General features: G+C 34.5%; 60 protein-coding genes and 2 pseudogenes (2 of these 62 cut by a window edge). 30 read left to right on the top strand and 32 right to left on the bottom strand.

Annotated elements, in window-relative coordinates; genetic code table 11:
• The 15 genes and pseudogenes from DMB91_RS03405 to DMB91_RS03340 form a co-directional block, all read right to left on the bottom strand.
• Window positions 1-820 carry the 5' portion of a nucleotidyltransferase family protein gene (locus DMB91_RS03405; RefSeq protein ID WP_034906586.1) on the bottom strand. The gene continues 221 nt to the left of window position 1, outside the view, so only the first 820 of its 1,041 coding nucleotides appear in the window; its start codon is at window positions 818-820; the stop codon falls past the left edge of the window.
• A 6-nt stretch (window positions 821-826) separates the two neighbouring features.
• On the bottom strand, window positions 827-2,008 hold the full coding sequence (gene neuC, locus DMB91_RS03400; protein WP_034906584.1) for a UDP-N-acetylglucosamine 2-epimerase: 1,182 nt from the start codon (window positions 2,006-2,008) through the stop codon (window positions 827-829).
• Window positions 2,005-3,015 (bottom strand): N-acetylneuraminate synthase, encoded by a 1,011-nt coding sequence (gene neuB / locus DMB91_RS03395; RefSeq protein ID WP_034906581.1) that lies wholly within the window; start codon window positions 3,013-3,015, stop codon window positions 2,005-2,007. Before neuB ends, neuC begins: the two co-directional genes overlap by 4 nt.
• A gap of 37 nt (window positions 3,016-3,052) precedes the next feature.
• Window positions 3,053-3,214, bottom strand: a complete 162-nt coding sequence (locus DMB91_RS08820; RefSeq protein ID WP_156104146.1) for a hypothetical protein — start codon at window positions 3,212-3,214, stop codon at window positions 3,053-3,055.
• Between the two features lie 9 nt (window positions 3,215-3,223).
• Window positions 3,224-4,358, bottom strand: a pseudogene (locus DMB91_RS03390) (N-acetyl sugar amidotransferase).
• A 47-nt stretch (window positions 4,359-4,405) separates the two neighbouring features.
• The gene (locus tag DMB91_RS03385) at window positions 4,406-5,599 is read right to left on the bottom strand and encodes a DUF2972 domain-containing protein (RefSeq protein ID WP_034905779.1); all 1,194 of its coding nucleotides are present in this window, start codon (window positions 5,597-5,599) and stop codon (window positions 4,406-4,408) included.
• On the bottom strand, window positions 5,600-6,379 hold the full coding sequence (locus DMB91_RS03380; protein WP_034905781.1) for a 3-hydroxyacyl-CoA dehydrogenase NAD-binding domain-containing protein: 780 nt from the start codon (window positions 6,377-6,379) through the stop codon (window positions 5,600-5,602).
• A complete protein-coding gene (locus tag DMB91_RS03375) occupies window positions 6,376-6,993 on the bottom strand; it encodes a NeuD/PglB/VioB family sugar acetyltransferase (protein WP_034905783.1) in 618 nt (205 codons plus the stop codon). Before DMB91_RS03375 ends, DMB91_RS03380 begins: the two co-directional genes overlap by 4 nt.
• On the bottom strand, window positions 6,990-7,991 hold the full coding sequence (locus DMB91_RS03370; protein ID WP_081946934.1) for a methionyl-tRNA formyltransferase: 1,002 nt from the start codon (window positions 7,989-7,991) through the stop codon (window positions 6,990-6,992). The genes DMB91_RS03375 and DMB91_RS03370 overlap by 4 nt, the downstream gene beginning before the upstream one ends.
• 35 nt (window positions 7,992-8,026) lie before the next feature.
• The gene (locus DMB91_RS03365; protein WP_034905785.1) at window positions 8,027-8,626 is read right to left on the bottom strand and encodes a NeuD/PglB/VioB family sugar acetyltransferase; all 600 of its coding nucleotides are present in this window, start codon (window positions 8,624-8,626) and stop codon (window positions 8,027-8,029) included.
• Window positions 8,627-8,669: 43 nt separating this feature from the next.
• Entirely contained in the window at window positions 8,670-8,840 is a 171-nt protein-coding gene (locus tag DMB91_RS03360) for a type II toxin-antitoxin system mRNA interferase toxin, RelE/StbE family (RefSeq protein WP_231549679.1), read from the bottom strand.
• A 64-nt stretch (window positions 8,841-8,904) separates the two neighbouring features.
• Window positions 8,905-10,053: a LegC family aminotransferase gene (locus tag DMB91_RS03355; RefSeq protein ID WP_034905787.1), complete on the bottom strand. Its 1,149-nt coding sequence runs from the start codon at window positions 10,051-10,053 to the stop codon at window positions 8,905-8,907.
• Window positions 10,046-11,023, bottom strand: a complete 978-nt coding sequence (locus DMB91_RS03350) for a GDP-mannose 4,6-dehydratase (protein ID WP_034905789.1) — start codon at window positions 11,021-11,023, stop codon at window positions 10,046-10,048. The genes DMB91_RS03355 and DMB91_RS03350 overlap by 8 nt, the downstream gene beginning before the upstream one ends.
• 8 nt (window positions 11,024-11,031) lie before the next feature.
• Complete coding sequence (locus DMB91_RS03345; protein ID WP_034905791.1) at window positions 11,032-11,259, bottom strand: YfbK domain-containing protein; 228 nt, start codon at window positions 11,257-11,259, stop codon at window positions 11,032-11,034.
• A 204-nt stretch (window positions 11,260-11,463) separates the two neighbouring features.
• On the bottom strand, window positions 11,464-12,255 hold the full coding sequence (locus DMB91_RS03340) for a 3'-5' exonuclease (protein ID WP_034905793.1): 792 nt from the start codon (window positions 12,253-12,255) through the stop codon (window positions 11,464-11,466).
• Window positions 12,256-12,319: 64 nt separating this feature from the next.
• Between DMB91_RS03340 and waaC the strand changes: the two genes are divergently transcribed.
• Both waaC and DMB91_RS03330 read left to right on the top strand, forming a co-directional pair.
• Window positions 12,320-13,333 carry a lipopolysaccharide heptosyltransferase I gene (waaC, locus tag DMB91_RS03335; protein ID WP_034905795.1) on the top strand — a complete coding sequence of 338 codons (1,014 nt, stop codon included), beginning with the start codon at window positions 12,320-12,322 and terminating at the stop codon, window positions 13,331-13,333.
• On the top strand, window positions 13,333-14,214 hold the full coding sequence (locus tag DMB91_RS03330; RefSeq protein ID WP_034905797.1) for a lipid A biosynthesis lauroyl acyltransferase: 882 nt from the start codon (window positions 13,333-13,335) through the stop codon (window positions 14,212-14,214). Before waaC ends, DMB91_RS03330 begins: the two co-directional genes overlap by 1 nt.
• 88 nt (window positions 14,215-14,302) lie before the next feature.
• On the opposite strand, the gene DMB91_RS03325 is transcribed toward DMB91_RS03330, so the two are convergent.
• The 11 genes from DMB91_RS03325 to rpsO form a co-directional block, all read right to left on the bottom strand.
• The gene (locus DMB91_RS03325) at window positions 14,303-15,337 is read right to left on the bottom strand and encodes an aspartate-semialdehyde dehydrogenase (protein ID WP_034905799.1); all 1,035 of its coding nucleotides are present in this window, start codon (window positions 15,335-15,337) and stop codon (window positions 14,303-14,305) included.
• Window positions 15,338-16,630, bottom strand: a complete 1,293-nt coding sequence (locus DMB91_RS03320; protein ID WP_034905801.1) for a sigma-54-dependent transcriptional regulator — start codon at window positions 16,628-16,630, stop codon at window positions 15,338-15,340.
• Between the two features lie 15 nt (window positions 16,631-16,645).
• A complete protein-coding gene (locus DMB91_RS03315; protein WP_034905803.1) occupies window positions 16,646-17,089 on the bottom strand; it encodes a hypothetical protein in 444 nt (147 codons plus the stop codon).
• A 16-nt stretch (window positions 17,090-17,105) separates the two neighbouring features.
• Entirely contained in the window at window positions 17,106-20,351 is a 3,246-nt protein-coding gene (ccsA, locus tag DMB91_RS03310; RefSeq protein ID WP_034905805.1) for a cytochrome c biogenesis protein CcsA, read from the bottom strand.
• 35 nt (window positions 20,352-20,386) lie between these two features.
• On the bottom strand, window positions 20,387-21,082 hold the full coding sequence (locus tag DMB91_RS03305; protein ID WP_034905807.1) for an ABC transporter ATP-binding protein: 696 nt from the start codon (window positions 21,080-21,082) through the stop codon (window positions 20,387-20,389).
• Between the two features lies 1 nt (window position 21,083).
• Window positions 21,084-21,857, bottom strand: a complete 774-nt coding sequence (locus DMB91_RS03300; RefSeq protein ID WP_034905810.1) for an ABC transporter ATP-binding protein — start codon at window positions 21,855-21,857, stop codon at window positions 21,084-21,086.
• The gene (locus DMB91_RS03295; protein ID WP_034905812.1) at window positions 21,854-22,885 is read right to left on the bottom strand and encodes a branched-chain amino acid ABC transporter permease; all 1,032 of its coding nucleotides are present in this window, start codon (window positions 22,883-22,885) and stop codon (window positions 21,854-21,856) included. The genes DMB91_RS03300 and DMB91_RS03295 overlap by 4 nt, the downstream gene beginning before the upstream one ends.
• 2 nt (window positions 22,886-22,887) lie before the next feature.
• Complete coding sequence (locus DMB91_RS03290) at window positions 22,888-23,784, bottom strand: branched-chain amino acid ABC transporter permease (protein WP_034905814.1); 897 nt, start codon at window positions 23,782-23,784, stop codon at window positions 22,888-22,890.
• Window positions 23,785-23,857: 73 nt separating this feature from the next.
• Window positions 23,858-24,967 (bottom strand): ABC transporter substrate-binding protein, encoded by a 1,110-nt coding sequence (locus DMB91_RS03285; protein WP_143116804.1) that lies wholly within the window; start codon window positions 24,965-24,967, stop codon window positions 23,858-23,860.
• Between the two features lie 15 nt (window positions 24,968-24,982).
• The gene (locus DMB91_RS03280) at window positions 24,983-26,098 is read right to left on the bottom strand and encodes an ABC transporter substrate-binding protein (RefSeq protein WP_143116803.1); all 1,116 of its coding nucleotides are present in this window, start codon (window positions 26,096-26,098) and stop codon (window positions 24,983-24,985) included.
• 409 nt (window positions 26,099-26,507) lie between these two features.
• Window positions 26,508-26,780 (bottom strand): 30S ribosomal protein S15, encoded by a 273-nt coding sequence (gene rpsO, locus DMB91_RS03275; RefSeq protein WP_034902510.1) that lies wholly within the window; start codon window positions 26,778-26,780, stop codon window positions 26,508-26,510.
• A gap of 351 nt (window positions 26,781-27,131) precedes the next feature.
• Between rpsO and DMB91_RS03270 the strand changes: the two genes are divergently transcribed.
• The 4 genes from DMB91_RS03270 to DMB91_RS03255 are packed head-to-tail and all read left to right on the top strand — an operon-like array spanning window position 27,132 to window position 30,963.
• Window positions 27,132-27,533 (top strand): Rrf2 family transcriptional regulator, encoded by a 402-nt coding sequence (locus DMB91_RS03270; protein ID WP_034903605.1) that lies wholly within the window; start codon window positions 27,132-27,134, stop codon window positions 27,531-27,533.
• The gene (flhA, locus tag DMB91_RS03265; RefSeq protein WP_034902507.1) at window positions 27,534-29,684 is read left to right on the top strand and encodes a flagellar biosynthesis protein FlhA; all 2,151 of its coding nucleotides are present in this window, start codon (window positions 27,534-27,536) and stop codon (window positions 29,682-29,684) included.
• Window positions 29,685-29,700: 16 nt separating this feature from the next.
• Window positions 29,701-30,732, top strand: coding sequence for a DHH family phosphoesterase (locus DMB91_RS03260; protein ID WP_034903602.1), 1,032 nt, complete (start codon window positions 29,701-29,703; stop codon window positions 30,730-30,732).
• A 9-nt stretch (window positions 30,733-30,741) separates the two neighbouring features.
• Window positions 30,742-30,963 (top strand): hypothetical protein, encoded by a 222-nt coding sequence (locus DMB91_RS03255; RefSeq protein ID WP_034902504.1) that lies wholly within the window; start codon window positions 30,742-30,744, stop codon window positions 30,961-30,963.
• Here DMB91_RS03255 and DMB91_RS09065 read toward each other — a convergent pair.
• Window positions 30,956-31,090, bottom strand: coding sequence for a hypothetical protein (locus DMB91_RS09065; RefSeq protein ID WP_260604872.1), 135 nt, complete (start codon window positions 31,088-31,090; stop codon window positions 30,956-30,958). The two genes, DMB91_RS03255 and DMB91_RS09065, sit on opposite strands and share 8 nt — an antisense overlap.
• Window positions 31,091-31,355: 265 nt before the next feature.
• Here DMB91_RS09065 and grpE point away from each other — a divergent pair, with 265 nt between their 5' ends.
• From grpE to DMB91_RS03240, 3 genes are all read left to right on the top strand, one after another.
• A complete protein-coding gene (gene grpE / locus DMB91_RS03250; protein WP_034902501.1) occupies window positions 31,356-31,880 on the top strand; it encodes a nucleotide exchange factor GrpE in 525 nt (174 codons plus the stop codon).
• A 63-nt stretch (window positions 31,881-31,943) separates the two neighbouring features.
• Window positions 31,944-33,812: a molecular chaperone DnaK gene (gene dnaK / locus DMB91_RS03245; protein ID WP_034902497.1), complete on the top strand. Its 1,869-nt coding sequence runs from the start codon at window positions 31,944-31,946 to the stop codon at window positions 33,810-33,812.
• A gap of 299 nt (window positions 33,813-34,111) precedes the next feature.
• A complete protein-coding gene (locus DMB91_RS03240) occupies window positions 34,112-34,633 on the top strand; it encodes a DNA-deoxyinosine glycosylase (protein WP_034902495.1) in 522 nt (173 codons plus the stop codon).
• Window positions 34,634-34,643: 10 nt separating this feature from the next.
• Here DMB91_RS03240 and DMB91_RS09280 read toward each other — a convergent pair.
• Both DMB91_RS09280 and dsbD read right to left on the bottom strand, forming a co-directional pair.
• A pseudogene (locus DMB91_RS09280) lies at window positions 34,644-34,709 on the bottom strand (hypothetical protein); the annotation flags it as partial.
• Between the two features lie 9 nt (window positions 34,710-34,718).
• The gene (gene dsbD / locus DMB91_RS03235) at window positions 34,719-36,395 is read right to left on the bottom strand and encodes a protein-disulfide reductase DsbD (RefSeq protein WP_034902493.1); all 1,677 of its coding nucleotides are present in this window, start codon (window positions 36,393-36,395) and stop codon (window positions 34,719-34,721) included.
• Between the two features lie 193 nt (window positions 36,396-36,588).
• On the opposite strand from dsbD, the gene ppk2 reads away from it, so the two are divergent.
• Together ppk2 and DMB91_RS03225 are read left to right on the top strand one after the other, a co-directional pair.
• Window positions 36,589-37,446: a polyphosphate kinase 2 gene (ppk2, locus tag DMB91_RS03230; RefSeq protein WP_034903599.1), complete on the top strand. Its 858-nt coding sequence runs from the start codon at window positions 36,589-36,591 to the stop codon at window positions 37,444-37,446.
• A gap of 9 nt (window positions 37,447-37,455) precedes the next feature.
• Window positions 37,456-38,646, top strand: a complete 1,191-nt coding sequence (locus DMB91_RS03225; RefSeq protein ID WP_034902490.1) for a M20 family metallopeptidase — start codon at window positions 37,456-37,458, stop codon at window positions 38,644-38,646.
• 538 nt (window positions 38,647-39,184) lie between these two features.
• Here DMB91_RS03225 and recR read toward each other — a convergent pair.
• From recR to DMB91_RS03210, 3 genes are read right to left on the bottom strand one after another with little or no spacing between them, the layout of a single operon-like run.
• Complete coding sequence (gene recR, locus DMB91_RS03220) at window positions 39,185-39,763, bottom strand: recombination mediator RecR (protein ID WP_034902487.1); 579 nt, start codon at window positions 39,761-39,763, stop codon at window positions 39,185-39,187.
• Window positions 39,744-40,988: an ArsS family sensor histidine kinase gene (locus DMB91_RS03215; RefSeq protein WP_034902484.1), complete on the bottom strand. Its 1,245-nt coding sequence runs from the start codon at window positions 40,986-40,988 to the stop codon at window positions 39,744-39,746. Before DMB91_RS03215 ends, recR begins: the two co-directional genes overlap by 20 nt.
• On the bottom strand, window positions 40,985-41,656 hold the full coding sequence (locus DMB91_RS03210; protein WP_034902481.1) for a response regulator transcription factor: 672 nt from the start codon (window positions 41,654-41,656) through the stop codon (window positions 40,985-40,987). The genes DMB91_RS03215 and DMB91_RS03210 overlap by 4 nt, the downstream gene beginning before the upstream one ends.
• Before the next feature lie 139 nt (window positions 41,657-41,795).
• Here DMB91_RS03210 and dnaJ point away from each other — a divergent pair, with 139 nt between their 5' ends.
• The 19 genes from dnaJ to DMB91_RS03120 all read left to right on the top strand — a co-directional run.
• The gene (gene dnaJ, locus DMB91_RS03205) at window positions 41,796-42,908 is read left to right on the top strand and encodes a molecular chaperone DnaJ (protein WP_034902478.1); all 1,113 of its coding nucleotides are present in this window, start codon (window positions 41,796-41,798) and stop codon (window positions 42,906-42,908) included.
• A gap of 325 nt (window positions 42,909-43,233) precedes the next feature.
• On the top strand, window positions 43,234-43,677 hold the full coding sequence (gene rpiB, locus DMB91_RS03200) for a ribose 5-phosphate isomerase B (RefSeq protein ID WP_034902475.1): 444 nt from the start codon (window positions 43,234-43,236) through the stop codon (window positions 43,675-43,677).
• Window positions 43,668-44,000 (top strand): membrane protein, encoded by a 333-nt coding sequence (locus DMB91_RS03195; protein WP_034902472.1) that lies wholly within the window; start codon window positions 43,668-43,670, stop codon window positions 43,998-44,000. The genes rpiB and DMB91_RS03195 overlap by 10 nt, the downstream gene beginning before the upstream one ends.
• Entirely contained in the window at window positions 43,997-44,545 is a 549-nt protein-coding gene (gene apt, locus DMB91_RS03190; protein ID WP_034902469.1) for an adenine phosphoribosyltransferase, read from the top strand. The genes DMB91_RS03195 and apt overlap by 4 nt, the downstream gene beginning before the upstream one ends.
• Window positions 44,546-44,547: 2 nt before the next feature.
• Entirely contained in the window at window positions 44,548-45,141 is a 594-nt protein-coding gene (locus DMB91_RS03185) for a DedA family protein (protein ID WP_034902466.1), read from the top strand.
• Window positions 45,138-46,604, top strand: coding sequence for a leucyl aminopeptidase (locus DMB91_RS03180; RefSeq protein ID WP_034902463.1), 1,467 nt, complete (start codon window positions 45,138-45,140; stop codon window positions 46,602-46,604). Before DMB91_RS03185 ends, DMB91_RS03180 begins: the two co-directional genes overlap by 4 nt.
• Window positions 46,601-47,704 carry a redox-regulated ATPase YchF gene (gene ychF, locus DMB91_RS03175; RefSeq protein WP_034902459.1) on the top strand — a complete coding sequence of 368 codons (1,104 nt, stop codon included), beginning with the start codon at window positions 46,601-46,603 and terminating at the stop codon, window positions 47,702-47,704. The genes DMB91_RS03180 and ychF overlap by 4 nt, the downstream gene beginning before the upstream one ends.
• 208 nt (window positions 47,705-47,912) lie before the next feature.
• Complete coding sequence (locus DMB91_RS03170) at window positions 47,913-48,962, top strand: flagellar basal body P-ring protein FlgI (protein WP_034902456.1); 1,050 nt, start codon at window positions 47,913-47,915, stop codon at window positions 48,960-48,962.
• Window positions 48,962-49,309: a hypothetical protein gene (locus DMB91_RS03165; protein WP_034902453.1), complete on the top strand. Its 348-nt coding sequence runs from the start codon at window positions 48,962-48,964 to the stop codon at window positions 49,307-49,309. Before DMB91_RS03170 ends, DMB91_RS03165 begins: the two co-directional genes overlap by 1 nt.
• Before the next feature lie 58 nt (window positions 49,310-49,367).
• Complete coding sequence (locus DMB91_RS03160) at window positions 49,368-49,565, top strand: hypothetical protein (protein WP_034902450.1); 198 nt, start codon at window positions 49,368-49,370, stop codon at window positions 49,563-49,565.
• A 51-nt stretch (window positions 49,566-49,616) separates the two neighbouring features.
• Window positions 49,617-50,051, top strand: a complete 435-nt coding sequence (flgN, locus tag DMB91_RS03155) for a flagellar export chaperone FlgN (protein ID WP_034902447.1) — start codon at window positions 49,617-49,619, stop codon at window positions 50,049-50,051.
• 10 nt (window positions 50,052-50,061) lie between these two features.
• Window positions 50,062-51,894: a flagellar hook-associated protein FlgK gene (gene flgK, locus DMB91_RS03150; protein ID WP_034902444.1), complete on the top strand. Its 1,833-nt coding sequence runs from the start codon at window positions 50,062-50,064 to the stop codon at window positions 51,892-51,894.
• A complete protein-coding gene (locus DMB91_RS08815) occupies window positions 51,895-52,653 on the top strand; it encodes a TIGR02757 family protein (RefSeq protein ID WP_034902441.1) in 759 nt (252 codons plus the stop codon).
• A 169-nt stretch (window positions 52,654-52,822) separates the two neighbouring features.
• Window positions 52,823-53,587, top strand: a complete 765-nt coding sequence (locus DMB91_RS03145; protein ID WP_034903597.1) for a TSUP family transporter — start codon at window positions 52,823-52,825, stop codon at window positions 53,585-53,587.
• Window positions 53,588-53,681: 94 nt separating this feature from the next.
• On the top strand, window positions 53,682-54,245 hold the full coding sequence (locus tag DMB91_RS03140; RefSeq protein WP_034902438.1) for a CheB methylesterase domain-containing protein: 564 nt from the start codon (window positions 53,682-53,684) through the stop codon (window positions 54,243-54,245).
• A 42-nt stretch (window positions 54,246-54,287) separates the two neighbouring features.
• Window positions 54,288-55,079 carry a CheR family methyltransferase gene (locus DMB91_RS03135; protein WP_034902435.1) on the top strand — a complete coding sequence of 264 codons (792 nt, stop codon included), beginning with the start codon at window positions 54,288-54,290 and terminating at the stop codon, window positions 55,077-55,079.
• Between the two features lie 113 nt (window positions 55,080-55,192).
• Window positions 55,193-55,921, top strand: a complete 729-nt coding sequence (locus DMB91_RS03130; protein WP_034902432.1) for an amino acid ABC transporter ATP-binding protein — start codon at window positions 55,193-55,195, stop codon at window positions 55,919-55,921.
• Between the two features lie 21 nt (window positions 55,922-55,942).
• Entirely contained in the window at window positions 55,943-56,734 is a 792-nt protein-coding gene (locus DMB91_RS03125) for a transporter substrate-binding domain-containing protein (RefSeq protein WP_034902430.1), read from the top strand.
• Window positions 56,731-56,800, top strand: the 5' end (the start) of a protein-coding gene (locus tag DMB91_RS03120) for an amino acid ABC transporter permease (protein ID WP_034902427.1). 683 nt of this gene lie beyond the right edge of the window; the window shows 70 of its 753 coding nt (coding positions 1-70); its start codon is at window positions 56,731-56,733; the stop codon falls past the right edge of the window. Before DMB91_RS03125 ends, DMB91_RS03120 begins: the two co-directional genes overlap by 4 nt.

The raw sequence follows: 56,800 nt of genomic DNA, 5'->3' as shown, positions 1-56,800 counted from the left end.
CTTCTATGCTAAGAATTTGTTCCTCATCACAATTTACCACCCCATAAGGCACTTGATAGCTAAATTTTCTTACGCACATGCTAGCATACGCTTCTTTTCTTTTGTGCTGTTTTAAAATAGCGTTAAAATCAAGTTCGGCTAAAATGTCTCCATTCATCACAAAAAAGCTTTCATTCAGCAAATTTTTATCAAGCAAAGACAAAGCCCCAGCTGTGCCAAGCCTTTTTTGTTCGTGTATATACTCTATATTTATGCCAAATTCGCTTCCATTTTTAAAATACGCTTCAATCATCTCGCTTTTATAATTCACACAAAAGATAAAATTACAAAAACCTTGTTTGACAAAGCGTTCAACTATGGTTTGTAAAATTGGCTTTGAGCCAACTTTAAGCAAAGGTTTTGGTGTATCATTTGTAAGCGGAGCTAAGCGAGTGCCAAGTCCGCCAAGCATTAAAACGACTTTATTGCTTCGCTTTTTGGTTTCGAGCATTTTTGCAACGCTTAAGATTTTTATAACCTTGCCATCCTTATCAAGCACAGGAAAATCATAAATATCATATCTTGAAGCAAGGGCAAAAATTTCATCATTACTTGTTTTTGAAGTGATAGTTTTAGGGTTTTGAGTATAAATGCTTGCTATGCTTGAGTTTAAATCATAGCCATCAAGCAAGGCTTTTCGCAAATCCGCATCAGTGATAACTCCGATGAGCTTGTCCTCATCATTCATCACTAAAGCTATCCTCGCTCTTTCTTTGCCAAGAATTTTTAAGGCTTCTTTACCGCTAGAATTTGCTTTAAGTTTAAGAGTGTTTAAATTCATCTATCCTCATTTTAAATCAATAAATTTTTTTTGTAAAATTGTGCTTAAATCGACTTTTTTTAATACTTCTTTAATAATTTTGCTTGCGTTTTTATTTTTATAAGGGTTTTTAAGATTTTTTAATTTTGCTTTGAAAATCTCGCTTTCAAGCATTTTAAAGGCTTTTTTAAGCTCACACATAGGCGTATCGATAATATTTGCTGTTCTTAGACGTCCTTTTTGACGATCACCTATGTTAATGCAAGGACTTTTAAAAAATACAGTCTCACTAATGCCACTTGATGAGTTGCCTACAACAGCCTTTGCAATTTTCATAAGGCTTAGGTATTTTTGTGAGCCAAGATTATCAAAAAGCCTTGCTTTATGAGCGTTTTTTTCGCAGTAAAGTTCTAAGTTTTTATTGATAAAAAGTCCCATTTCATCAGCATTTGCCTTAGTAAAAATAAGGCTTGCATTTTTGAGTGTATCTAAAAAGCCAAGTAAAATTTTAAGCTCTTTTTCTAAATTTTCAAGTTTTAGGGTGGTTGGATGATAAGTGATAAGATAGATATTTTCATCAAAATGAAAATCAAGCTCTTTTTCAAGCTCTTTTTTGCTTAAAAGTTTTAAATTTAAAATAAGCTCACCAGCTAAAGAGCCTACATTAAAGACTTTTGAAGGTTCTTCGCCAAGTTGTTCTACTCGCTTTTTATAAAGGGCTGTGCTTACAAAATGAAGATGAGCCATTTTGGTAATGGCATGGCGTATGCTATCATCAAATGCCCCTAAAGTAAGCTCTCCACCGCATAAATGAGCCAAAGGTATATGCATAAGTAAGCAAGTGCTAGCAACTGCAAGCATTTCATAGCGATCGCCTAAGATAAGGGCGATGTCTGGCTTTAGTTCAGCTAAAGCCTCACTCAAAGAGATAAAACCCAAGCCCATAGCCTTGCAAAGTGCTATTTTATCATCATTTGCTAGTAGAATTTGAATTTTTTTAGCTATTTGAAATTCCTGTTCTATTGCTTTATAAGTAAATCCTTGATTTTCGCTTAAATGTGCGCCAGTTAAGATAAGCTGAAGTTCTAAGTTTTCATCAGCTTGTATTTGCTTACAAAGCCTAGAGAGTAAATACCACTCCGCCCTTGTTGCTGAAATCACACAAATTTTTCTTTTGTTAGTTGCTGGCTTTAAAGGGCTTGTTTTCATTCTTGTATCAATTCATCTTTTTCATAATCTTTATTTGCTTTGCGTCCTATGAACTCATCATAACGCATAGCGCTTATACCATTTGCTGGGCGTTTGGTGCTTAAATTTAGCTCATTAAAAAGTTCGCCTTTTTTAATTCTTGTCTTTGCAACAAGGCTTTTTCTAGCAATACTTAAATTTTCTTTTTCGCTAGGACTGATTTTTTTAATCCCATCTCCTAAGGCAAGCTCGCATTCTCTAATGGCTTGTATCATGGCTTTTAGTTCCTTTGGCTCAAGGCTAGCCTTATGATCTGGTCCAGCTAAGTTTTTATCAAGGGTAAAATGCTTTTCTATGATAGTTGCACCCAAAGCCACTGCAGCTATGGCACAGCTTATGCCAAGGCTGTGATCTGAAAGTCCTATTTTGTGTTTAGCAAAGGTTTTTTGTAAGCTTTTTATGGCATTTAAATTCATATCCTTAAAAGGAGTTGGATAGGCTGTATTAGCGTGTAAAATGCTGATATCTTCAGCTTTTGTGCCATGCTGTATCAAAATATTTAAGGCGTTTTGAATTTCGCTCATATCGCTCATTCCCGTGCTTAAAATCACTTTTTTATCTAAATTCGCTATGGCTTTAAGCAGAGGTAAATTGGTGATCTCTCCACTTGGGATTTTAAAAATATCCAGTCCAAGTTCATTTAAAAGAGCAATGCTTGGCAGATCAAAAGGGGTAGAAAGAAAGGCAATGCCACATTTCTTGCAATGCTTTATAAGCTCTAAATGAGCCTTTTTATCAAGTTCAAGCTTTTTAATCATCTCAAATTGACTTTCATTTTTATCAAGGGTATTTTCAAGTTGATAGCTTGCTTTTGGAGCGTTTAAGCTTACCACTTCTTCAGTTTTAAAGCTTTGAAATTTCACAAAATCAGCCCCAGCCTCACAAGCTATTTCAATAAGCTTTTTTGCCATGTTTAAATCCCCATTATGATTTACCCCAGCTTCAGCAATAATGAGCGTTTTTTGCATATTTACCTTTCGTTTTAAAATATAATTGTAACTAAATTTAAAGCAAAATGCAAAAAATGCCCTTGAAATTTAGTATTGCTCTTTTATGTCTATTAAAGATAAAATGATTTGCACTACCTTCAAAGTCATAAAAATTTATTTGAGAAAAATTCTCACGAGCTAGATAATAAAGGCTTTGATGAGTTAAAATCAAATTCATTTTTTTCCTTTAAACCAATGGGTTTTTGAGCTTAAACTCGCCATATTCATTTTGATAAAACAAGTCTTTATTATAGTGTTTTTCTAAAATTTGATAAAATTCATTTTTGCTATAGCCCACAAAGGCACAAAAATCCTCTACGACCTTATTATCAAGCTTATGATCTTTTTCATTTACAAGTTTTACAGCTTCTTCTCTGCTTAAAAGTTTGTATCGTATCAAACGAGAAGCATAATCACTTGCTCCAGCGTGTCCAAATTTAGGATATTTAAGCCAAGCGTGTAGTATATAAGCTATACTATCAACTTGATCAAAGGTTTCTATACAATGGCTTCTATCCCATTCACCTTGCAAATCACTAAAACCCCTTTTTTTCGCAAAAATATAATTTTGATAAGAATTCCATTTGACAAAATAGCTCAGATATATAGGCTCAAGCTTTTCTAAATCAGCCTTATTTTTATTTGGATCAAAGAAAAGTTGCAAATTTTGCTCTTTAATATCCTCATCTAAAAACTCATGAATGTCTAAATCACTTGCCACTCCATTTAAAAAAATGCCTTTTGCACTAGGGGTTTCAACGCTGTCTGTGCCACCATACTCATAGCTTACATTTTCTCCATATACTAAAAGAGGGGTGTTAAACTTAGCTGCCATTGCAAAAGGATAGCTATAAATTAAGCGATCTATAAACCAAGTTGGTTTGCCGTATTTTTCAAAGGTTTTTCGCATAATCTTTTTTTGAGTAAAAATATCTGGCTTTAAACTAATAATATGGCATTTAAACTCCTCGCTTAAGTTGCGTAAGTTTTTCTTGCCAGCTTCTGTCATGGTAAAATTATCTTCAACGCTAAAAAGCACAGGATTCATACCAAGTTTTTCCTTCATGGTATACACTTGAAAATGACTATCTTTGCCCCCACTTACTGCTATAGCACAATCATATTCAAAGTTCCCATTTCTATGTCTGTGTTTATCACATAAACTTTCTAGCTCTTTAAATCTAGCCTTAAAATCAATCTTATCTTTTTTAGCATGATTTACACAAGCTGAACAAATGTAATGCCCCCCCCCCGTCTAGTGTAAATTCAATGCCTGGACGAGTATTTGGCATCACACACTTTGAGCAGTATTGTATTTGCATTTTTTCTCCTTTTTAAAATATATTTATAGATCGACAAAAAGCACCAATCACTTGATATGTTTTGCAAATTGCATAAATTCTTGATAATACTTCCAAGAACTTACTATATCAGCCCTGTTTTGCTTGATATGAGTAAGATTGTTTTGTAAAATATAAAATAGTTTTTTACTCAAAGTCTTGTTTTCAAAAAGATAGTTTAAAACGTCTTTTTCTTTATAAAGTTTGTTTTGTTCAGTGTTTATACGCTCTTTTAAAGCCCCTAAAAAGTCTTGTAAATAACTTTTTGTTTGTTTTAAAATCGCACTTTCTTTAAGCACAAGTTCTAGCTCATCTTGAGCTAGATATAAAAGCATATTTTCAAAAGGTAAAGCTTCTTTGTCTAAAAGCTCATCACAATGCTTTAAATAAGGGTGAATTTGATGGGTGCTTAAGATGATTTTGATAATTTTGCCCGCTTTGTTTTTTAAAGGAAGTTCTAAGAAAAGGGGAAAATAAGTAATGAGCTTACCATTAATCTGCCCTTTAAAAAGTGTCTTATCTTTTTTTGGCTCTAAAAAATGAAAGCTTAAAGCCAGTTTGCTTAAGCTATCAAAAGCTTTATCAGGCATAATTTCACTCATATCCATATAAAAGATTTTATGATTTTTTAAAATTTTTACAAAAAAATCTTGACAAAAAATAAGCTCATTGATCCACCTATCTAAAGAGTGTAAATTTGGAGCTTGTCCTAGCACTTTTTTATGTTTAAGAGCATTTGAAGCAAAACCGTTGATATAGTATTTTTTGATATTTAAGATAGAGCTAAAATCTTCATCAAGCCTTAAAACTCGCTTTGCTCCACCACTACTTGGGTGGTTTATCCCAGTTTTTAGCATAGAGATAGGATCGCGTATCAAAGATAAAACAGGAACTTCTTTTTTTACTCTTGCAAGAAAATCAGCTCTTTGTTTTAAATTTAAGTTCCAATGCTCTACATAGCTTATGATTTTATATGAAGCTGGACTTTGAAGTGTTTTGAAATGTTCAAAATAAAGTCCCTTAGCACTTCTTCTTAAACTCTCATCACATAAAGTGATATGGCAAGCTTGCAAAAATTTCACCAAAGCAGATGAACCACAAAGCCCAGTAGCAATGAGTATAAAATGATAATTTAAAGGCAGAGGAATGTTTTTAGCCCATAAAAAATCTTTAAGGCTTTCTTGCTTGAAAAGTTTTGAGTTTATTAGTGTTTGAATGTGCATTTAAATTTCTTGTATTGTTAGTAAAAAGTCTTTGATTTTGGTTTTATTTTTCCTGCCAAGTATGCCAAGCTCAAGGGCTTTTTTAAAACTTTTTGGATAATAAAAGCTCAAATCTTGCTCATGTAAATTCAAACAAATTTGATCACAAATTGCAACGCCTATAATATCAATTATGCCTAAAATATCGCGCTTTTCATAAAGTTTTTCATAGACTAGCTCACATTCTTGCAAGCTATAATCAAGCTTTTCTATCATCTTAAAAAAGTTTGAAATTTCATTAAATAAAAGCAAATTTGCTAAATTTCCTCTATTTCCCTTAGCTTTTATAAAACAAAAATCAAGCTCCTTTAAGTCTTGTATCAAAGTTAAAGCTTCATTTTTAGGATCATAAAGCTCAATGAGTTTTAAATATATGGGATTGAAAAAATGAAGCAAACCGCAATTTAAATCCTTGCTTGAAAAAGAGCTTGAATTTGAAAATATAGCCCTTTGATGAGAGTTTTGAAATTCTTTTATACACTCTTTTTTAAGCTCTAAATTTTCAGCCAAGCATTCTATACAAAGTGCTTCAGGTAAGCTTTTAATACTAGTATAAAAGCAAAAACTGCCCTTTTGCATAGGCTTTAAGTTAAGCTTTTTACTAAGGACTTTAGCTTGAAATTCAAGCTCTTTAAGCTTTGTTTTGCGAGTATAAATGCAAACTTCAAAGCCAAGATTATAAAACAAAGCACTAATTTGTGTTCCCATAATGCCACAACCTAAAATATTAAGCCTTTTCATTTTGATTTTACCTTTAAAGTTCTTAAGCTAAATATGAGCTGATCATCTTTATATGATTTTGAAAGCATAACACCTGCGCTTAAAACGCAGTTATTTCCAAGTTTAGCGTTAGGTAATAAACTTGCACGAGTTCCTAAAAAGCAGTTTTTGCCTGTTTTGGCTCTTCCATTTAGGGTAGCATAAGGACAAAGTATAGAGTTTTCACCTACCACACAATCATGAGCTACTGAAGCGTAGATATTTAAGAGGACAAAGTCTTGAAGTTTTGCACCAGCATTAAGCATGGTATGAGGACAAAGCACCACACCCTCGCCAAACAAAGCATCTTTTGCGATGATAGCACTTGGATGAATAAAGCTAAAAAAGCTTGCTCCTCTAGCTTTAAGTTTAGCAATGATGCTAGCTCTTAGCTCAACTTGTCCTATACCAAGTAAAAAACTTGCTTCTTTAAAAAAGCTTTGATCAAGGCTTTCTTCATCGCCTAAATAAGAAAGACCATAAAATTCGCTTCTTTGCTTGTCTATATAGCCTAAAATTTTATGATTTGTGCTTTGAAGGTATTGATAAAGCTCTTTAGCAAAGCCACCTGATCCAACTAAGATAAGCTTATTCATGAACACTTCCTTTTTTCACGAGGGAGATACTTTAGAATGAAGCTTAAGGAATTCAGCACCCCCCCCCCATTATCAAATTTAAGAGAGTTTGTTTTGTATTGGATATTTTGTTGTGGTGAAGCTTTAAGCCTATGACCTATTTTTATTTGTCCTTCAAAATGAAAAGCTGTGATCTTAAGCACGCTATCTTTAGTTTTTACTAAAAAATGATCTTTTTCAAGCCCTACAACTGCTCCTTCTATGCCTTTGTAATGGGGTGCTTTAATGAGTTTGCTTTTAAAAATTGTGATGATTTTATCCTCGATAAAAGCCTTTGCTCCTAAATCTAAGGCATTTAAAGCACGGATAAAATTAAAACATTCTCTTGAGCTTTGATGAAAATCTATAAATTCATCGCCCTTTATGCGAGCTGGGCAGTAAAAGCCGATTTTGCCTTGTTTTTTTGCCCTAACTGCACCTTTAACAAAAAGCTTTAAAGCTTCAAAAAGCACATTTGCACACTCTCTATGAGCTTTTTTAAGCAGGCTTGAATAATCATCTTTATCGCTTATTGTAAAGCATTTTTGCAAAATAATATCGCCTGTATCAATGCCTAAATCCACAAAATGGACACTTATACCAAATTCTTTTTCATCATTGATTAAAACCCAGTTTAATATATTTTTGCCCCTGTAAAAAGGCAGTTTTCCAGCATGACAATTAATAATTTTATTTTTAAAATAATCTAATAAATCAGCCTTAAAAATTTGATCAAAACTCATTGAAACAAGTAAATTTGGCTTAAAAGTTAAAATTTCCTTGATGAAGTTTTCATCGTTGATATTTTTGACAATGAAAATTGGGATTTTGTGTTTTTTGGCAAGTTTGATTAAATTTAAATCTGGATTTTTATACCGCAAGACTATGAATTTTATACTCATATCTTGATGTGAAATGATCTTTAAAAAGCAATTATACGCCCATTTGCCATCTGCAAAATAGCCTATATTAAGCTGCATTTTTACTCCTTTTAAGAGGAGTAAAAATTATGAATTTATAAAGCCCCCCCCCCACGTGTTAGATTTTTGCCCGCAAAAAATACACTTTGTTCTGCTAAATTTTGAGTATGTTTAAGCATCGAATTTGATCCTACAAAGCTTTTTTGAGCCACTTTGCACTCTCCATTTACCACAGCAGCTGTTGAAATATGACAAAAATCCTCCACCACTGCATCATGCTCTATCAAGGCTTTGGTATTGATAATACAAGCTTTTCCTATCTTGGCATTTGTGTTGATTAAAGCTTGATGCATGATGATACTTGCTTCATTTGAGATAAAAGCATGTTTTGAAACATAAGCAAGAGGAGAGATGATAGTAGGCAAGCAAAAGCCTATGCTTTTTAAGCGTTTAAAAAGCTTCACTCTAAGATCAGGGCTTTTGATCTGCCCTATACCCAAAAAAGCAAATTTGCAAGTCTTAAAAAGGCGTGGCAAATCATCATCACAACCTAATACTTCATACTCAAATACCTTTTTTATGTTCGCATCATTATCTACAAAGCCAAGAATTTCAAATTTGCCTTCTTTTTCAATCACATCAACGCAAGATTTAGCATGTCCTCCAGCACCTATGATGAGTAGTTTTTCTTTCATTTTTTCTTGTCCTAAAAAAGCTCGCTATTAATATAAGTAAGTACTAAGATATTATTTGCTTTTGATAAATTAACAGCAAATTGGGCTTGATATGACATTTATATTTACCTTTTAGTTTATATTTCTTGTATTTTGGTTCTAAAACTGCACCACTTAGTAATTTTTTTATGAATTCTAAGCTTAATTTTTTATATTGCTTATTTTGAACTTGCATACATACTTCTAAAAAGCTTAATTATAACACAAATTTTTCTTTATTTCGTTTTAATTAATGACTTTTAGTCTTTTAAACGCACACTACTTGGAAGATTGACTATTCTTGAAATGAATTTAAGCGTGTTTTTAAGCTCGTCTCTTTGGCAGTTTTTATACATTTTAAGGCTATGTAAGCCCTGCCAAGCTGGACGCAAATAAATCTTTTCTTTATGGGCTTGTTCTATAAAAGCTGTTCTTGTGTTTTCATCTTTTGCGATGAGAGTATTGAGCCAAAAATTGCTTTTTTCATCTTTGCTCTCATCAACGAAACTAAAATTTTTATTATCCTTAAAAAAAGCTTTATACTGCTTTGCTAGGCTTCTTTTGTTTTCCACAAACTCACCTAGTTTTTCAAGTTGGGCTAAAAGTAAGGCTGCGTTGATATTACAAAGGCGGTAATTATAGCCTACTTTATCGTGTTTATATTCATAAGCATGAGCAATTTTAGCTGTGGTGCTTAAATGCCTTGCTTTTAAGGCTAGCTTTTCATCATCGCTCAAAAGCACGCCCCCACAACCTCCTGTGATGATTTTATTGCCATTAAAGCTATAAATTCCAGCCTTAGCAAAAGTGCCTAAGGCTTTGTTTTTGTAAAGTGAACCTACAGCTTCAGCTGCATCTTCTATCAAGGCTATGTGAAAGTCCTCACAAATTTGCTTTAATTCAATTATCTTTGCACTCAAGCCAAAGCTATGCATGACTATGCAAGCTTTTATGCGTTTTTTGGTGCTTTTATTAAAGCATTTTTTATCTTTGATAAAGGCGGTTTTTTTTAAAAATGCCCTTAAAGCTTTAGGACTTAAGCTTAAACTTTTTTCATCAATGTCTATAAAAATAGGCTTTGCTCCTGTGTAAGCTATGGCATTTGCAGTAGCTACAAAGCTTAGACTTTGAGTGATAACCTCGTGATTTGCTTTTACTCCATTTACTAAAAGGGCTATATGAAGGGCAGAGGTGCCACTATTCATAGCTACAACGAATTTGCTTTTTGTTTTTTGGGCTAAAGTTTTTTCAAATTTATTTACAAACTCGCCCACACTTGAGACAAAGCCACTTTTTAAGCATTCATTAAGATAATTTTGCTCATTGCCTATAAATCTTGGCTCATGCAAAGGAATTTGCTCTTGAGGTGCAAAAAGGCTTTTAATAAAGTTAAGTTCAGTTTTAAACATTGTAAATTCCAGCCTTGTAAAGCTTTAAATTCTCTTCTTTTTCAAACCATTTGATAGTTTGTTCTAAACCTTGTTTGAGATCAAATTTGCTCTTCCAAGAGCTTATTTTTTGAAGTTTTGAGCTATCGCTTATAAGTCTAAAAACCTCACTATTTTTAGGACGCAATCTTTGTGTGTCTTGAGTAACATTAAGTTTTGTTCCTAAAAGTTCTTGGATAGTATCAAGCACTTCTTGCATGGAGTGTTCAACTCCGCTTCCTATGTTAAATACCTCGCCAAAGCTTGAAAGTTCAAGCAAGCTTGCAAAACCCTCGCAAGTATCAAGCACAAAATTTAAATCCCTTGTTGGACTTAAATCCCCAAGTTTAAGTTCCTTAGCCCCACTTAAAATTTGAATGATAATGCTAGGAATGATAGCCCTTGCACTTTGACGCGGTCCATAAGCATTAAAAGGGCGGGCGATAATAATAGGCATTTCAAAGCTATTATAATAACTAAGAGCCAACATATCAGCTGCGATTTTACTTGCTGAATAAGGGCTTTGAGGCTGTAAGGGGTGCTTTTCATCTATGGGGCTGTAAAGGGCTGTGCCATAAACCTCACTTGTTGAGGTGTGTATAAAATGTGCTATTTTAGCCTTTTTGGCTGCTTCAAGCATATTAAGCGTGCCTATTATATTGGTATCCACATAAGATTTTGGTGCTTCATAAGAATAAGGAATAGCAATTAAAGCTCCAAGATGAAACACAGCGTCCATATCTTGAGTGATCTTTTCGCAAAAAAAGCTATCCCTTAAATCTCCGCTGATAATCTCAAGTTCATCTTTACAAGGCAAATGCTCTAAATGCCCCCAAAAATTAAAAGAATTATACTGGCTTAAAGCCCTTATCTTATGCCCTTTAGCGTGCAAGCATTCGCATAAATGAGAGCCTATAAAGCCATCAGCTCCAGTGATGAGAATTTTTTTCATTTTTGCCCTTATTGTGATTTGTTTTTTAGGTTTTTAAGACAGCTTACTTTTGATACAAGCCCTATAAATTCTTTTTTATAGATATTATTGCTGACTTGCTTGTCGCTTAATATCTTTAAAATTGTATCAAAGTTTGCACTACTTTTGTATTCTGAATTTTGCAAAATCATCGCAAAAGCTGCCACTGCAGTAGCAAAACGCGTAATCAATTCTAAAAGCTCATCTTGACTTGTCATGCTTATATTAAATCCTCATCAATCGCGAGTATTATGCGGTTTATTCCGCCTGCGATAAAATGCTTTTTGGCTAGTTCATAGGCTTTTTCAAGTCCATCACTACCATAAGTTGCTCCGCTTGTTTTTTTTGTAAATATCGTATCAAAATCTTTCTTAGCTTAAACTTATTTTACACTTTTAATTTGTTTTGTCTCCTAAATCAATTTACCCTATTCGCTTCACTTCCTCATCGCAAGCCTTAGTAAAAATTTCTACATAGCTTCTGTTTGTTTTCTCATTTTGCAAGTATTCTTTCATGGTTAAAAGATAGATTTTATAGTCTTCATCGCTTAAATTTGCTTTTATAAGCTCGTATTTTAGGAAAAGCATGTAGGTGTTTAAAGTGTCGCTTTCGCAGTATTCGTGGATTTGTTCGAGTTTGTTTTCGTGGTAGAGTTCATAGACTTGATCGCCACTTACATCATATTTGCCGGGTAAATTTGCCATTACACATAGCGTATCAAGCTTTAAGCCTCTTGCATTAAAGCCGCCTAAACTTTCAAAAAGATCACAATGCTTGCTCTCGCTGTATCTGCTTTTATAATTATCCCATTTATTGCTGAGTGTATCAAGGTAGGTGCTGGCTTTGATATTGTATTTTAAGGCACGCAAGACAAGCAAGGGCATGTCAAAGTTTTTGCCATTAAAGCTCACTAAGCGAGGCTCACATTTGTCAATGAAGCTAAAAAAATTATAAATCATTTCTTTTTCATTTTCGCCTTCGATTTTATTGACTTTTATAAAGTTACCAAACTCATCAGCAATCACCGCACAAATACTCACTATTTTATGAAAGGGCAGAGCTAAAAACTCGCTTCCACTTGTTTCAAGACTTTTTGCAAGCCCTTGCTTGCATACACTTAAATCATCACCCTCAAAACCATAAATTTTACGCAAAAGCTCGGTATCAGGCACACTTTCACAATCAAACACACAGATATAATTTTGATTTTTCATCGTTTTAAACCCTTTATAAAAAAAAATTTGTTACAATCTTAGCTAAAAATTCTAAAGAAAAGAAATGAAAATAGCTATAGTTAAACTCTCTGCACTTGGAGACATTATCCATTCAAGTATAGTTTTGCAATTTATCAGAAAAATTCGCCCCGATATAGAGCTTGATTGGTTTGTTGATGCGAGGTTTTTTCATATCTTGCAAGATCATCCTTTAATCGATAAAGTCTATGCCTTGCCTTTAAAAGATAGAAAAATTCTTAAAATTCTTAAAATGCTTTTTCGTTTAAGAAAGAAAAAATACGATCTTGTTATTGACTTGCAAGGGCTTTTAAAATCAGCTATTTTATCACGCATACTTTCGCCAAATGTCTTTGGTTATGATAAAGATAGTATTAAAGAAAGTATAGCAGCAAATTTTTATAATCAAAAATTTTTCATCTCTTATAATGAAAATATCATCATTCGCAATCTCGCTCTTGTATCTTTTGTCTTTAATGAAAGCTTTGAACTTGAAGATATCTTGCATAAGAAAGATTGTTTTACCCCAAAAACAGAGCTGAAAGAAAAGCTTAGAGAGGAGTTTAAGCTTGATGAAAATGAAAAAAATATACTCATTCATGTAGGCTCAAGCATAGAAAATAAAATTTACCCAAAAGAACGTTTTGCTTTGCTTTGCAATATGCTTGCTTTGCGTTTTGAAAAGACAAAAATTCTTTTGTGCTGGGGAAATGCCAAAGAAAGAGAATTTGCCCAAGATATCATCGCTCACACAAGCTCAACCCAAGTTAGACTCTTAAGAAAACTTCATTTGCAAGAGCTTATCGCTATGACAAAGCTCAGTGATTTAATCATCGGCAATGATAGTGGTCCTACGCATCTAGCCTTTGCGATGAATAAGCCTTCTATTACTATCTTTGGAGCAACCCCAAGTCAAAGAAATACGTATCAAACAGCGATAAACAAGGTTATTGATAGTGGTAAAAAAATCACGGATGCAAGGCACATAGACAAGAGTGATTTTTGTATCAAATATATCGATGAAGAAAAGATTTTTGAACTTGCAGTAGAGCTTTTGTAATGAAGATTGATTATGTGTATTTAGCTACATTTTATCTCTTGCGTTTTTTGGTGTTTGTGTTGCCAAATTTTGCCTTAAATGTTCTTGCAAATGTGGTGGCTAAAATTGTTTTTAAGCTCAATCGCAAACACAGAAAAATCATTGATACAAACTTAAGCCTTTGTTTTCCAGAACTTAGTCAAGCTCAAAGAGCTGAGCTAGCTTTGAAAATTTACATAAATTTTGCTCATTTTGGTATAGATTTTTTTAGAAATCAAAACATTAACCCAAAAAACTTAGAAAAAAAAGTGAGTTTTGAGAATGAAGAAGAGTTTTCTCAATTTGTGCAAGACAACAGAGCTATCGTTTTTGTAACGGCTCATTTTGGGAATTGGGAACTTTTGCCTCTAGCTTTTGCGAATAAATATAAAGCCATTTCTATAGTAGGAAGAAGGCTTGATAGCGAACTTATGGATAAATTTTTGGTAAAGAACCGAACCCAGTTTGATGTTGAGCTTATCGATAAAAAGGGTGGGCTAAGAAAAATGCTTTTAGCTCTTAGAAACAAAAGAGCTTTAGGAATTTTAACCGATCAAGATGCGAGTGATAATGAAAGTATGGTACTCGAGTTTTTTGGAAAAAAAGTCAATTGGCTTTTGGGGGCGAGCGTGATCGCCAAAAAAAGTGAAGCCTTGCTTATACCAGCTTTTATTTATAAAACTTCGAGCAATTCTTATGCTATAAGAGCATTTAAGGCAATGGACGCTAAAGAGCATTCAAGCGAGGAGCTTACCCACTATCAAGCAAAGTGTTGTGAAGAGATGATTAGATTTAAACCAGATGAGTATTTTTTCTTTCACAAACGCTTCAAACGCTTTTATAGCGTAGCTTATGAGTCTTAATCAAGAGTTGAAGTGCAGTGCGATCATGTCGCTTCTAAATTTATATTTGAGCAACAATATAGACATTTTTTCTCCTTATCTTGCGAATTTAAAATTTATTGTGAAGCTTGAGCCATTCTAAAGCTATACGCACAGCATTTGTAGCTGCTCCAACGCGGATTTGATCGGCTACGCACCAAAGGTGCAAGACATTTTCGCGATTTAAGTCTTTGCGAATGCGTCCTACATAGGTTTCATTTGTATCGCTGGTAAAAAGTGGCATAGGGTATTTTTTCTTTTTGATATCATCAATAAGTTTGATATTTGGGGCTTTTTCAAGGATTTTTTTAGCCTTTTTGACATCTACAGCCTTTTTAAAGTGCAGTGTTAAAGCTTCACTATGGCTTCTAAGCACTGGCACACGCACGCAAGTGGCTGAAAGCTCAAATTTTTTATGTAAAATTTTTTGGCTTTCTTTGATCATTTTGAGTTCTTCTTTGGTGTAGCCATTTTCTTCGTTAAACACGTCAATTTGTGGGATTAAATTTAAAGCTAAGGTATAAGGAAAAGTTTCAGCCTTAAACTCGTCAAGCTTAAACTCAAAAAAACTTTGCATACCACGTACAAGCTCTTCCATACCCTCTTTACCAGCCCCACTTGCAGCTTGATAAGTCGCTACATCAACTCTTTGTAAGTCAAAAGCCTCATCTAAGGGCTTAAGCACATGCATCATTTGTATGGTTGAGCAGTTTGGATTAGCAATAATACCGGTTTTTTTACATAGCTTTATATCTTCAGGATTTACTTCAGGCACAACCAAGGGCACATCTTCATTCATTCTAAAATGACTTGTATTATCAATGACTATAGCACCAGCTTTTACAGCAAATTGAGCGTATTTTTCACTGACGCTTCCTCCGGCACTAAAAAAAGCTATATCTACAGGATTTTGATCAAAAACTTTTTCGTTAAGTTCTAAGACTTTATAAGTTTTGCCTTGAAATTCAATTTCACTGCCAGCACTTCTTGCACTCGCTAAAAGCAAAATGCTCTCAACCGGAAAATCAAGCTCATCAAGCACATTTAAAAGCTCTTCGCCAACTGCTCCAGTAGCTCCTACTATAGCTATTTTTGCTTTCACCATCTATCCTTTTAAGTCGTATTTTTTCATCTTTTCCTTGAGGTTTTTTTCGCTCATTTCAAGGCTTAAGGCAGCTTTACTTATATCAAAATTTTCAGCTAATAAAACTTCTTTGATGAGCTCTTTTTCTAAATTTTTAAGCTCTTTTTTGCTTCTGCTTTCTAAAAACAAATCCTCAACTGAAATTTGATCACCCTCGCTTAAAATGCACGCTCTTTGCACTATAGAGATAAGTTCTCTTATATTACCCGGAAAATCATACTCTAGCAAGGCATTTTGAGCTTCTTGGCTCAAATTTTTACTTTCAAGTTCATATTCGCTGCAAGTATCTTGTATGACTTGTTTGGTTATGCCTAGAATTTCATCTTTTCGCTCTCTTAAAGGCGGTATGTAAATTGGGATGGTGTTTAAGCGGTAGTATAAATCAGCTCTAAAATTGTTATTTTTGATCTTTTCTTCTATGTTTGCGTTTGTGGCTGATATTATTCTGACATTGATTTTAAGGCTTTTGGTGCTTCCTAATCTAGTGATTTCTTTCTCTTGCAGGGCTCTTAAAAGCTTGGCTTGAATTTCAAAAGGCATTTCACCTATCTCATCTAAAAAAAGCGTGCCTTCATTAGCCAACTCGAAAAGTCCTATTTTTGTGGCATTTGCGTCTGTAAAAGCTCCTTTTTCAAAGCCAAAAAGCTCGCTTTCGATGAGGTTGCTAGGAATGGCTGCCATATTAATAGCTACAAAAGGCTTTGAAGCTCGTTTTGAGTTTTGATGAATGAAATTTGCAAACAATTCTTTTCCAACGCCACTTTCGCCAACAAGTAAAACACTAGCGTCTGTTTTAGCAGCCTTTAAACTTAAATTTAAAGTTTTTTCAAGGGCTTGAGAGCTTGCAAAAAAGCCTTGTTTTTCATCTTTGTCTTTGCTTTTTTTCTCGTTTGTTTTAGTTTTTTCACGTATGATTTTTGCTCTTTTAATGGCTGTGATGAGAGTGCTTACATCAAAAGGCTTAGTTAAAAAGTCTTTCACGCCAAGTCGCACAGCTTCTATGGCTTTGTTTAAGGTTGCGTTACCTGTGATGATGATGAAATCGTATTTATTATCACAAGCCTTGATAAACTCAAGTCCATCAATGCCGGGCATGTTAATATCAGTGATGATTAAGTCAGTGTTTGAGTCAAGTTTTTTAAGGGCTTCTGTGGCTGATTTGTAGGTTTTGATATGAAATTCCTCAAACTCACTTAAAGCGATTTCAAGGGATTTTCTCATATTTATATCATCTTCAACTATGACTAAATTCATCTTTTTTCCTTAAAACTAGCCTTTATTTTCACATATCTTTCTTTTTGCTAGCCCCATTTGCTCATAGGCATCGATTTCTTTTTTATAGCTTGAATAACGTTTGGCAAGCTCTCTATTTAAAAAAGAAATGTTTTTAGCTGTGGAGTTTGGGTGCATAGCTACAGTAGTAACAAAGTCAAGTTTTTTTTTCGCATCAGAGCTTAAATTTTCACCACTTTTAAAAGGGAGTTTTTGGGTATTGATAAAGATCAAGATCAGCTCGTGAAGCTCACTAGAGCTTAAATTTGGATTAGAAAGATTTGAAAGCATTTGTTCAAGGTTTAAAGCTTTAGGGCTTGTTTTGCTTGCTGTGGTGCTTGTTTTTAGATTTTTTTTATTCATCATTACAAGCACGACGATTACAAACACTATGATAAGCATAACAAAAACGATGATAAAACCAAGTAGCCCTGAATTCATATTTTTCTTTCTAAATTTATAGTTTTTTTGTCATTTTTCTTTTTGGATAGGCTATTATAGCCAAAATTATCATAAATAAGAAAGAAAAATACACACAACTTGGAATTTTTGCCGCCTCACCTGCTGCGTAAGAGTGCAAGCCTACTAAAAAATAATTCACTCCAAAATAAGTCATAATAATGCTCCAATACGCAAACATTGAACTAAGAGCAAAATTAAACTGATTGCAAAGGTTTGGTATAAGTCTTATATGAAGCACGCTTGCATACACTAAAATACTAATTAAAGCCCAAGTTTCTTTGCTATCCCAGCTCCAATACCTGCCCCAGCTTTCATTCGCCCAAATGGCTCCTAAGAAATTCCCAGCTGTGAGCAAACAAAGTCCCAAAATCATCGCCATTTCATTGATACGTGTAGCTTCTGTGATATTTCTTTGTATATTTGCATTATATTTGCCATCTTTTTTTAAGAAAAGCATTAAAACTAGCACGAAAATTCCAAGTAAGCAACAAAGCCCTAAAAATCCATAGCTAGCTGTAATTACAGAAACATGTATGGTGAGCCAATAGCTATTCAAAACAGGGACTAAATTTGTGATTTGTGGATCCATTTCGCTAAGATGAGCCACCCATAGCACAAGTCCTGCTAAAATGGAAGTTAAAGCAAGGGCAATAGGACTTTTTCTTGAAAAGTAAATTCCACTTAAAGCTAAAGCCCAAGAGATATAAACCATACTTTCATAAGCATTACTCCAAGGAGCGTGATCGGCTAGATACGCTCTTAAGCAAAGCCCTGCGGTGTGGATTAAAAAGGCTATGATATTAAGCATATATACAAGCTTAAAGATGAGTGAAATTTTAAGACTTGGCTTTATCATTTTAGCTAGAATCAACACTAGCAAAAAGATACCAGCAAGTAGATACACAGGCGTAAGCTTGGCAAAAATTTGACTTTTATTCATGAAAAGCTCAACTTTAATCTTACTCTGGCTTGGCATAATTTCGCTAGCGTATTTGTATTGGTAATTTTTAATACCCTCAAGTGCCTTATCTGCCTCGCTATAATCACCACTTTTCACAGCTTCACCCAAACTTGCAAAATAATAATACAAAGGCGCTATACCCTCTTGTCTTTCTTTTTCATCTTTTAAATTTAAAAGTTCAAAGATAGTCAGCCAAGTGTGATTTTTATCATTTTGCTTTGGAATCATTCTAAAAAGCTCGCCACTAAGTGCTAAAAAGACTATATTTACCCTTTCATCAAGTTTGATAATCTCTTTATCAAATACCCCTCTTGCGTTAGGATTTTTGCGATTTGCGTTTTCGACATATTTTGTAAGAATATATTGTCTTTTTTGATTGAAAAAGTCTTCAAAGGCAAGGTAAGGTTTGCTTTTAACGCCTAAAATTCGAGCAATTTCATCGCGTATAGCTTTGTTTTTTGGCATGATGATGAATTCTTCTTTGCCCCAAATTTCTTGTTTATCTAAAAACATAGATAAAACTACAGCATCGCTACTTAAGCCCTTATAGCTAGTGTCTTTATATACTTTTTCTAAAATTTCACTTGAAAGTGTGTTTAAAGGCACCATCCTGCCATTAAATTTTTGCACAATTAAGGAGCCAAATTTTTGGCTATGCTCTGGGTTTATCTTGCTTAAGTTTTCTAATTCTTCAGCCTTTAAACTTGGACTTAAAAAACACAGGCTAAGCAGTAAAATTAAGGCTGAATTTTTTAAAGCATCTTGATTAATAAGGCGTGCTAGGGTTCTAAAGCGTGATTTTGGATTAAAGATATTTAAAAACATACCGATAAAAAGTAGGGTATAGCCAACATAAGTTGTAAGCTTGCCCGGGTCTTGATTGACCGAAAGTATAGTGCCTTTTTCATCTTGATCGTATGAACTTTGATAAAAGCGGTAGCCTTTGTAATCTAAGACATTATTCATAAAGATATTAAACTCAAATTTATTGTCCTCATCATCAATTTCAACAAGACTTTCATAAGACTTTGGCGACATAGAGCCAGCATAGCGATCAAGTTTGAAGTCCTTAAGAAAAAGTGAAAAGCCCAAATCCTCAGTATAAGGGTTAAAGCCTACAAAAAAGGCTTTTGAGCCAAGATCAACACGCACAGGTTTAGCATTTTCAAAGACAAAAAAGCTAGTTTTTTCGCCCTTGTATTCAAGCTCAAGCTCAAGGGCATTAACAGCACCTGCACTTAGTTCTAAAGGCTGATATTCTTTACTCATCGCAAAGTCCTTAAATGCCAGCAAGCTTGATGTACTCCAGTTTTGTGGCTCACCAAAGAAGCTGATTAAAAGAGTGCGTGCAAATTCCGCCCAAATTCCCTTAAACCACAGCCAAAAACTTTCATCTTGAGCTCTATTTACTCCAACTATACTTTGTTTAGCGCTCAAAGACGCATTTTCAATCACAAAATTTAAGTCTTTTAGATCATATAAACGTTTTTGGCTTGAATCTGCTTTTTCGTTTGCCTTTAAAATAGAGCTTTCTCCGCTACTCATACTTAAGAAATTTAAGTTTTGGCTTGAGCTAAGTTTTAAATTTTTATCAACTTTTACAAAAGGGGCTTTTACTTCATCATTTAAAAAAGCAAAATTAATCCCAGCTACATTTTGCACCTCATTTTCTTGAAGAACAAGTTTTTTTACGCCTTCATCTTTGATGTTGATTACCAAAGAAAGCAAAGGCTTACCCTCTTTATCCTCGATGAATTTTTCTTTAGCATCAAGGAGTAAATTTTTATATTTTAAGCTTGCTGTTGAGTCTTCAAGCTTAAGATCAAGTTTGAAATGGTTTGCAAAAGGTAAAGTAGCTATATCTTGAGGTGTTGCTAAGCCTTTGACTTGTCCATTTTCAAGAGTGTAAAATTTGATAAAAGATTTTGAGCTTTCAAAAGTCGAGCTTTTTTCATGTTCTCTAATGTGCATAAGCCCTTCAAAGCCGAAATAACGCGTAAAAATAGAGCCAGCAAGGATAAATAAAAAAGAAAGATGAAAGATCAGTGCAGGTAGTTTTTTAAGCTCGATCATCTTGTAAGCAAAAATCCCAAAGATTAAATTTATACCAAGTAAAAGTTGGATTAAGCCAAACCAAAGTGTGCCATAGATCATCGCCCAAGCTGTTGGAGTGCCATAACTGCTTTCTATAAAAGTTGCCATAGCACAGCTGAATGCAAAAAGCAAAAACAAAATGATGGAGAGTTTTAAATTGCCACAGGCTTTAACTAGATTTTTCATAGCAAAGATTATAACAATTTGAAGTTAATTTGTGTTTATAATCCTAAATATTTTTTGCGAACTTTATCATCGCCAATAAGCTCTTTAGCCACACCTTGCATAGAAATTTCACCATTTTCTAAAACATAAGCATAATCACTGATTTTAAGGGCTGAAAAGGCATTTTGCTCGACTAAAAGTATGGTAATACCTTCTTCTTTAAGCTTAATAATGATCTCAAATACCTCACTGACTATCTTTGGAGCAAGCCCAAGACTTGGTTCATCAAGCATTAAAAGTTTAGGTTCGCTCATTAAAGCTCTTGAAATAGCCAGCATTTGAGCCTCACCTCCGCTTAAATTTCCAGCTAGGCTATTTTTTTTGTTTTTTAATCTTGGAAAAAGCTTATACATTTGTTCTTTTAAATGCTCGTAATTTTCATCATTATTAAAAGCACCGATTTTTAAATTTTCCTCAACGCTTAAGTTAATAAAAACACGTCTTCCTTCTGGCACTAAGGCTATGCCTTTTTGCACCAAAGTATGTGGCAGGTGTCTTTTAGTATCATAGCCTAGAAAATTAATCTCACCTTTTCTTTTTACAAGATTAAGCATAGCGTTTAAGGTTGAAGTTTTTCCAGCTCCATTTGAGCCAATTAGACTGATAATTTGTCCGGTTTTAACTTCAAAACTGATATTTTTCACAGCTTGAATTAAGCCATAATACACGCTTAAATTTTTTACACTTAACACTTCAAGCCTCCAAAACTTCTATATCACCAAGATAAGCAGCTATGACTTCTTTGTTTAAAACAGCTTCTTTGATATTGCCTTCAAAGATGGTTTTACCATAATCAAGCACTAAAACCCTATCACAAAGCTTATTGACAAATTTCATATCATGTTCTATGAGCAAAATGCTAAGCTTATAAGTATCCCTTAGATGAAAGATAAGTTCTGCTAGCTCTTCGCCTTCAGATGAATTCATACCAGCAGCTGGCTCATCAAGTAAAAGCAAATTTGGATTTGTTGCCAAAGCTCTTGCGATTTCTACTTTTCTTTGCTGTCCATAGCTTAGGCTTGTCGCTTTTTCATGAGCAAAATGTTCTAAATTCAGCTCTTTAAGCAAAGCTAGAGCTTTTTCTTTACTTTCTTTTTCAGCCTTTTTAAAACGTCCAAAGTGTAAAAAAGCTTCAAAAATGCTATATTGTATGCTTTTATCAAAACCTATAAGCACATTTTCAAGCACATTCATTGAAGAAAAAAGCCTGATATTTTGAAAGGTTCTTGCTATACCAAGATGAACGATTTGGTGCGGTTTTAAGGGATTTAAAAGCTGATTTTTAAAAAATACTTGTCCTTTGCTTGGCTTATAATTTCCTGTGATGATATTAAAAAGCGTAGTTTTTCCAGCTCCATTTGGACCAATTAAGGCAAAAATTTCGCCCTGTTTAATGCTAAAATTGACATCTTTAATCGCCTCAACTCCACCAAAACTTTTTGAAATTCCTTTAAGTTCAAGTATCATTTGCTTTTCCTTTTAAATTTAAAAAGTTCAAGCAGCTCTTTATCACCCATAATGCCTCTTCTTGCAAAAAGCATGATAAGTATAAGTATGAGTGAATACACAAGCATTCTAAGTCCGGGTAAAGCTTCAGTTTCATAACCAAAGAAATTCATAGGTTCATCTAAAAATCTCAACCACTCTGCCCCACCGATAACTAAAACTGCTCCTATAATCGCTCCACTTGTTGATCCAAGCCCACCTAAAACGATGATGATAAGAAGCTGAAAAGTCAATAAAAAGTCAAATTGTTCTGGGGAAACTGAAGCATAAAAGCACGCTAGCAAAGCTCCGCCTACACCCTCACAAAACGCAGAAGTGCCAAAAGCAAGGCTTTTAATCCAAAAGGTATTAATCCCCATAGCACTTGTAGCATCCTCATCATCTCTTACAGCTTTCATCGCGCGTCCGTATTTTGAATACACCAAATTTAAGATCAAAAGCACAACGACAATAGCCACGCCTCCACTCCACCATAAATTCGTATATCGTGGCAAGTTATTTAAGCCTAAAGAGCCATTTGTAATAGAAGGAAAATTAATCGCTAAAAGCTTGATAATAATACCAAAGCCCAAAGTTACGATAGCAAGATAATCTCCCCTTACCCTAAACACCGCAAAAGAGAGGATAAAAGAAAGTATCAAGGCACAAAGCCCACCCATAAACAAAGCAAAAATAAAGCTTGTCGAGTGTATAGCCAAAACAAAAGAGCTTGGATCTTCTAAAGAAAACTGATCAACTTTTGCTTCTGGACTTAAAAGAATTAAAGCTGCAACATAAGCACCTATAGCAACAAAGCCATTTGGTTCGAGTGAAAACTGCCCAGTGACGCCATTAATGAGGTTGTAACTTACCGCAAGGATAATGAAAATGGCAATTTGATTGATGATATCCATACCATAATCACTAAAATAATACGGTGCTACAGCGATAAATGCAAGGCTAAGAATGATAAAGCTAAGGTGTGAAAAGGTATCTGCTTGTGAATTCATCGTTAAAACCTGCTTCTTTCATAGTTTATGCCTAAAATTCCACTTGGTTTAAAGAGCAAAACAAAAACTAAAAAGATGAAAGCAAAAGCATCTTTAAAACCGCCCAACTCTGGAAAAAAAGCAACCACAATCACTTCACTAAAGCCTATAATAAGCCCGCCCAAAACTGCTCCAACCACACTTCCTATACCACCTAAAACTGCTGCTGCAAAGGCTTTTAAGCCTATTAAAACACCCATATAAGGATCAACTGAAGGGTAATTTAAAGCCCAAAACACCCCACCAATGGCTGCTAGAGCTGAACCAAGTGCAAAGACTATGGAGATGATTTTATTTGCATCTATACCCATTAAATTTACCGTGCTTACATCAAAAGCAAGGGCACGTATGGCAATGCCGTATTTGCTTTTATACAGCACATACAGCACAAAAAGCAAGATGAAAAAAGTTAGCACAGGCACAAAAATACTGACTATACTAATGTTTAAATTCCCAAAAATAAAGACTTTTTGTAAATATTCAGGTGCTTCAAATAAACGAGGTCTTGCTCCAAAGAGTATATTAAAGAGGTTTTGTATAAAATAACTCATACCTATAGCAGTGATAAGAAGTGAAATTTTAGGCACTTTTCGCAAAGGTTTATAAGCGATTTTATCCATAGCTATGCCTATACAAGCTGCAAAGATCATCGCTAAAGCTAGGGCTGCTAAAAAAGGCAAATTTAAAGCTGTGATACAAAAAAGAGCTGTATAAGCACCTATCATCATAATCTCACCATGAGCAAAGTTAATCAAACGCAAAACCCCATATACCATAGTATAACCAATGGCAATGAGTGCATACATACTTCCAAGAGAAAGTCCGTTGATGAGTTGTTGCAAAAAAAAGCTTGTTTGCATTGCTTTATTCCTATTTGTCTTTTGCTTTTTGAGGCTATAAAATTTGGCATTTTATAGCTTAGTATTTATCAAATCAAGGATTGATCAAGTCCTTATAGATTTGTTTTTGATCTTTGATCTCTTTAAGCACCAAAGAGCGTTTAGCATTTCCGCTTTTATCTATGCTAATTACGCCTGAAACGCCTTCAAAATTACTCGTTGAATGAATTTTTTCATTGATACATTCACTTGTTAAGTTTGGCACACATTGTTGCATAGCTTCAAACATCACAAGATACGCATCAGCTCCCATAGCCGTGAAATTTGGCACTTCCTTGCTTGAGTGCTTGCTTTCATACAGCTTGATAAAATTTTTGCTTGCTTGAGTTGGAGGATTAGCTGAATCAAAGCTATCTGTGAAAAGATGCCCTTCGCTTGCTTCTCCTGCAAGTTGGATAAAAGTCTCATCAGCTACGCCATCAGCTGAAGCAAAAGGCACTTTAAGTCCAGTTGCAGCAGCTTGACGCACGAAAAGTGAGGCTTCGCTGTAATACAAAGGCAGATATACAAAATCCGGTTTTAGGTTTTGAATTTGAGCAATAAGAGCTTTAAAGTCCTTTTCTTTTGAGCTTACTCGAAGCTTGGCTAGGACTTTACCGCCTTTAGCTTGAAATTCTTTTTCAAAAGCCTTGCTTAAGCCTAAAGAATAATCTGTGCTTTGATCGCTCACAATCACGGCATTTTTGTAGTTTAGTTTTGTATAAGCATAACTTGCTAAAGCTGAGCCTTGAAAACTATCCATAAAACATACTCTACTTGCGTAGTGTTTGTTGTTTAAAAGCTTATCAGCTGTCGCAGCTGGTGCGATTAGAGGCACTTTTTTGTTTTCTGCTACTGATATGGCTTGCAAGGTATTTGCTGTTACCATTTCGCCGATAAGTCCTAGAGCTTTATCCTTTGAGATGAGACGATTTGCAGCATTTGCACTTTCTAGCTTGTCGCCTTTAGTATCAACGATTACAAGTTTGATCTCATCGCCATTGTTGAGCTTATTTTTCATCGAATTTGCAAGCTTAATGCCTTCTAAAGCACTTTGTCCATACGCCGCAGTAGCCCCACTTAAAGGCATAATCACGCCTATATTAAGCTCTTTTGCACAAAGAGCAAGGCTAGAAAGGAGCAAGAAGTTTAATACTTTTTTCATATTTTTTCCTTTCAATTAAGGCATAATAGTGCTTTTAAACACTTGTTTGCCATCAACTATCTCTTTAATCACCACAGAGCGAGAAGCATTACCGCTTGCATCTATGTTAATCACACCGCCTACACTTTGAAAGTCTTTGGTTGAATGAATTTCTTTATTAACGCATTCGCTAGTAAGATTGCTTGAGCAAGCATTTAAGGCTCTTAACATCACAAGATACGCATCAGCTCCCATAGCACTAAAGGCTGGAACTTCTTTGCTGCCTTTTTCTTTTTCATAGGCATTGATAAAATCTTTGCCTGTTTGTGTGCTTGGATTATGTGCGTCAAAGCTGTCTGTAAAGATCACACCATTTACAGCTGAACCTCCAAGCTCGATGAAAGTTTGATTATTTACCCCATCGCCTGCACTTATAAGTTTATCAAAGCCTATACTTCTTGCTTGTTTAGCGATTAATGCAGCTTCTGGGTGATAAATAGGCATATACACAAAATCAGCATTTAAGTTTTTAAGTTGAGAAGCTATAGCTTTAAAGTCCTTGTCTCCGCTTGAAATGGTAAATTTTTTGACGATTTTCCCGCCGTTTTGACTAAATTTAGTTTCAAATACCTTTGCCAAGCCTAAAGAATACACATTAGCTTGATCAACGATTAAAGCTGCTGTTTTTAAGCCAAGCTCTTTGCTGGCATAATCTGCAAATTTTTCACCCTGAAAACTATCCATAAAACAGACTCTGCTTGAGTAGGATTTTTTGTTTAAAAGCTTATCTCCAGAAGCAACTGGTGCAATCATTGGCACTTTTTTGCTTTCAGCTATTGAGATCACTTGCATAGTATTTGTAGTGATCGCTTCGCCTATAATTCCGATGACTTTATCTTGAGAAACAAGCCTTGTTGCAGCGTTTGAACTCTCAATTTTATCGCCTTTACTATCAATGATGACAAGTTTTACCTCATCATTGTTTTGCATTTTTGGATAGAGTTTATTTGCCAGTGAAATACCTGCAAGCACATCTTGTCCATATGCTGAAATCGAACCCGTGAGTGGTAAGACAACGCCGATTTGGACCTCTTTGGCAAAAAGCGAGCTAGCTAAAGCCAAAGCACCTAAAATAAAATGAATTTTTTTCATAACTAATCCTCCTTAAGAATGAATTTTTGTGTCAATAAATTTAAAGTTTTTTAGAAAAACAACGATTAGCGAAGCAGGGTGCTGATGAAAACTTTTTTATCATAATTATGATTTATGAAAAGCTTACACATTACAAACCCGTTAAATTCTAAAAAACGAAAGTCCATTATAGCATAAATTCAAAGGAAATAAATCAAAAAAGCTTTAAAATCATCTTTACTTGTTCAAAAAGAGCAAAAAGGCTACATTTGTTTTTTAGTGTTTTTAAGCAAGGTTTTAAAAAACATAAAGCTTATAAAAATGTAAAACTTAAAAAACATAAATTCCAAGCAAAAAATAAAGTCAATTTGCAGTATTTTAGGTTGAGTTTGTATGAGTTTAAAAGCCCATCAAATCGATGAGCTTGAATTTATTTATCTCTTAAGTTAAGCTCAGTGATAAGCTTGCTATAACTTTGGTAATTTTTTCTTTTAAGATAAGCTAAGAGTCTTTTTCTTTGTCCTACAAGTTTTAAAAGTCCTAATCTTGAGGAAAAGTCTTTTTTGAAAACTTTAAGGTGTTCTGTAAGTTGAGCAATCCTTGCACTTAAAAGTGCAACTTGAACTTCAGTAGAGCCTGTATCTCCTTCTTTTCTAGCGAATTTCGCAACAATTTGAGCTTTTTGAGCCGAATCCAAAGCCATTTTGACCTCCTGATTGGTATTTTTAAAAAACGTGATTATAACCTAAAAAACCTAAATAAAGCTGAAAATTAGAAAATTAAATGATTGATTTTTATCGTTGTAAGGTTTGGTAAAATAAATCAAAGCTTCAAGTTCTCATTGCAAGCTAATTGATTAGCAAAATAACCTGATTTTAAAGTGTTAAGGATTTTGTTATTTATTTTAAATTTTATTCATTATTTTGATTGTTTGCTGTTTATTTTTTCTTTTTGCAACGCGGTCTATAAAGCTTTAAAATTTATTGAAAAAGGGCGAAAATTAAGAAAAAATTGCTATAATAAGCCATTTTATTTTATTTTTAAAGGAAGTTCTATGCTTTTTACTAGGGCTAGCGAGTATGCTTTACTTGCTTTGATTTATATCTGTGATAAAGATAAACCCCAAGATGTTGAGACTATGGCTTTTGAACTTGATATTTCAAGAAGCTTTTTGGCTAAAATTTTGCAAGGACTTGCAAAAGACGGCTTGCTCCACTCTTATAAGGGTGCAAAGGGTGGTTTTACCTTAGTGAAAAAGCCTGAGGAATATACACTTAAAGAGATAGTTGATAGTGCAGAAAAAAAACAAGTCAGCGTTTTTGAATGCTCTCAAGGTGTATGTCCCACCCAAAAAGGCGATAAATGCTATATGCTACCGGTTTTAAAGGACTTGCAAGAGAAGATGAACGAGCATTTAAAATCAGTAAGTTTAGCTGATATCATCAAAAAGTCATAAATGGCAAAAAGAAAAATCATTGATCTTGTTGTCCCTTATCTAGGACCTTTAATAGCACCTGTTGTTAAAGCAAAGTCTTTGACGATAGTTGGCTTTATCGTTTGCATACTTGCTATTATCATCGTGCCTTTGCCAGCTCCTGTGCTGGATTTTTTTTTGGCACTTAGCGTTGCTATTTCAGTTTTAATCATACTCATTTCTATCTATATAGCAAAACCTACTGATTTAACAACTTTTCCAACGCTTATCCTTATTATCACACTTTTTCGTTTGGCTTTAAATATCGCCACAACGCGTATGATTTTAAGTGAAGGGCAAAACGGACCAGCACAAGTAAGCGAAATCATCGCGTCTTTTGGCGAATTTGTGGTCGGGGGAAATTATGTTATTGGTATCATTGTTTTTACTATCTTGGTTTTGATTAATTTTATGGTTGTTACTAAGGGTAGCACTAGAGTTTCTGAGGTGCAAGCTCGTTTTACGCTTGATGCGATGCCCGGAAAGCAAATGGCAATAGATGCGGATTTAAATGCAGGACTCATTGATGAACAAACCGCAAGAACAAGAAGACAAGAGATTATTTCAGAAGCCAATTTTTACGGTGCTATGGATGGTTCGAGCAAATTCATCAAAGGCGATGCAGTTGCTGGGATCATCATCACTATAGTCAATCTTATAGGTGGCTTTTTAATCGGCTATTTTCAACATGATATGCCTTTGGCTGATTGTGCGGCAACTTATACTATACTTACTATAGGTGATGGACTTGTGTCTCAAATTCCCGGACTCATCACTTCAACGGCTACAGCGATTATCATCACTCGTGCAAGTAAAGATGAAGAAAATTTTGCAGAAGGCTCTTTAAATCAGCTCTTAAGTGAATACAGAACACTTTTAATTGTAGGTTTTATACTTTTTATATTCGCTTTGGTGCCGGGTTTGCCAACTTTATCTTTAGGCTTTATGGCTTTGGTGTTTTTAGCGCTTGGCTATTTGACAAAACAAGTCAAAGAAGGAAAAATTCAAGCCGTAGATACGAAAAAAATTAAGGCTGAAGAGAAAGCAAAAGCTGCTACCCCTGTAAAGAAAAGCGAAGAGGAGATCATTAAGGAAGAAGAACACCGCATAGGCGATATACTCAAACTTGAAATTTTGGAGCTTGAGCTAGGATATGGGCTTATTCGCCTCGCAGAAAGTGAGCTTACTGAACGAATTCGCTCTATGCGTCGTTCGATTGCTCAAACTTTGGGCTTTTTAATGCCAAAAATTCGCATTCGTGATAATCTTGCTTTAAAGCCAAATGAATATAATTTTAAGCTTAAAGGCGTGGTTATTGCCAGTGCTGAGGTGTATCCTGATAAGTATTTGGCTATGGATAGTGGCTTTATCACTGAAGAGGTTGAAGGTATAGCTACAAAAGAGCCAGCTTTTAATTCAGACGCCCTTTGGATAGATGCGAATTTAAAAGATGAAGCAACGCTAAATGGCTATATTATCATTGATCCAGCAAGCGTGATTTCAACGCATATGAGTGAGCTTATTAAAACACACGCAAGTGAATTGCTCACGCGTCAAGAAGTGCAAGGGCTTATTGATAAAATGCAAAAAGATTATCCTGTCATCGTTGAGGATTGTCTGAAAGTCGCAAGTGTGGGTATGATACAAAAAGTGCTTAAAGACTTGCTACGTTATCAAATTCCTATCAAAGACTTGCTGACTATTTTTGAGGCTTTAACTGATATTGCTGAGGTAAGCAAGAGTTTTGATCTTATCATCGAACATGTACGCGCTTCTTTAGCAAGGGTAATTACAAATATGTATTTAGATGAAAAAGGCGTTTTAAGCATTTATATGCTTGACTCTGCAAGTTCAGCAAAGCTTATAGAAAGCCTGCAGTTTAAGGATGGCACTTATCATTTGATGATCAATGTTACTCAAACTGGAGCATTAATCGACGCGTTAAGAAAAGAAGTCGAGCAAAGTGCGAAAACAAGAATCAAACCTTTTGTGCTTTGTGTTGAGCCTCAACTAAGAAAAGATATAGCCAAACTATGCAAGGATATGAATATTAATGTTGTTGTCTTAAGTTTTGGCGAGATTGCTGAAAATACAAATTTTGAAACCGAAGGCGTTATCAAGATAGAATTATAGAATTATGGGAGAAATAATGAGAATATATCATCTTTCACATACAGATTTAGACGGCTATGTATGCCAGTTTATCACTCATTTTTATTTTAAGGATTGCGTGTTTTATAATTCAAATTATGGTAAAGAGATTAGTGATAATTTTTATGTGATTTTGAGCGAGATTAATGCAAACTTAGAGCAAGATAGCAATGCAAAAAGTATGGTTTTAATCAGTGATTTGAATTTAACTCTAGCACAATGTGAAGAATTTCAAGATGCTTTAAAAGATAAAAACGCAAAGCTTATTTTACTTGATCATCATCAAAGTGGATTTGAGTGTATGAAGGAATTTGCTTGGTATGTGATGGATGAGAAGAGAAGTGCAAGTCAGATTGTGTATGATTTTTTTACCCGAATTTGCACGCCAAATGAGTCTTTGAGGCGTTTTGTTAGTGTGGTTAATGCTATAGATATTTGGCTTAAAGATGAAAAAGACTTTGAGCTTGGCAAGGTGTTTTTAAGTATGATCGCTACAGCTAAGGAGCTTAATCGAGTTATGTTTAGGGAGCAAAACATCGAATATATGTTTTTTTTATTGAACAAAGCCAAAACTTTTATCGACAAGGATCAAGCTCATATTGCCCTTGAAGACGCTCTTCACTTTCTTAAAAAAGAGTATTTTAGAAAAGATAAAAATGATACTTTAATCAATCTCATTTGTGCTTTTGTTGTCGAGCTTTTAAGCAAGAAAAAAGAAGAATTCTGTATTTATTATGAAAATCATAAGGGCATACTTACTTCAAATATAGGCAATACCTCGGTTATAGGCAATGATTTTTTGGTAAAAAATCCGGATTTTGACTTTTTCATCGATGTAAGTTCTAAAAAAACTTTGAGTTTTAGGGCAAATGGCAAGGTTGATGTAAGTATAATGGCGAAAAAACTTGTTGGTGGAGGAGGGCATAAAAACGCAAGTGGCGGGCTTTTTGCAGCTTTTAAAGAGAGTGCAAATTATGCGTTGATTAAGGCTCAAATTCAAGATTTAATCATTTCAAAAACTCAAATTTAAGGAAAAATAATGAAACAAGAAGAAATTGAAGCGTTGCAATATGAACTTAATATAGTCTTAGAAGCTTTGCTTATAACAGCTGGAGTAAAGAAAACCAAACTTGATGAAGCTGTGCAAAATTACATAGAATGCATTGACAAAATCGAAGAAGATGATGATAAAGAAGGGGTTGATGAAGTTTTAAAAGCGATAAAATACCTCAAAACCCATCATCAAGAGCTTTTTAATTAGTATTTTTAAAGAAAATTTTTTTTATTTTAAGCCAAAGCCCTGTCAAACTTAGCTTTTTTACCTGCCCCAAAGAGCTAAAAACACAAGAATCAAGGTCTTTTTTTTCTTGAACACTTAAATTTTTCATATCCAAACCTTTTCAAAATATATTGCATAGGCAAGATTATATCATAAAACTTTTTATTTGTATCCAAAAATAACGATAAATCTTACTTAATATTATATATTAGTTTATATTGCTAATGTATATTTAGTTATATAGACTAAAGTTTATTAAATAATTTTTTTTAATTTTTTGTAAAAAATACTTGACATTAATACACTCAATGTTGTATAATACCTTTAAATTTAAAAATAAATATTGCCTAAATAAGTGGTAAAAAGGAGGCGTAGTGAAAGAAGAAGAACACTTAGATCAAGAACAAAATCTTGAAACTTCAAACGAGGCTGAAAATTTAGCTAGCGAGGAGCAAAACGAACTTGAAAGCTTAAAAGCTGAAAATGCTGAGTTAAAAGATAGGTATTTAAGAGCAAATGCTGAATTTGAAAATATTAAAAAAAGAATGGAAAAAGAAAAAGCTTCAGCTCTAGCTTATGCAAACGAAGGCTTTGCAAAGGATTTACTTGATGTAATCGATGCCTTAGAAGCAGCAAGTAGTGTTGAGGCTAAAGATGAAGTGAGTGAGAAAATCAAAGAAGGAGTGAAAAATACTTTAGATTTATTTCTTAAAAAGCTTGAAAAGCATGGTATCAAGCAAATTGAGGCTAAGGTTTTATTTGATCCAAATTTACATGAGGCTATGTTTCATCAAGAAAGTAGCGAGCATGAAAGTGGAGCCATCATACAAGTGCTTCAAAAAGGCTATCAAATAGGAGATAGAATCATACGTCCAGCTAAAGTAAGCGTGGCAAAATAAGGTGTATCTTTAAAGATACGAGTTTAAAAATAGATTTTAAAAAAATTTAAAAAAGGATAAACAATGGCAAAAGTTATAGGAATAGACTTAGGAACAACAAATTCTTGCGTAGCTGTCTTTGAAAGAGGCGAAAGCAAGGTGATCCCAAACAAAGAAGGCAAAAACACAACCCCTTCAGTTGTAGCTTTTACTGATAAGGGCGAGGTTTTAGTAGGCGATAGTGCAAAGCGTCAGGCTGTAACAAACCCTGAAAAGACTATTTATTCTATAAAAAGGATTATGGGGCTTATGTTTAATGAGGACAAGGCTAAGGAAGCTGAAAAACGCTTGCCTTATCATATAGTGGATAGAAATGGTGCTTGTGCGGTTGAAATCGCTGGCAAGGTTTATACTCCTCAAGAAATTTCAGCTAAGGTTTTAATGAAGCTTAAAGAAGATGCTGAAGCCTTTTTAGGCGAACAAGTCGTTGATGCGGTAATTACTGTGCCAGCGTATTTTAACGACGCTCAAAGAAAGGCGACAAAAGAAGCTGGAACCATAGCTGGGCTTAATGTCTTAAGAATCATCAACGAGCCAACTTCAGCTGCACTTGCTTATGGGCTTGATAAAAAAGAAAGCGAAAAGATAGTCGTATATGATCTAGGTGGAGGAACCTTTGATGTTACTGTGCTTGAAACAGGCGATAATGTCGTAGAAGTGCTTTCAACTGGAGGGGACGCTTTCTTAGGGGGCGATGATTTTGATAATAAGCTTATAGATTTTCTAGCAAGCGAGTTTAAAAACGAACAAGGCATAGACTTAAAAAATGATGTTATGGCTTTACAAAGGCTTAAAGAAGCAGCTGAAACAGCTAAAAAAGAACTTAGTTCAGCCACTGAAACAGAGGTTAATTTACCTTTTATCACAGCTGATGCAAGCGGTCCAAAACACCTTGTGAAAAAAATCACTCGTGCTAAATTTGAAAGTATGATAGAAAGCCTTGTGGGCGAGACTATCTCAAAGATCAATGAAGTGGTAAAAGATGCAGGATTAAATAAAGATGAAGTAAAAGAAATTGTCATGGTGGGTGGCTCAACTCGCGTGCCTTTGGTGCAAGAAGAAGTGAAAAAAGCCTTTAACAAAGAGCTTAATAAAGGCGTGAATCCTGATGAGGTTGTAGCCATTGGTGCAGCTATTCAAGGTGCTGTGATAAAAGGCGATGTTAAAGATGTGCTTTTGCTTGATGTTACTCCGCTATCTTTAGGCATTGAAACCTTAGGTGGAGTGATGACTAAGATCATAGAAAAAGGCACAACTATACCAACTAAAAAAGAACAAACCTTCTCAACAGCTGAAGATAATCAAAGTGCGGTAACTATCAATGTCTTACAAGGCGAGAGAGAATTTAGTCGCGATAATAAATCCTTAGGAAATTTCAATCTTGAGGGCATTCCACCAGCTCCAAGAGGTATGCCACAAATTGAAGTGAGCTTTGATATAGACGCCAATGGTATTTTAACTGTTTCAGCAAAAGACAAGGCTACAGGCAAGGCTCAAGAGATCAAAATCACAGGCTCAAGCGGTTTAAGTGAAGAAGAAATTGAAAAAATGGTCAAAGATGCCGAGCTTCACAAAGAAGAGGATAAAAAACGTAAAGAAGCTGTAGAAGCTAGAAATCAAGCCGAAGCTTTAGTGCATCAAGTTGAAAAATCTTTAAGCGAGCTTGGTGAAAAAATAGGCGAGGAAGATAAAAACAATATCACTAAGGCTTTAAATGAGCTTAAAGAACTACTTAAAAATGAAAATGCAAGCAAAGAAGAAATAGAAGAAAAGGTAAAAAACTTAAGTGCTGTTTCTCATAAACTTGCTGAGAGTATGTATAAAAAAGATGATGCCACAGCAAATGATAAAAAGAAAAAAGATGATGATGTTATCGACGCTGAAATAGAATAAACCTTAAAATTTGGAGCAGTTTAACTGCCCCAAATTTCATTTTTAAACTCTAGCTTTTGAAATTTAAATACCAAAATATGTGCTTGCAAATTTATTCTTAATTTAAACTTAATTATATATTAACTTTCTTTTTATGGCTCTAATATAGCTTTGCTTTTAAAATTTATGGCATTTAAAGCTTAAATTTAATCTTTGTCTTTTGTAATTTATTTTTTAGCTTAGAGTTTATATGCTTTAAGAGTTTTAAGTTATTCTTCAGTATGACTTGATTATGATTAAAATTAAAAGTTTTATAAAGGATAACAATGCTTTTATACCACCCTTTCAAACCATTTTTTGATAAAGACTCAAGGATTTTAATACTTGGTAGCTTTCCCTCGCTTAAATCAAGAGAATTAGGCTTTTATTATCAAAATAAAAATAATCGCTTTTATCAAATTTTAGAGCTTCTTTTTGATTTATCTCCTAAAAGTTTAAGCATGCAAAATGTCCAAAAAGACTTTTTAAAAACTCAAAAAATAGCCCTTTGGGATATGTTTAAAAGCTGTGATATAACAAAGTCAAAAGATGAAAGCATAAGGCTAAAGGATAAAAATACCACAGCAAATGATTTAAATTTAGTGCTTGAAAAAGCCCCTATAAAAGCTATTTTTACTACAGGAAAAACCGCTCACAAAGGCTTTTGTCATTTTTATGCACATTTTAAGCAGGTCTATCCTAAGCTTTCTTATCATATTCTGCCTTCAAGTTCAAGTGCAAATGCTCGTTTTAGCTTAGAAGAACTCGTTCATGAGTATAAACTCATCAAAGCCTATCTTTAGCTTACTATAAAGCTGTTAAAACAAATAAGATATTGCCATTTACAAAATCAAAACTATCAAAGATATTTTTACCTTTATTTCAATTTCAAAGTGAATTTAAAAACTCATCGGCTCCTACAAAACCGATGATTTGTTCTCTTTTTATGCCATCTTTAAAGATAAACATAACAGGTGGAGCAAAGACTTCAAATTTTTTCATCATTTTAAGTTCTTCATCATCGCCTTTGCTAATGTCGATTTTAAGCAAGGCATAGTTTTGCAAAAGCTCTTGCACTCTTTTGTCTGAAAAAGTAAAAGTATCTAAAAGCTTGCAGTTTTCACACCAAGAAGCTGTAAAATACAGCAAGATCGGTTTTTTGCTTTGTAATTTTGCTTCAAGCTCATTAAGATTGGTAATATTTTCAAACTCAAGCGAGTTTAAAGCTTGTAATTTTGAAGCACTAAAATTTAAATGAAAAGGATTTAAAAGGCTTTTTCCGCCAAATAATCCCCCTAAAAATAAACTCAAACTATAGGCTAAAATAAGCGTTAAAATAGCTTTTTTAGCCTTTGCGTAGTTTGAATCAAGCCTATCAAAAATTCCCATAAAGCTTACAAAAAATACCCCAAGCACCCCAAAAGCTATGAGTATATAAGGCATAGCTAAAAAGCGAGAACACAGCCAAATTGCCATTGCTAGCATTAAAAAGCCAAAAAAGACATTGACCCTTTGCATCCATATTCCAGCTTTTAAAAATCCAAGCCCAAGCCCTACAAATAAAAGCGGAATGCCCATGCCAAAACTCAAAACAAAAAGAGAAGCCCCACCAAGCACTATATCAGCACTTTTTGCGATATAAAGCAAAGCAGCAGCCAAAGGTGCAACTACGCAAGGTCCTATGATAAGAGCTGATAAAAAGCCCATAGTTGCAAGGCTAAGCACACCTTTTGTTTTTGAGTTTTGTTTTTTGATGATGAAATTTTGTATCTTGCTTGGCATTTGAAGCTGAAATACCCCAAAACAAGCAAGGGCTAAAAGCACAAAAATAAGAGCAAAAAAGCCAAGCACTAAAGGATGTTGCAAAAAGCCTTGCACACTTGCACCAAGCAAGGCTGTAGCAATGCCAGCTAAAGCATAAGCTAAAGACATAAAAAACACAAAGATAAAAGAAAGCCAAAAGGCTCGTTTTTTACTCGGTGCTTGCGTGCTTTTTGCAAGTATGAGTGATGAAAGTATGGGGATCATCGGCAAGGTGCAAGGGGTAAGTGAAAGTAAAAGTCCATACCCAAAGAAGCTTAACAAAGTAAGAAAAAAGCCATCTTTATTAAATTCATTTTGCTTTTTTATATTCTTTGTGTTTATAAGTTCAGTAAGTGCATAAATGCCTTGATTTTGCTTTAGTGTAAAACTTTTTTTCAAGGGGCGGTAGCAAAACCCAGCTTCAGAACAGCCTTGATATGAAAGTTCTAATAAAGCCTCATTTTTGCTAGCGAGTTCTTTTTTGAGTAAAATTTGTGGGATAAAAAGCTCTAAATTCGCATAATATCTTTGTTCGTTGTTTTTTTTAACGCTTGCAGGCAGGTTAAGCAAAGCAGTAATGTCTTTATCATCAAGCTTGATTTTAAGCTCTTTTTGATACAAATAAATCGTATCAGCGATATTAAAATCAAAATAAACTCCTACCTCATCAGCATAAGAATGCAATTTAAATGCTTCATTTGGCTGTAAAAATTCAGCCCAGCTTAGATTTAAAAAAAAGAAAAATATCAGAAAAATACGCATTAAGTTCTCATTTATATCTTGTTTTATTTTTAATTATAGTTTTTTATGGTAAATTTAAAAGAATACTTTTCAAGGAGATTTGCACATGACATCACCAAAACCTGAGCCAAAAAGCACAAAACATTTGACACGTAAAAATGAGTCAAAGCCTAAAAATCAAGAGGATTTGCTTGCAAAAAAAGAAAAAAATAATATGCCAAAGGATCAAAAAACACAAAATGACAAAAAAGATGAGTATGTAAGCATAAAGGTTAAAAAAAGCACGCTCAAATATGAAAAGGAGCTCAAAACCTTGCAAATCGAGCTTTTGAAATTCCAAAATTTCGTTAAAGATAAGGGCTTAAAGGTTTTAATCCTCACAGAAGGACGAGACGCAGCAGGCAAAGGAGGCTCAATTAAACGCCTTACAGAGCATTTAAATCCAAGGGGTTGTAGAGTCGTTGCTCTTGAAAAGCCAAGTGATGTAGAAAGGACGCAGTGGTATTTTCAACGTTATGTTTCACACTTGCCAGCAGCTGGTGAGATCGTGATCTTTGATAGAAGCTGGTATAATAGAGCTGGAGTTGAGCCGGTAATGGGTTTTTGCACCCCAGCTGAGCATAAACATTTTTTAAGAGAAGTGCCTTTGTTTGAAGAAATGCTTGTCAATAGTGGCATTATCATGTTTAAATTCTATTTTTCAGTGTCTAAAGAAGAGCAAAAAAAACGTTTTGATAGTCGTAGAAAAGATCCTTTAAAGCAATACAAGCTCTCTTCGGTAGATGAAAAATCCCAACAGCTTTGGGATAAATACACTGTCGCAAAATACTCAATGCTTCTTGCTTCAAATACGCCAAAAAACCCTTGGACTATCATAGGTTCAGACAATAAGAAAAAAGCAAGGCTTAATGTCTTTAGAACCATACTCAATAAAGTTGATTATACGGGCAAAAGCAAGGATATAAAGCCAGTAGATAAGAACTTAGTGCGAAGTGGAGAAGATGAAATTCGCAAAATGGAAACTAATCTTAACAGAAGTGATGAAAAATTTGAAAAACTTGATCAAAAATAAGGAAAGCATATGCTTTTAAAAGTGCAAAAACTAAGCGAAAAATACTACCCCCAAATCGTGAATTTAAGAGAGCATTTTCATCAATTCCCAGAGCTTAGCTTTGAAGAGTTTCAAACTTCACAAAAAGTCTGTGAGGTGCTTGAAAATGCAGGTATATCATATAAAAAAGGTATAGCAAAAACCGGGGTTTTGGCTGAAATTTATGGCACAAAAAAAAGTGATGAAAAACCAAAATGCGTGCTTTTAAGGGGTGATATGGATGCTTTGCCAGTGTTTGAAGAAAGCGGGGTAAGCTTTGCTTCAAAGATAGCGGGTAAGATGCACGCTTGCGGACATGATGGACATACCGCTGGACTTTTAGGCACAGCACTCATCTTAAATGAGCTTAAAGATGAATTTAGCGGTTGTGTGAAGTTTATGTTTCAGCCAGCTGAGGAAAATTATGGCGGAGCAAAGCCTATGATAGAAGAGGGCGTGCTTGAAAATCCATATGTTGATGCCGTGTTTGGTTGTCATTTGTGGGGTTTAATGCAAGAAAATACAGCTCAAATTATCAGTGGGGCGATGATGGCTGGGGTAGATAGCTTTGATCTTAAATTTATAGGCAGAGGCGGGCATGGAGCTCATCCACATACAACCATAGATTCGGTTTTAATGGCGGCTCGTTTTATCACTAGTGTTCAAAGCGTTGTTTCAAGGCGTTTAAAGCCTATAAGTGCTGGAGTGATCAGCGTGGGAAGTGTGCAAGCTGGAAGCTCTTATAATATCATCGCTCAAGAAGCCTTTTTAAAAGGCACGGTGCGTTTTTTAGATGATGAAAGTCAAGCGATCTTGCAAAAGGGTGTTGAAGATGTGGCTAAGGCTGTGGCTTTGGAATTTGGCGGATCATATGAGCTTGATTATCACAGAGAATATCCACCTTTGATTAATGACGAATTTGGTGCAAAAATCGCTCAAAAAGCCTTCTTGCAAGTCTTAGGCGAAAAAAATATCATCACAAAGGCTGAAGCTGATATGGGGGCTGAGGACTTTGCCTTTTTAACGCGTGCAAGAAAAGGAGCTTATGTTTTTGTAGGTATAGCTAAAGATAAAAACAAACCTGTATTACATCACAGCCCAAATTTTGCTTGGGAAAGTGAAAATTTAAAGGTGCTTATGCAAGGTGAGGCGATGATGGCTTTGGAGTTTTTGAATTCGTAAATTTTTGTAATGGCTTATCAAAGAGGCTTTGTAGGTTTTATCCCTATATTTTAAAAAATTGAATTTTTACAAACCTTGCTATTTCACAACCCAAAATCAAGTTTTATTTGTGTGAAAGGGTAAAAGTTAAGTTAAAATAAAACTTAAAGCACAAAAACCATATACTCCACCATTTTGAGAATCTACGATATTCACTCAACCAAAAACATTTGCTCAACGACTTTGACTAAGCTCACTTAAACCATAATTAAATCTTACATTTACTGCTCTGTTTGAGTTAGAAGTTGGGGCATTGGCATTGATCGTTACATCATTACCTGCGTTGAGAGTGAGCTCTTTTTATGTTTGATGTTGAGGGGCTATTGGATGTTGTGTCAGTTGTGCTTGATACATCAAGTGTTTTATCAGTAGCTTGTGATGATGAAAAATTTTAGATTAAGAATGAAGTTGGATTTTTATAAATTTTGTGTATTGTATTGTTTTTTTTGGATTTGTTTTCAAAAAATAGTGAAAATAGCCTTTGGTAAATTTCTGCTTGCTATTCTTTGATTTTGGTTCGAAATGCCATAGCCTTATGCAAAGAGATAAAATCCACATTTTCAAGGCTTACACCACTTGGTATACCTTGGGCGATTTTTGAGAAACGAAGATGAAAGTCTTTGAGTTTTTCCTCGATAAAAAAGATCAAAGCGTCCGAATTTATAGTGTGTGTAAGGGCGAAAATTAGTTCTTTACAAGCATTTTCGCTGATGAAATGCCTTAGTTTTAACACAAGTTCATCACTGATCTCATCAAAGATAAAATAAAGCCCATCAAAACTTCCGCTTTCTTCAAGTATGAGTATATCTTTAGCACTTTGCACCACGCAAAGCAAGTTTTTATCGCGGTTTTCATCACTGCAAATTTCACAAAGCTCGTTTTCACTGAGGTTACCACATTTTTGGCAGGGCTTGATAAAGCGGACTGCATTTTCTATATTATGGGCAAGTTTTAGAGCAAGAGTGTGATTTTCAAGGAGTGTATAGGCAAGTCTTAGAGCTGTTTTTTTGCCTATACTTGGGAGGTTTGCAAAACTTTGCACGAGTTCGTTGAATTTTTCACTGCTGTTGTGTGGCACTGCTTTTTTCCTGATTGATTTGAAATTGATGAAAGCCGTTTATGTATGCATAACCAAGACTAAAATTATGCATCATGCAAATTCTTTCGATGATATACAGCCCAAGTCCCATACCCTCGCTTTTGTTATCTTTATCTCTTGTGAAAGCTTTGAAGTATTCTTGAATGCTTTGTTTTAAAGGTGCTGCCTTGTTTTTAATCACGAAATGATCTTTGCAGCATTCTACTACGCAACTTTCATCATCTGAATGCTTGATCGCATTGTCGATGAGGTTTTTAATCACCAAAGGAAAAATTTCAATATCAGCTTCAAAAACTGCATCTTCAAAAAGCTTTATTTGCACTCTTTGCTCAAAGTCATCTCGCATAAGAAAATTTTTTGCTTCTTTTAAAAGCTCCGAAAAATGGTAGTTTCTAAATTGTAAATTATAATTTTTTGAAAGCAAACTTTCTACTTTTGCAAATTCGTTAATGAGTGAATTTAAGCGTTCAAAAATCGCTATTAAACGTCCTTTTTGCTTGTCTTCTTCTATCATTTCAGCGATAATTCTTCCCTTGCCTATGGGTGTTTTTATCTCGTGCATTATAGTGCGTAAGAAAAGCTGTCTTGACTCTATAAGTTGGTGATTTTTATTCATAGTGTTGTAAAACTCTGTAGCGATTTTGCCTATTTCGTTGTTTTGGTAGCCTTGAGGTGAAAAGCTCTTGCCATTTGCCGTTTGAGCAACTTCAAGGCGAAGTTTTGTAAGAGGTTTTAAAGAGTTAATGATAGAAATATATAAAAAAGTCGTTAAGGCTAAAGAAAGTAAAAAGCCCAGAAAGATGAATTTAAAAGTGGTATTTTCCTCGTTTGATTCTAAGATTAGATCATAATCTTGGCTTTGCACCTGTAAAAAAAGCTGATTGTTGTAAGAAATGGAAGTAAAAACCCCAAAATTTGTAGCAATTTTAAAAATTGCATTACCCTTACTTTTGATCTTGCTTGAGAGTTTTTCACCTTTGACGATATTAAAATTATTGCTTAGTAAATAGCTTAGTAAATCTATATTCGAGTTTTCGCTGTAATTGCTCGTGAGTGATTTGATAACATTTTTTTGTCTTAGGCTTTGATTTTCATGGTGTATATCCATCTCAAGAGTGATAGAAAGGGCAAATAAAGCACAAACAAGTAAAAAAACAACGATAAATAAAACACTAACTTTAGTGCGAATGGAATAAGATCTCATCCTATGAGTTTATACCCTATGCCCCTTACCGAAAAAATATGCTTTGGTGTCTTTGAACTATCATTAATCTTTGTTCTTAAGCGTCCAATGATAACATCAAGGCTTTTTGAATCTTTATCTTTGAGGCTTTTGCAGTGTTGCACGAGCTGTTCTCTTGAAACTGAAAAACCATGCTGGTGGATAAGATAATCAAGAATTTCATATTCAGCCGGAGTAAGGGTTAAGACATTACCATTATATGAAATTTCGTGTTTTCTTTCATCAATTTTAAAGCTTGAATTTATAGTTTGATTGCCATGATTGCTTTGCTTTTTAGAGCGACGAATGAGACTCATGATCCTTGCATACATTTCTTTTGGATCATAAGGCTTTGGCAGATAATCATCAGCTCCAATTTGCAAGCCAACAACTTTATCGCTAATATCTCCACGAGCTGAAGAGATGATGATGGGAATATCGCTTTTTTGTCTGATCTCTCGGCACACATCAAGTCCATCAATACCGGGCAGGGTAAGATCTAAGATTAAGCAATCGTAATTTTTAATACTTGAGCTAAGCCCAATATATGGATCTTCATAATTGGTAACTTTGATGTTAAATTGCACAAGGTATTCAGAAAGCAAGGTAGCAAAATCTGGATCATCTTCTATCATCAAGACACTAATCATTCCTATTCCTTCATGCTTTTGAAATAAAAAATAAATTTTTAATAAAGCTATTATAACAAAGATTAAATAATAATTATAAAAAATTTGGTAAAATACTTTTTTAAAAATTTATAATGAAACAAAAATAAAGGAAAAATAAGTGGAAATAAGCTATTATGAACTTCTTGAAATTTCGCGTGATGCTGACAAAGAAACGATAAAAAAAGCCTACAGAAAACTTGCATTAAAATACCACCCAGATAGAAATCAAGGCGATAGCGACTCAGAACAGAAATTTAAACTTATCAATGAAGCCTATGAAATTTTAAGTGATGAGAAGAAAAGGGCTTTGTATGATCGCTATGGAAAAGAAGGTGTGAAAAGTAGCTCTGGAGGTGGTTCTGGTTTTGAGGATTTTGATTTGGGCGATATTTTCTCAAGCTTTTTTGGAGGTGGCTTTGGCAGAGGATCAAAACAAAAAGCAAATCCAGAGAACAAATACAGCCAAAATGCCAAAACTCAAATTCAAATCAGCTTCAAAGAAGCGGTATTTGGTTGTAAAAAAACACTTCATTTTCATTATAAAAGTTTTTGTAAAACTTGTGATGGTAGTGGTTCAAAGGATGGAGCTTTGCAAACTTGCCCAACATGCAATGGTAAAGGACAAGTCGGTTCTACGCGAGGTTTTATGACTTTTGTGCAAACTTGTTCGGCGTGTAATGGCATGGGGCAGATCATCAAAGAAAAATGTTCAGATTGCAAAGGAGCTGGCTTTAATGAGCTTGAGGAAAAAACTGAACTTGAAATTCCAGAGGGTATCGATAATGGTATGATTTTGCGGGTGCAAGGCAAGGGAAATATCCTCAAAAATGGCACTAGAGGGGATTTACATATCGCTGTTTTGGTTGAAGAAGATGCTAATTTTATCAGGGATAATCTTGATATTTATATCGAATTTCCCGTATTTTTCACTCAAGCTGCTTTGGGAGAGAGGATTAAAATCCCTACTATAAGGGGTTTTGCTTTTTTAGAGCTTCCTATTGGAGCAAAAGATAAGGATCATTTTGTGCTTGAAAATGAGGGCGTAAAAGACATACACAGCAATAAAATAGGTAGGCAGATCGTGCAAATTGCCGTGCAGTTTCCAAACAAGTTGAGTGAAGAGCAAAGAACTTTGCTTGAGGAGCTTAACAAAAGTTTTGGCGTAAGTGAAGACGGGCTTCATCAAGAGCAAAAAGGCTTTTTTGACAGACTTGCTTCGTGGTTTAAATAAGCTTTGCTTATTAAATTGAATAAATTTAACTCTAAATTTATTCTTGGTTTATTTTTATTATTTTGTGAGCAAATATAGCATTTGTTGTCTAGTTTTTTATTTGCTTTTTTAGCTTTACAAGCTTAATAAAAATAAACCTTGATAGCTTAGGCTTATATTTTTGGGTAATTTAAATTCTTTTATATCAACGCATAAGAAACTAAAATCAGTAAAATTATGCATAAAAAATAGTTGTTTTCATAACTTTATTGTGTTATAATCATACTTTATAAAATTCACAAGAGCTGTTTTTGTCTTTTGTGGGGGTTTATTTTCTAGGAAAAAAATGCTAAAAAAACACCTTTATATCGCAAGTGATCATGCGGGTTTTGAGCTAAAAAAAGCTCTTTGTGCTTTCTTTGAGGAACAAAAAATTGATTTTGATGATCTTGGAACGCATGATGAAACGAGTTGTGATTATCCAGATTATGCACATTTGCTTGCTTCAAAGATCGATGAAAATGGCTTTGGCATACTTATTTGTGGTTCGGGTATCGGTATGAGTATAGCCGCAAACAAACATAAATGTATCCGCTGTGCTTTGTGTAATGACTCAACAATTGCTCGACTTGCTAGAGAACATAATAATGCAAATGTTCTCGCACTTGGGGCACGTTTTGTAAGTGCTGATCGTGCAAAAGAGATCATAAAAGAATTTCTTAATACCGAATTTGAAGGTGGCAGACATACTCAAAGGGTGCAGAAAATCGAGGAAAAAGAATGTTTTTAGATTGGCTTATTTTAACCTTATTGATTTGTTTGTGTTTATATCTTACTGTTATGCTTTTGTATTACAAAACCTTACTTAGCAAAGAAAAAATTTCAAAAGATTTTATCAAAAACAACCTTGATGACACGGAAATCGTCATTCGTAAGCTTCAAGTCCAGCTTCAAAGAAGCTTAGGAAATATAGATATTTTAACCGAAGAACTCAATAAAATCAAAAGCGATTTAACCTCGCTTCGAACGAGAAATTCCCAGTATAGATTAGAAAATGACAAGCTTAGGCAAAGGATTAAAGAGCTTGAAGCAAAAATAGAGGCATTATTATGACAAAACTTACTCAACAAGAGCAAGAATTTCTTGCTTCAAAGATCAGAACCATTCCGGATTATCCTAAAAAAGGCATACTTTTTAGAGATATTACTACCTTGCTTAACAATAAAGAGGCTTTATTTTTCTTGCTTGATCATTTAGAGGCTAGATATAAAGGTAAAGAGCTTGACTTTATTGCTGGCACTGAAAGTAGAGGCTTTATCTTTGCGGCTTTACTTTGTGCAAAGTTGAATTTACCCTTTGTGCCTCTTAGAAAACCGGGCAAACTCCCTTACAAAACCTTTAGCTGTGAATACGCTCTTGAATACGGACATGACAGCATGGAAATTCATCAAGATGCTTTTGGTGAGGTAAAAGATGCTAGAGTGCTTTTGGTTGATGACTTAATCGCCACTGGAGGCACAGCTCTTGCTTCTTATGAACTGATAAAAAAGGCAAAAGCTCAATGTATCGAGGCTTGCTTTTTAATCAACCTTGTTTCACTTGGCGGAGCAAAAAAACTTGAGGATTTCACTTCAGTGTATAGCGTTTTGGAGTTTTAAACATGGAAGGGTATTTAAAAGAGCTGTTATATAATTACCAACATTTAGCCTATATCATCATTTTTTTATGGTGTATTTTAGAAGGTGAGCTTGCTTTGATTTTGGCTGGAATTTTTGCTCATGAAGGGCATGTAAATTTGACTATGGTTATTTTTGTAGCTGGGCTTGGCGGCTTTGTGGGCGATCAAATTTATTTTTATATAGGACGTTATAATAAAAAATACATTCAAAAAAAACTTCGCTCTCAAAGGCGGAAATTTGCAGTAGCTCATTTGCTCTTGCAAAGATTTGGCTGGCCTATTATCTTCATACAACGCTATATGTATGGCTTTAGAACAGTTATTCCTATGAGCATAGGTATTACTCGTTATAGCGGGAACAAATTTGCCTTTATCAATCTTATTTCAGCTTGGGTTTGGGCAGCTATCACCATACTTTTGGCTTGGTTTTTTGGAGAAGAAATTTGGAAATTTGTTAAATGGGCTGAGAAGCATTGGTATTATGCAGCTATACTTATCATTAGCTTTTTATCTTTGATGATTTTTGGTTTTAAACAAATGGAAAAAGCAATATTAAGAAAAAGGAGTAAAAAATGAAATTCGAACTTAGTGAAAAAAAAATTAGCCAAATCAAGGCTGATTTTGAACTTGTTTTTGTGCAAGATAAAAATCTCAAGCCTTTTAAAGAAAGCAAGGCTTTATTTGACTTGCAAAACTACACAGGTGAAGGACTTTGCCTTGATTTCAGCAACAAAAAACTTTTTGTAGAGCTTAAAAGTCTTGAGTATGAGGACATTCGCTTAGCTTTTGCTAATGCGTATAAAGCCTTAAAAGTGCTTAATGTTAAAAGTATAAAAAGCCCTTGCATAGTTGGAAAATGCACCTTTAGAAGCTTTGCTAGTATGGTTGAGGGCATTGAGTTTGCAAGCTATGATTTTAATAAATACAAAAGTGAGAAAAAGCCTTCTAAACTTGAAATTTTCATCATCTCAAAAGATGAGCTTAATGGCAAAACTTATGAAATAAAAGACGCAAAAGAAGGCTTAGAAACTGGCAGAATTTTAAGCGAGGCAAGCCATTTTACCAAAGACATAGTCAATGAAATCCCAGAACTTTACACCTCGCTAAAAATGGCAGAAGATGCTACAAAACTAGCAAAAGAAAACAAAAATATAACTTGCAAGGTTTATGATGAAAACTTCCTTGCTAAAGAAAAAATGAACGCCTTTTTAGCGGTAAATAAAGCCTCTGTCCACCCACCTCGCCTCATTCACTTAAGCTATAAAGCTAAAAATGCTAAGCAAAAAGTGGTATTTGTAGGCAAGGGACTTACTTATGATAGTGGAGGTTTGAGATTAAAACCGGCTGATTCTATGCTTACTATGAAAGCAGATAAAAGCGGAGCAGCAGCAGCTATGGGTATTATCAAAGCTGCTGCTGAACTTGAACTACCTTTTGAAATTCATGCGATTTTAGGAGTAGCTGAAAATATGATAGGAGGCAATGCCTTTAAGCCAGATGATGTGTTAATCTCAAGAGAAGGTGTGAGTATAGAGGTGCGAAATACAGACGCTGAAGGGCGTTTGGTTTTGGCTGATTGCTTAAGCTATGCTCAAGATTTAAAGCCAAATTTACTTATTGATATGGCGACTTTAACCGGAGCTTGTGTTGTAGGACTTGGAGAATACACAAGTGGTATTATAGGTAATAACGAGGACTTGCAAGATGAGTTTTATAAAGCCAGCAAAAAAAGTGGCGAATATGCTTGCGTTTTACATTTTAATCCTCATCTAAAAGAGCTTATCAAATCAAATATGGCTGATGTCAGCAACACAAGTATAAGCAGATACGGTGGAGCCTTAACAGCTGGACTTTTTTTGGATAAGTTTATCCGCAAAGAATACAAAGATAAATGGCTTCATCTTGATATAGCAGGACCTGCTTATGTAGAAAAAGCTTGGGGCTATCAAAACTTTGGAGCAGGAGCAGCTGGGGTAAGAATGTGTATAGCCTATCTTTTAGAGCTTGCAAGAAAAGATAAAAAAGGCTTGAAAAAATGAACCTTTCAGTAGGTATAGTAGGCTTACCAAATGTTGGTAAATCTACGACTTTTAATGCCTTAACTCGGGCTCAAAATGCCCAAAGTGCAAATTATCCTTTTTGCACCATAGAGCCAAATAAGGCTCTTGTTAATGTGCCAGATACTAGACTAAAAGAACTTGCTAAGATAGTAAATCCTCAAAAAATCTTGCATTCTGCGATTGAATTTGTAGATATTGCAGGACTTGTAAAAGGAGCAAGCAAGGGCGAGGGCTTGGGCAATAAATTCCTTTCAAACATAAGAGAAACTGAGGTGATCTTACACCTTGTGCGTTGCTTTGATGATGAAAATATCACTCATGTTGAAGGTGGGGTTGATCCCATAAGAGATATAGAAATTATTCAAACCGAGCTTATCTTAGCTGATATTGAGCAACTTAGCAAAAAAATAGAAAAGCTAAACAAAGAAGCAAGGGCAAATGTTAAGGGTGCGAAAGAAAGCTTGGAGCTTGCAAATATTTTATTAGAGCACCTCAATAAAGGCTTAAGTGCAAGCAGTTTTGAAGACAAAGAAAATGAGGCTTTTAAAAGTTTTAACAAAGAGCTCCGCTTGCTTTCAGCCAAAGAAGTAATTTATGGAGCAAATGTTGATGAAGCAAGTTTGAGCAAGGAAAATGCTTATGTAAAGGCTGTGAAAGAATATGCTAAAGCTCACCATCATGAAGTCATCATGCTGTGTGCTAAGATAGAAGAAGAGCTTGTGGGACTAAGTGAAGAAGAAGCAAGTGAGCTTTTAGCGTCTTTAGGCGTAAAAGAAAGTGGCTTAGCTAGTATTATTAAAATTGCTTTTAATAAACTTGGCTTAATTAATTATTTTACCGCTGGTGAGATAGAAGTAAGAAGCTGGACCATTTATAAAGGCGATAAAGCCCCAAGAGCAGCAAGTGTTATACACAATGACTTTGAAAAAGGTTTTATCAAAGCTGAAGTGATAAGCTATGAGGACTTTATTGCTTGTGGGGGAGAAGCCAAGGCAAAAGAAGCTGGAAAACTTCGCCTTGAGGGCAAGGACTATGTGGTTCAAGATGGCGATGTTATGCATTTTCGCTTTAATGTTTGATTGCAAGAATTTACTAGAATTGACTTTAAAAATTTAATATTTTTGCTTATACAATTTAAGCTTGCTTAAATAAACATAAAAACATAAGTTTTTGTGCTTATACTGACTTTTTTATTTAGTATAATTTACCCTTCATTATCAAGGCTTTTGTTAAAATTGGAACGAAAATTGCTTTTAAGCTTTTAAATTTAAAGACAAGGAAAGACAAATGAAAGTAGCGTTGATGATACTTGCATTTTGTATTGCAAGCTTTGCGGTGCAGGTTAAGGATGTGGCAAACACCGTTGGTGTGCGTGATAATCAGCTTATAGGATATGGGCTTGTAGTAGGGTTAAACGGCAGTGGAGACGGCACAAACTCAAAATTTACCATTCAATCCATATCAAATTTACTTCAAGGTATGAATATAAAAGTCAATCCAGACGACATAAAGTCTAAAAATACAGCAGCTGTTATGGTTACAGCAAAAATACCGGCTTTTGCAAAAAGTGGAGATAAACTTGATATAACCGTTTCTTCTATGGGTGATGCAAAGTCCTTGCAGGGTGGCACGCTTTTGCTTACAGCATTAAGAGGAATAGATGGTGAAATTTATGCTATCGCTCAAGGTGTTGTTTCAACAGGAGGTATTACAGGAGGAACTGGCGGACGTGGTGGCAACCACTCTACAAGTGCTTCTGTTTTGGCTGGAGCAAGTGTTGAACGAGAAATTCCTCAAAATTTTAGTCAAAATGATAATCTTACTTTAAGTCTTAAAACAGCAAACTTTAAAACAGCAAATGATATAGAAAAGGCATTGAATTTCGCTTTTGATAGCGAGGTTGCTCAAGCAATTGATTCACGCACTATTCGCCTTAAAAAACCAGATGAAATTTCATCGGTTGAATTTATGGCAAGGGTTTTAGAACAAGACATAGACTTTGTGCCAGAAAACAAAGTCATTATTGATGAACGAAGTGGAACTATCGTCTCTGGAGCAAATGTCGAGGTTGAGCCTATCTTAATCACGCATAAAGACATTACCATCAAAATAGAACCAAACGCTCAAGCACCACTAGGGGCAAACGAGCTTGATATGAAAGATGGGGGCATTATAGATCCGACATCAAATACCCTAAGGATCAACGCAAATAAAACAACCGTAGCAAATGTGGCAAGAATGCTTAATAAACTCGGTGCAAGCCCAAATGATATTATTTCTATCATGCAAAACCTCAAAAGAGCAGGGGCTATTAATGCTGATTTGGAGGTGATTTGATGAAAGTGGATAATTTTATTGCGAGTTTTAACGCTAATACGCCGAATTTATATAATGCCAACGCGAGCAAGGCTTTTAAAAAAGAAGTTGAACCGAGCAAAACACAAAGCCAAGCACAAGAGGATGCTGAATTTGATAAGGCTTTAAAAGAGCAAACTGATGCCTTTGAGGCTTTTTTGATTAAGACTGTGCTTGATATTTCGATGAAAAATAAAGCTTCGATTTTTGAAAAAGATGCAAGTGATGATATCTATACTTCTATGTATAATGATACCATGAGTAAGGCTTTAAGTGGTGGAATGGGCTTTTCACAATTATTATTTAATTTTTTGAAAGAAAGGGCTTAAGTTTTTTCGCATTTAGCCGATCTAGCTTGTAGAATAAGGATACTTAAGGGAGTCTAGGATGATAAATGCGCTTACACAAAGCTTCGTAGGAAGCACGACGACAAATGTTTCACAACTGAACAAAGAGTCAAAAACAAATGAGACTCAAAAAACGGAAAATGAAAAGCTATCAAAACTAGCTGATCAGATCAAAAAAGGCGAATACAAGCTTGATATGAACGCAACCGCTCAGTCTATCAGCGATTCGCTACTTTAACAAGATCATTTTCCTTTTTTTTTTGAGTTTGGACTCTAAGAAAGGGAAAAAATGATCAAGGGTTATCTTCGCAAAAGTAATGAGCTTTTAGATGAGCTTATCTCTCAAACGCAACTTGATATAGCTAATATCAAAGAAGGAAAACACAAAAGTGTTCCTGAAAGTGTTGAGAACAAAAATCGACTTATAGCTGAATTTAAGGCTGTGAAAAAACAGCTTGACGATACTCTTATTTCTTTAAGCGATAATGGTAAGAAAAATCTTGCTGAATTGCTTGATGAAGAGGATAAAGCCGAGCTTGGAAATTTTAAAAATAAACTTGAAAGCCTCCATGTTATAAATAAAGAATACGCTAAACTTGTAATCATTGTAAAAAATTTCTTTGATGGACTTTTAAACAATATGTTTGATCAAGGAAGTGGAACGAATAATGCTTATGCAAATTCAAAGACAGATGCAGCTTCTCTTTTCAAGCTCAATGTATAAAGGATAAATCATGAGTATATTTGCTACTTTAAATAAGGGTGTTACGGGATTAAAAGCCTCAGAAATTCAAATCGCTACTACAGGAAATAACATCTCAAACACCAACAGCACTTTTTACACACGCCAAAGAGTGATACAAACGACTGCTGGGCATTATAATGTGCAAGGTAACTTAGAAATCGGTATGGGGACAAATGTCGAAACTATAGTTAGACTTCATGATGAATACTCTTACACTAAGCTTAAAGATGCAAGTACACAGCTTGAATTTACAAACTATATGAAAACTAAGCTTGAAGAGATAGCCAAACGCTTTCCTGATATACAAACAAATGGTATTTTAGCGGATTTAGAAGCATATAATCAAGCATGGAATAATCTATCTTCAGCTCCAAATGATGGTGCTGTTAAAGAAAATTTAGTTAAAGTTGCCCAAAGTTTTACAGAGCATTTAAATAGCACTTATAAAGATATGCTTAAGATTGAACAAACCGTAAATGATGAGATTAAGCTCACGGTTGATGAGATTAATTCTATAGGTGAAGAAATCGCTAATATTAACAAACAAATCGCTAAACAAGAAGTGCTTGATACAGATCACGCAAACGAACTTAGAGATAAGAGAGATGAACTTGAACTTACACTTTCAAAGCTTGTTGATGGTGTAGCAACGAAGACGGTTATGGGACAAAGCAGCCAACTTGAATCAACCATGACAGATGGCGGTAAATACTATAATCTTACCTTGCACGGACATGTGATCGTAAATGGCTCAAATTTCATTCCATTGAAAATCATCACAGATGAAGTCAGCGGAAGTCATAAAATCGTCTATGAAACAAGTGATGAAAGGATCACTGATCTCAATACAAGGATTTCAGGCGGTAAGCTAGGTGCACAACTTGAGCTTCGAGGAAGAACTTATATCAAAGACGAACAGCGTTATGATGGCGGTATGATTCAAGAGTATAAAGATATGATGAACACTTTCGCAAAAACGCTCATTACACAAACAAATAATATCTATGCCTCATCAGCAAAGAGTTCTTTAAGCTCAGATATTCTGCCTCATCTTGACAATAATACAAGTTTAATAAGCTATGATAAAAACATACAAATAGGCACTTTTGATTTGGTATTGTATGATGATAAGGGCGATAAAGTCAATACTAAAACTATTACCATAGATGTTAATACAACTATGCAAGATATTGTCAATCAAATCAATTCAAACACTGATGATAACGCGAATAACAATGGACTTGATGATATAGATGATTATTTAAGAGCAACTTTTAATTATGATACTCGAAGCGAATCTGGACTTTTTCAGATTAATCTTATCAATCCAAACTATAAAATCGCCATAGAAGATAAAGGCACAAATTTCAGTGGCTCTTTAAATATAGGTGGTTTTTTCAGTGGCTCAAGTGCAAGTGATATTCATGTAAAAACAGAATACTTAAGCGATCCAAGCAAGCTTAGAGCAAGCTATAATGGTGCTGATGGAGGTAATGAAGTCGCAAATGCCTTGCAACAACTTCAATATGATGAGGTAAATTTTTACAATGAAGATGGCACTATAGTCAAAAAGTCTTTGGACGGATACTACCGCCTTTTTACTGGTAAAATCGCAACTGATGGCGAGACAAACAATAATACTCATGCTACAAATACAACTTTGTATAATTCTGTGTATGAAGAATTTCAGTCTTTAAATGGCGTTAATACAAATGAAGAATTAGCAGCTCTTATTCAGTATCAAGCAAGCTATGGAGCGGCTTCAAAAGTCGTTACTACAGTCGATCAAATGCTTGATACTCTACTTGGACTTAAGTCGTAAGTGCTTGCTTTAAAGAAAAGGCTAGAATACTTTGTGCGTGAGAAAAATACGCTTGAAGCTCTAGCCCTTGCTCCTGATCCTTTGCAGATTGCTAGAATTCATCAAGATGAGCTTATAAGCCTTATCTGTGCTTTGTTTGCATATGGAAATGCTAAAAATATAGTGAATTTCTTGCAAAAACTTGATTTTTCCGTGTTAAAGCTTGATGAAAAGGCGATAAAAGACTATTTTTCACAAGTTAAGCTTAAATATCGCTTTGAAAACAGCAAGGATATAGAGCAAATTTTCATTACCCTAAGACGCTTCGTGCAAAAATACACACTTAAGGATTTTTTTACAAAAAATTATCAAGAAAAAGGCGTGATATACGCATTTAAGGCATTTATTGATGAAATTTATCGTCTGAATTCATATAGAAGTTATGGCTATGAGTTTTTCTTTTCAAAACCTTTTTTAAATCAACCAAAATCGCCCTTAAAACGCTATAATATGTATCTTCGCTGGATGGTGCGAAAAGATGCCCTAGATATGGGGCTTTTTGATAAAATCAAAGCTAAGGATTTGTTAATTCCACTTGACACACATACGCATAAGGTAGCTTTAAAACTTAAACTTTTGCAAAGAAAAAATTATGATTTTAAAGCTGTGCTTGAGCTTACCCAAAATTTGTGTCAATTTGATCCAAACGATCCTATAAAATACGACTTTGCACTCTATCGTTTGGGACAAAGTAGGGAGTATATGAGTTTAAATGTGTAGAATTTGCAAATTTAGAAGATGGATAAAAGCGTTATAAAAATTATTAATAGTTTTTTTGAAGTATTTTTATTTATTTTTTAAATATGATTTAAAAAATAAAAAGCATTTTGTATTGCTTAAATCATATTTTTAGCTATAATGCGTCTAAAAAGGATAGAGCGTGGAAAATATGTTTGAGCTTGCAGGTGCGTATTATATGATTTTATTTTTTATCGCTTTATTTGCTGGTTTTATAGATGCTATAGTTGGTGGCGGTGGGCTTATTACCCTGCCAGCTTTGCTTGCAAGTGGCATACCAGCACATTTATCTTTGGCTACAAATAAGCTACAAAGTGTTTTTGGTTCTTTTACGGCGACGCTAACTTATTTTAAAGCAAGGACGATGAAGCATTTAGCTTGGGGCGTCGCTTTTACCGGACTTGGGGCAGGACTTGGGGCATATATAGTCTTGCTGGTAAATGACAAACATCTTAAACTCATCATTATTATTTTTTTAACTCTTACTTTTCTTTACACTCTTTTACGCCCAAATTTAGGCAAGCACAAAAGCAAGGCTAAGATCAAAAATATCAAAATTTTTCATATGCTTTGTGGGCTTACTTTAGGTTTTTATGATGGATTTTTAGGACCGGGTACAGGTTCGTTTTGGATCTTTGCTTGCGTAGCTTTTTTAGGCTATGATATGAAAAATGCAAGCATGAATACAAAAATCCTTAATTTTTCAAGCAATATTGTTGCTTTGGTGATTTTTTTGTGGCATTATGAGGTGCTTTGGCTTGTAGGCTTTTTAATGGGTTTTGGGCAGATTGTGGGGGCATTTTTAGGCTCTAAATTGGTGCTTAAGACGCAGGGTGCGTTTATCAAAAAACTATTCTTAATCGTCGTTGGTGCAACTATACTTAAGGTTACTTGGGATTATTTTTCGCAGTTTTGATGAAAAATTGTATTTTTTTGGTTGAAATTATGGCTTTTAATGTTATAATATAGCTTTTAAAATCGATATTGATTGCGAAGGAAAGCTTAAATTTATGAAGATTATACTTATAGGCTCTTCAACAGGTGGTCCAAAGCAACTTAAGTTTCTACTTAAAGATATGGAGCTTAAAGATACTTGCGTCGTAATCGCTCAGCATATGAGTGTAAATTTTATCCCTTCTTTTGTGAAGCAGTTTGACAAAGAAGCTCTTGCTGAAGTCGTTATGGCAAATGATAAAGAAGCTTTACAAAATGGTAAAATTTATATTTGTCAGCAAAATACCGTCTTAAGTGGGGCTTTGAGTATCCTTTTAAATTTTAGCGAGGAATGCACGAATTTTAAGCCTAATGTTGATTTACTTTTCAAATCAGCTCAGGATTTATCAAAGACAAATAAAATCATAGCAGTTCTTTTAACAGGTATGGGAGATGATGGAGCTAAAGGCTTGCTTGACTTATATCAAGTCGGTGTAAAATGTCTGTGTGAAAACGAAAAAGATAGCATAGTGTATGGTATGCCAAAAAAAGCAAAGCAACTTAACCCAGAACTGAAGCAAATGAGCTTGCTTGAAATTAAAAATGAATTGATTAAATTCGTCAAAAACGATACAGAATAACATAATAACATATGTCGCCACGGGGGGGGGGCATTCATTAATATGAACAATGAAATTATCAACATAAGCGAAACTGAACTTTTTAATTTTATTAAGATTATCAACGAAATAAGTGGCATAGATCTAAGCGAGAAAAAAAGTAGCTTAAACATCAAGCTTAATAGCTTTTTAAAAGAGCTAAAAATAGCTAGTTTTAAGGACTTTTTATTGCGTTTGCATTATGATAAAAGTTTGAAGCAAAAAACACTTGATTTTATCTCAGTAAATGAAACTTATTTTTATAGAGAGCTTACTCAACTTAAGGAAGTGGTGCATTATCTTAAAAGTCTTGATAAGCCAACTAGCGTTTTAAGTGCACCTTGCTCGAGTGGCGAAGAGGTGTATTCTTTGGCTATGCTTACAGCTTTAAATTCGGTTAAAGACGTGCATATTACAGGTATAGATTTAAGTGATAAGATGATTACAAAAGCAAAACTTGGGCAGTATAAAGGAAGAAGTCTTGATCGTTTGGGTGAGAGTGAGAAAAAGCGTTTTTTTACTGCAGAAAATAGTATTTATTCGATTAAAAAAAGCGAACTTTGTCGGTGCCGTTTTGAGCTTTGTAATGTTTTTGAGGATACATTTTTAAAGCTTGGCAAATTTGATGTAATACTTTCGAGAAATATGATGATTTACTTTGATTATGAATCAAGGCTTGATCTTATGCACCGCTTTTATAAGATTAGTAATGCAAATGCTAGGTTATATGTAGGAAATTCCGATCTTATACCAGAAAGTGAGTATTTTACTAAGGTTTTTGCTCCGCGAGGCGGGACTTATTATGTAAGAAATTGAGTAAAATTTTTAGTTTAGCTTAATTTTTTTTATAAATTCAGTTCTTTTTTAAAAGAAGTATCATATAATTTTTTATTCATTAAATTTAAGATTTTAACAACAAAGGCTTTATTTTGATCGAACTTAAACATGTTAATAAATTTTACGGATCCCATCAAGTCTTAAAGGATATCAATTTAAGTATAAAAGATGGCGAAAAACTCGTTATCATAGGACCTTCTGGTTCTGGTAAATCAACAACTATCCGCTGTATGAATGGACTTGAAGAGGTTAGTTCTGGGGAAGTTTTTGTAGGTGGGATTAAACTGAGTCCTAAAACAAAAACTCAAATTTGTAGAAAGTATTGTGCTATGGTGTTTCAGCATTTTAATCTCTACCCTCATATGAATGTACTTGAAAACTTAACCTTAGCACCTATAAAACTTCAAAAAAAGAGTAAAAAAGAAGCCGAAGAAATAGCGTATAAATACCTTAAAGTTGTAGGTTTGGTTGATAAAGCAAAAGTTTATCCAGCCACACTTTCAGGCGGACAACAACAACGCGTTGCTATAGCAAGAAGCCTTTGCACACAAAAACCTTACATACTCTTTGATGAGCCAACTTCAGCTCTTGATCCAGAAACCATACAAGAAGTTTTAGATGTTATGCGTGAAATTTCTCATCAAAGTAATACAACTATGGTTGTAGTTACCCATGAAATGGGCTTTGCAAAAGAAGTGGCTGATAGGATAATCTTTATGGAAGATGGAGCCATAGTTGAAGAAAATATCCCAAGTAGCTTTTTTGAAAACCCAAAAACCCAAAGAGCTAAAGAATTTTTGGGAAAAATTCTTAACCATTAAAATTCAAACAAAGGAGAAAATATGAATTTAAAAAAAGTTTTAGTAATTGCAAGTCTTGCTCTTGCATTCATAGCTTGTGGTTCAAACAATTCACAAGAAAGCAAAGACTCACAGGCTCTTGAGAGTATTAAGAGTAGGGGAGAACTTATAGTTGGTGTGAAAAACGATGTGCCTCATTTTGCCCTTTTAAATCAAGCCACAGGAGTAATTGAGGGCTTTGAAGTTGATGTTGCAAAAGCTTTAGCTAAAGAGCTTTTAGGCGATGAAAATAAGATCAAGCTTATTCCGGTTAATGCAAAAACTAGAGGTCCAGCTCTTGATAATGGCTCTGTTGATCTTGTTATTGCTACCTTTACTATTACTGAAGAAAGAAAAAAAGCGTTTAACTTCTCTAAACCTTATTATAAGGACTCTGTAGGGCTTTTGGTGCTTAAAGAGAAAGGCTATAAAAGCATAGCTGATATGAATGGTGCAAATATAGGTGTTGCTCAAGCAGCGACTTCAAGAAAAGCAATTGATGAGGGTGCAAAAGCAGCTGGAGTAAGCGTTAGTTTTAGTGAATTTCCTGATTATCCAAGTATCAAAGCAGCACTTGATGCAAAAAGAGTTGATGCCTTTAGTGTTGATAAATCAATCTTACTTGGCTATGTTGATGAAAAAAGTGAAATTTTACCAGATAATTTTGCTCCACAAGAATACGGCATCGTTAGCAAAAAAAGCAATACTGATCTTGCAGGCTTTGTAGATGAATTTGTGGGTAAAAATACAGCCCTTTTTGAAGAACTAGCAAAGAAATGGAAACTTGCTGAATGAATGAGAATATGGGCTTTGTCAAGTGGCTTGAGAACCTTTTTATCTCTTTAAATATTTATGATGAAA

Origin of the sequence: Campylobacter sp. MIT 97-5078, assembly GCF_006864455.1 — a bacterium.
Classification (GTDB): Bacteria; Campylobacterota; Campylobacteria; order Campylobacterales; family Campylobacteraceae; genus Campylobacter_D.
The sequence above is the reverse complement of the archived record's forward strand: the minus strand, read 5'-3'. Positions and strand labels throughout refer to the sequence as shown.

Bases quoted from the DNA above. Each gene is read 5' to 3' on its own strand.
- neuC (WP_034906584.1), bottom strand. From the start codon at position 2,008: ATGAAAACAAGCCCTTTAAAGCCAGCAACTAACAAAAGAAAAATTTGT.
- neuB (WP_034906581.1), bottom strand. From the start codon at position 3,015: ATGCAAAAAACGCTCATTATTGCTGAAGCTGGGGTAAATCATAATGGG.
- DMB91_RS08820 (WP_156104146.1), bottom strand. From the start codon at position 3,214: ATGAATTTGATTTTAACTCATCAAAGCCTTTATTATCTAGCTCGTGAG.
- DMB91_RS03385 (WP_034905779.1), bottom strand. From the start codon at position 5,599: ATGCACATTCAAACACTAATAAACTCAAAACTTTTCAAGCAAGAAAGC.
- DMB91_RS03380 (WP_034905781.1), bottom strand. From the start codon at position 6,379: ATGAAAAGGCTTAATATTTTAGGTTGTGGCATTATGGGAACACAAATT.
- DMB91_RS03375 (WP_034905783.1), bottom strand. From the start codon at position 6,993: ATGAATAAGCTTATCTTAGTTGGATCAGGTGGCTTTGCTAAAGAGCTT.
- DMB91_RS03370 (WP_081946934.1), bottom strand. From the start codon at position 7,991: ATGCAGCTTAATATAGGCTATTTTGCAGATGGCAAATGGGCGTATAAT.
- DMB91_RS03365 (WP_034905785.1), bottom strand. From the start codon at position 8,626: ATGAAAGAAAAACTACTCATCATAGGTGCTGGAGGACATGCTAAATCT.
- DMB91_RS03360 (WP_231549679.1), bottom strand. From the start codon at position 8,840: ATGCAAGTTCAAAATAAGCAATATAAAAAATTAAGCTTAGAATTCATA.
- DMB91_RS03355 (WP_034905787.1), bottom strand. From the start codon at position 10,053: ATGTTTAAAACTGAACTTAACTTTATTAAAAGCCTTTTTGCACCTCAA.
- DMB91_RS03350 (WP_034905789.1), bottom strand. From the start codon at position 11,023: ATGAAAAAAATTCTCATCACTGGAGCTGATGGCTTTATAGGCTCTCAT.
- DMB91_RS03345 (WP_034905791.1), bottom strand. From the start codon at position 11,259: ATGACAAGTCAAGATGAGCTTTTAGAATTGATTACGCGTTTTGCTACT.
- DMB91_RS03340 (WP_034905793.1), bottom strand. From the start codon at position 12,255: ATGAAAAATCAAAATTATATCTGTGTGTTTGATTGTGAAAGTGTGCCT.
- waaC (WP_034905795.1), top strand. From the start codon at position 12,320: ATGAAAATAGCTATAGTTAAACTCTCTGCACTTGGAGACATTATCCAT.
- DMB91_RS03330 (WP_034905797.1), top strand. From the start codon at position 13,333: ATGAAGATTGATTATGTGTATTTAGCTACATTTTATCTCTTGCGTTTT.
- DMB91_RS03325 (WP_034905799.1), bottom strand. From the start codon at position 15,337: ATGGTGAAAGCAAAAATAGCTATAGTAGGAGCTACTGGAGCAGTTGGC.
- DMB91_RS03320 (WP_034905801.1), bottom strand. From the start codon at position 16,630: ATGAATTTAGTCATAGTTGAAGATGATATAAATATGAGAAAATCCCTT.
- DMB91_RS03315 (WP_034905803.1), bottom strand. From the start codon at position 17,089: ATGAATTCAGGGCTACTTGGTTTTATCATCGTTTTTGTTATGCTTATC.
- ccsA (WP_034905805.1), bottom strand. From the start codon at position 20,351: ATGAAAAATCTAGTTAAAGCCTGTGGCAATTTAAAACTCTCCATCATT.
- DMB91_RS03300 (WP_034905810.1), bottom strand. From the start codon at position 21,857: ATGATACTTGAACTTAAAGGAATTTCAAAAAGTTTTGGTGGAGTTGAG.
- DMB91_RS03295 (WP_034905812.1), bottom strand. From the start codon at position 22,885: ATGAATTCACAAGCAGATACCTTTTCACACCTTAGCTTTATCATTCTT.
- DMB91_RS03290 (WP_034905814.1), bottom strand. From the start codon at position 23,784: ATGCAAACAAGCTTTTTTTTGCAACAACTCATCAACGGACTTTCTCTT.
- DMB91_RS03285 (WP_143116804.1), bottom strand. From the start codon at position 24,967: ATGAAAAAAGTATTAAACTTCTTGCTCCTTTCTAGCCTTGCTCTTTGT.
- DMB91_RS03280 (WP_143116803.1), bottom strand. From the start codon at position 26,098: ATGAAAAAAATTCATTTTATTTTAGGTGCTTTGGCTTTAGCTAGCTCG.
- rpsO (WP_034902510.1), bottom strand. From the start codon at position 26,780: ATGGCTTTGGATTCGGCTCAAAAAGCTCAAATTGTTGCGAAATTCGCT.
- DMB91_RS03270 (WP_034903605.1), top strand. From the start codon at position 27,132: ATGCTTTTTACTAGGGCTAGCGAGTATGCTTTACTTGCTTTGATTTAT.
- flhA (WP_034902507.1), top strand. From the start codon at position 27,534: ATGGCAAAAAGAAAAATCATTGATCTTGTTGTCCCTTATCTAGGACCT.
- DMB91_RS03260 (WP_034903602.1), top strand. From the start codon at position 29,701: ATGAGAATATATCATCTTTCACATACAGATTTAGACGGCTATGTATGC.
- DMB91_RS03255 (WP_034902504.1), top strand. From the start codon at position 30,742: ATGAAACAAGAAGAAATTGAAGCGTTGCAATATGAACTTAATATAGTC.
- DMB91_RS09065 (WP_260604872.1), bottom strand. From the start codon at position 31,090: ATGAAAAATTTAAGTGTTCAAGAAAAAAAAGACCTTGATTCTTGTGTT.
- dnaK (WP_034902497.1), top strand. From the start codon at position 31,944: ATGGCAAAAGTTATAGGAATAGACTTAGGAACAACAAATTCTTGCGTA.
- dsbD (WP_034902493.1), bottom strand. From the start codon at position 36,395: ATGCGTATTTTTCTGATATTTTTCTTTTTTTTAAATCTAAGCTGGGCT.
- ppk2 (WP_034903599.1), top strand. From the start codon at position 36,589: ATGCCAAAGGATCAAAAAACACAAAATGACAAAAAAGATGAGTATGTA.
- DMB91_RS03225 (WP_034902490.1), top strand. From the start codon at position 37,456: ATGCTTTTAAAAGTGCAAAAACTAAGCGAAAAATACTACCCCCAAATC.
- DMB91_RS03215 (WP_034902484.1), bottom strand. From the start codon at position 40,988: ATGAGATCTTATTCCATTCGCACTAAAGTTAGTGTTTTATTTATCGTT.
- DMB91_RS03210 (WP_034902481.1), bottom strand. From the start codon at position 41,656: ATGATTAGTGTCTTGATGATAGAAGATGATCCAGATTTTGCTACCTTG.
- rpiB (WP_034902475.1), top strand. From the start codon at position 43,234: ATGCTAAAAAAACACCTTTATATCGCAAGTGATCATGCGGGTTTTGAG.
- DMB91_RS03195 (WP_034902472.1), top strand. From the start codon at position 43,668: ATGTTTTTAGATTGGCTTATTTTAACCTTATTGATTTGTTTGTGTTTA.
- apt (WP_034902469.1), top strand. From the start codon at position 43,997: ATGACAAAACTTACTCAACAAGAGCAAGAATTTCTTGCTTCAAAGATC.
- DMB91_RS03185 (WP_034902466.1), top strand. From the start codon at position 44,548: ATGGAAGGGTATTTAAAAGAGCTGTTATATAATTACCAACATTTAGCC.
- DMB91_RS03180 (WP_034902463.1), top strand. From the start codon at position 45,138: ATGAAATTCGAACTTAGTGAAAAAAAAATTAGCCAAATCAAGGCTGAT.
- ychF (WP_034902459.1), top strand. From the start codon at position 46,601: ATGAACCTTTCAGTAGGTATAGTAGGCTTACCAAATGTTGGTAAATCT.
- DMB91_RS03170 (WP_034902456.1), top strand. From the start codon at position 47,913: ATGAAAGTAGCGTTGATGATACTTGCATTTTGTATTGCAAGCTTTGCG.
- DMB91_RS03165 (WP_034902453.1), top strand. From the start codon at position 48,962: ATGAAAGTGGATAATTTTATTGCGAGTTTTAACGCTAATACGCCGAAT.
- DMB91_RS03160 (WP_034902450.1), top strand. From the start codon at position 49,368: ATGATAAATGCGCTTACACAAAGCTTCGTAGGAAGCACGACGACAAAT.
- flgN (WP_034902447.1), top strand. From the start codon at position 49,617: ATGATCAAGGGTTATCTTCGCAAAAGTAATGAGCTTTTAGATGAGCTT.
- flgK (WP_034902444.1), top strand. From the start codon at position 50,062: ATGAGTATATTTGCTACTTTAAATAAGGGTGTTACGGGATTAAAAGCC.
- DMB91_RS03145 (WP_034903597.1), top strand. From the start codon at position 52,823: ATGTTTGAGCTTGCAGGTGCGTATTATATGATTTTATTTTTTATCGCT.
- DMB91_RS03140 (WP_034902438.1), top strand. From the start codon at position 53,682: ATGAAGATTATACTTATAGGCTCTTCAACAGGTGGTCCAAAGCAACTT.
- DMB91_RS03135 (WP_034902435.1), top strand. From the start codon at position 54,288: ATGAACAATGAAATTATCAACATAAGCGAAACTGAACTTTTTAATTTT.
- DMB91_RS03125 (WP_034902430.1), top strand. From the start codon at position 55,943: ATGAATTTAAAAAAAGTTTTAGTAATTGCAAGTCTTGCTCTTGCATTC.